General features: G+C 32.6%; 58 protein-coding genes and 1 riboswitch (2 of these 59 running past the window's edge). Of the genes, 14 read left to right on the forward strand and 44 right to left on the reverse strand.

Going from position 1 to position 57,671, the window contains the following annotated elements; all coding sequences use genetic code 11:
* Window positions 1-248, reverse strand: the 5' end (the start) of a protein-coding gene (locus RAH41_RS06505) for an AAA family ATPase (RefSeq protein WP_331221371.1). 313 nt of this gene lie to the left of the window's left edge; the window shows 248 of its 561 coding nt (coding positions 1-248); it begins with the start codon at window positions 246-248; its stop codon lies beyond the left edge, outside the window.
* A gap of 343 nt (window positions 249-591) precedes the next feature.
* On the opposite strand from RAH41_RS06505, the gene RAH41_RS06510 reads away from it, so the two are divergent.
* Window positions 592-1,944, forward strand: a complete 1,353-nt coding sequence (locus RAH41_RS06510; RefSeq protein WP_331221372.1) for an Nramp family divalent metal transporter — start codon at window positions 592-594, stop codon at window positions 1,942-1,944.
* 341 nt (window positions 1,945-2,285) lie between these two features.
* Here the strand turns inward: RAH41_RS06510 and RAH41_RS06515 are convergent, their stop codons facing one another.
* From RAH41_RS06515 to RAH41_RS06630, 24 genes are all read right to left on the reverse strand, one after another.
* Window positions 2,286-2,408, reverse strand: a complete 123-nt coding sequence (locus RAH41_RS06515; RefSeq protein WP_331221374.1) for a hypothetical protein — start codon at window positions 2,406-2,408, stop codon at window positions 2,286-2,288.
* 2 nt (window positions 2,409-2,410) lie between these two features.
* On the reverse strand, window positions 2,411-2,854 hold the full coding sequence (locus RAH41_RS06520) for a DUF4179 domain-containing protein (RefSeq protein WP_331221375.1): 444 nt from the start codon (window positions 2,852-2,854) through the stop codon (window positions 2,411-2,413).
* A 234-nt stretch (window positions 2,855-3,088) separates the two neighbouring features.
* A complete protein-coding gene (locus RAH41_RS06525) occupies window positions 3,089-3,880 on the reverse strand; it encodes a PhzF family phenazine biosynthesis protein (protein ID WP_331221377.1) in 792 nt (263 codons plus the stop codon).
* A gap of 142 nt (window positions 3,881-4,022) precedes the next feature.
* Window positions 4,023-4,205, reverse strand: a complete 183-nt coding sequence (locus tag RAH41_RS06530; protein ID WP_331221379.1) for a hypothetical protein — start codon at window positions 4,203-4,205, stop codon at window positions 4,023-4,025.
* Between the two features lie 397 nt (window positions 4,206-4,602).
* Window positions 4,603-5,154, reverse strand: a complete 552-nt coding sequence (locus RAH41_RS06535; RefSeq protein ID WP_331221380.1) for a hypothetical protein — start codon at window positions 5,152-5,154, stop codon at window positions 4,603-4,605.
* Window positions 5,155-5,346: 192 nt separating this feature from the next.
* A complete protein-coding gene (locus tag RAH41_RS06540; RefSeq protein ID WP_331221381.1) occupies window positions 5,347-5,811 on the reverse strand; it encodes a hypothetical protein in 465 nt (154 codons plus the stop codon).
* 280 nt (window positions 5,812-6,091) lie between these two features.
* A complete protein-coding gene (locus RAH41_RS06545; RefSeq protein WP_331221382.1) occupies window positions 6,092-6,445 on the reverse strand; it encodes a transposase in 354 nt (117 codons plus the stop codon).
* Between the two features lie 838 nt (window positions 6,446-7,283).
* Entirely contained in the window at window positions 7,284-8,159 is an 876-nt protein-coding gene (locus RAH41_RS06550; RefSeq protein ID WP_331221384.1) for an alpha/beta hydrolase, read from the reverse strand.
* An 81-nt stretch (window positions 8,160-8,240) separates the two neighbouring features.
* The gene (locus RAH41_RS06555; protein WP_331221385.1) at window positions 8,241-8,630 is read right to left on the reverse strand and encodes a YidH family protein; all 390 of its coding nucleotides are present in this window, start codon (window positions 8,628-8,630) and stop codon (window positions 8,241-8,243) included.
* Window positions 8,631-8,917: 287 nt separating this feature from the next.
* Window positions 8,918-10,108, reverse strand: a complete 1,191-nt coding sequence (locus RAH41_RS06560) for a M20 family metallopeptidase (RefSeq protein ID WP_331221386.1) — start codon at window positions 10,106-10,108, stop codon at window positions 8,918-8,920.
* 46 nt (window positions 10,109-10,154) lie between these two features.
* A complete protein-coding gene (locus tag RAH41_RS06565; RefSeq protein WP_331221388.1) occupies window positions 10,155-11,003 on the reverse strand; it encodes a MetQ/NlpA family ABC transporter substrate-binding protein in 849 nt (282 codons plus the stop codon).
* Entirely contained in the window at window positions 11,000-11,668 is a 669-nt protein-coding gene (locus RAH41_RS06570) for a methionine ABC transporter permease (protein ID WP_331221389.1), read from the reverse strand. Before RAH41_RS06570 ends, RAH41_RS06565 begins: the two co-directional genes overlap by 4 nt.
* On the reverse strand, window positions 11,658-12,674 hold the full coding sequence (locus RAH41_RS06575; RefSeq protein WP_331221390.1) for a methionine ABC transporter ATP-binding protein: 1,017 nt from the start codon (window positions 12,672-12,674) through the stop codon (window positions 11,658-11,660). Before RAH41_RS06575 ends, RAH41_RS06570 begins: the two co-directional genes overlap by 11 nt.
* Window positions 12,675-12,848: 174 nt before the next feature.
* Window positions 12,849-12,965: riboswitch (SAM riboswitch) on the reverse strand.
* A gap of 304 nt (window positions 12,966-13,269) precedes the next feature.
* Window positions 13,270-13,704, reverse strand: coding sequence for a hypothetical protein (locus RAH41_RS06580; protein WP_331221391.1), 435 nt, complete (start codon window positions 13,702-13,704; stop codon window positions 13,270-13,272).
* A 5-nt stretch (window positions 13,705-13,709) separates the two neighbouring features.
* Window positions 13,710-14,060 carry an ASCH domain-containing protein gene (locus tag RAH41_RS06585; RefSeq protein WP_331221392.1) on the reverse strand — a complete coding sequence of 117 codons (351 nt, stop codon included), beginning with the start codon at window positions 14,058-14,060 and terminating at the stop codon, window positions 13,710-13,712.
* Between the two features lie 218 nt (window positions 14,061-14,278).
* Entirely contained in the window at window positions 14,279-15,070 is a 792-nt protein-coding gene (locus RAH41_RS06590) for a sulfite exporter TauE/SafE family protein (RefSeq protein WP_331221394.1), read from the reverse strand.
* Between the two features lie 68 nt (window positions 15,071-15,138).
* Complete coding sequence (locus RAH41_RS06595) at window positions 15,139-15,366, reverse strand: sulfurtransferase TusA family protein (protein ID WP_331221396.1); 228 nt, start codon at window positions 15,364-15,366, stop codon at window positions 15,139-15,141.
* 21 nt (window positions 15,367-15,387) lie between these two features.
* Window positions 15,388-16,515, reverse strand: coding sequence for an MBL fold metallo-hydrolase (locus RAH41_RS06600; protein ID WP_331221398.1), 1,128 nt, complete (start codon window positions 16,513-16,515; stop codon window positions 15,388-15,390).
* A 42-nt stretch (window positions 16,516-16,557) separates the two neighbouring features.
* Window positions 16,558-17,130, reverse strand: a complete 573-nt coding sequence (locus tag RAH41_RS06605; RefSeq protein WP_331221399.1) for a sulfurtransferase TusA family protein — start codon at window positions 17,128-17,130, stop codon at window positions 16,558-16,560.
* A gap of 56 nt (window positions 17,131-17,186) precedes the next feature.
* Entirely contained in the window at window positions 17,187-17,483 is a 297-nt protein-coding gene (locus RAH41_RS06610; RefSeq protein ID WP_331221400.1) for a rhodanese-like domain-containing protein, read from the reverse strand.
* A gap of 19 nt (window positions 17,484-17,502) precedes the next feature.
* Entirely contained in the window at window positions 17,503-17,979 is a 477-nt protein-coding gene (locus tag RAH41_RS06615; protein ID WP_331221401.1) for a DsrE/DsrF/DrsH-like family protein, read from the reverse strand.
* A gap of 136 nt (window positions 17,980-18,115) precedes the next feature.
* Window positions 18,116-18,376, reverse strand: coding sequence for a metal-sensitive transcriptional regulator (locus RAH41_RS06620; RefSeq protein WP_331221402.1), 261 nt, complete (start codon window positions 18,374-18,376; stop codon window positions 18,116-18,118).
* A 360-nt stretch (window positions 18,377-18,736) separates the two neighbouring features.
* Complete coding sequence (locus RAH41_RS06625) at window positions 18,737-20,212, reverse strand: aminotransferase class V-fold PLP-dependent enzyme (RefSeq protein WP_331221403.1); 1,476 nt, start codon at window positions 20,210-20,212, stop codon at window positions 18,737-18,739.
* 314 nt (window positions 20,213-20,526) lie between these two features.
* Window positions 20,527-21,864, reverse strand: a complete 1,338-nt coding sequence (locus RAH41_RS06630; RefSeq protein WP_331221405.1) for a D-serine ammonia-lyase — start codon at window positions 21,862-21,864, stop codon at window positions 20,527-20,529.
* Window positions 21,865-22,027: 163 nt separating this feature from the next.
* Here RAH41_RS06630 and RAH41_RS06635 point away from each other — a divergent pair, with 163 nt between their 5' ends.
* Window positions 22,028-23,224 carry a chromate transporter gene (locus tag RAH41_RS06635; RefSeq protein WP_331221406.1) on the forward strand — a complete coding sequence of 399 codons (1,197 nt, stop codon included), beginning with the start codon at window positions 22,028-22,030 and terminating at the stop codon, window positions 23,222-23,224.
* 154 nt (window positions 23,225-23,378) lie between these two features.
* Here the strand turns inward: RAH41_RS06635 and RAH41_RS06640 are convergent, their stop codons facing one another.
* From RAH41_RS06640 to RAH41_RS06660, 5 genes are all read right to left on the reverse strand, one after another.
* The gene (locus RAH41_RS06640; RefSeq protein WP_331221407.1) at window positions 23,379-24,926 is read right to left on the reverse strand and encodes an alpha/beta hydrolase; all 1,548 of its coding nucleotides are present in this window, start codon (window positions 24,924-24,926) and stop codon (window positions 23,379-23,381) included.
* 303 nt (window positions 24,927-25,229) lie between these two features.
* Window positions 25,230-26,351 (reverse strand): glycerate kinase, encoded by a 1,122-nt coding sequence (locus RAH41_RS06645; RefSeq protein WP_331221408.1) that lies wholly within the window; start codon window positions 26,349-26,351, stop codon window positions 25,230-25,232.
* A gap of 70 nt (window positions 26,352-26,421) precedes the next feature.
* Window positions 26,422-27,417 (reverse strand): biotin synthase BioB, encoded by a 996-nt coding sequence (gene bioB, locus RAH41_RS06650; protein ID WP_331221409.1) that lies wholly within the window; start codon window positions 27,415-27,417, stop codon window positions 26,422-26,424.
* A 16-nt stretch (window positions 27,418-27,433) separates the two neighbouring features.
* Window positions 27,434-28,120 carry a dethiobiotin synthase gene (gene bioD, locus RAH41_RS06655; protein WP_331221410.1) on the reverse strand — a complete coding sequence of 229 codons (687 nt, stop codon included), beginning with the start codon at window positions 28,118-28,120 and terminating at the stop codon, window positions 27,434-27,436.
* A 1-nt stretch (window position 28,121) separates the two neighbouring features.
* Window positions 28,122-28,694, reverse strand: coding sequence for a biotin transporter BioY (locus RAH41_RS06660; RefSeq protein ID WP_331221411.1), 573 nt, complete (start codon window positions 28,692-28,694; stop codon window positions 28,122-28,124).
* A gap of 140 nt (window positions 28,695-28,834) precedes the next feature.
* On the opposite strand from RAH41_RS06660, the gene bioA reads away from it, so the two are divergent.
* A complete protein-coding gene (bioA, locus tag RAH41_RS06665) occupies window positions 28,835-30,193 on the forward strand; it encodes an adenosylmethionine--8-amino-7-oxononanoate transaminase (RefSeq protein WP_331221412.1) in 1,359 nt (452 codons plus the stop codon).
* 168 nt (window positions 30,194-30,361) lie between these two features.
* Here bioA and RAH41_RS06670 read toward each other — a convergent pair whose 3' ends face one another.
* From RAH41_RS06670 to RAH41_RS06685, 4 genes are read right to left on the reverse strand one after another with little or no spacing between them, the layout of a single operon-like run.
* The gene (locus tag RAH41_RS06670) at window positions 30,362-31,528 is read right to left on the reverse strand and encodes an MFS transporter (protein ID WP_331221413.1); all 1,167 of its coding nucleotides are present in this window, start codon (window positions 31,526-31,528) and stop codon (window positions 30,362-30,364) included.
* A gap of 41 nt (window positions 31,529-31,569) precedes the next feature.
* Window positions 31,570-32,883 (reverse strand): VTT domain-containing protein, encoded by a 1,314-nt coding sequence (locus tag RAH41_RS06675; protein WP_331221415.1) that lies wholly within the window; start codon window positions 32,881-32,883, stop codon window positions 31,570-31,572.
* A gap of 33 nt (window positions 32,884-32,916) precedes the next feature.
* The gene (locus RAH41_RS06680) at window positions 32,917-34,287 is read right to left on the reverse strand and encodes a sensor histidine kinase (protein WP_331221417.1); all 1,371 of its coding nucleotides are present in this window, start codon (window positions 34,285-34,287) and stop codon (window positions 32,917-32,919) included.
* Window position 34,288: 1 nt separating this feature from the next.
* Window positions 34,289-34,987, reverse strand: coding sequence for a response regulator transcription factor (locus tag RAH41_RS06685; protein ID WP_331221419.1), 699 nt, complete (start codon window positions 34,985-34,987; stop codon window positions 34,289-34,291).
* 239 nt (window positions 34,988-35,226) lie between these two features.
* Here RAH41_RS06685 and RAH41_RS06690 point away from each other — a divergent pair, with 239 nt between their 5' ends.
* A complete protein-coding gene (locus RAH41_RS06690; protein ID WP_331221421.1) occupies window positions 35,227-38,343 on the forward strand; it encodes an efflux RND transporter permease subunit in 3,117 nt (1,038 codons plus the stop codon).
* Window positions 38,344-38,596: 253 nt separating this feature from the next.
* Here RAH41_RS06690 and RAH41_RS06695 read toward each other — a convergent pair whose 3' ends face one another.
* Entirely contained in the window at window positions 38,597-38,926 is a 330-nt protein-coding gene (locus RAH41_RS06695; protein ID WP_331221423.1) for a hypothetical protein, read from the reverse strand.
* A gap of 247 nt (window positions 38,927-39,173) precedes the next feature.
* Between RAH41_RS06695 and RAH41_RS06700 the strand changes: the two genes are divergently transcribed.
* Window positions 39,174-39,941 carry a TSUP family transporter gene (locus RAH41_RS06700; protein ID WP_331221424.1) on the forward strand — a complete coding sequence of 256 codons (768 nt, stop codon included), beginning with the start codon at window positions 39,174-39,176 and terminating at the stop codon, window positions 39,939-39,941.
* A gap of 245 nt (window positions 39,942-40,186) precedes the next feature.
* Window positions 40,187-41,227 carry a YeiH family protein gene (locus tag RAH41_RS06705; RefSeq protein ID WP_419471567.1) on the forward strand — a complete coding sequence of 347 codons (1,041 nt, stop codon included), beginning with the start codon at window positions 40,187-40,189 and terminating at the stop codon, window positions 41,225-41,227.
* Between the two features lie 82 nt (window positions 41,228-41,309).
* Here the strand turns inward: RAH41_RS06705 and RAH41_RS06710 are convergent, their stop codons facing one another.
* Both RAH41_RS06710 and RAH41_RS06715 read right to left on the reverse strand, forming a co-directional pair.
* Window positions 41,310-41,849, reverse strand: coding sequence for a DUF2179 domain-containing protein (locus RAH41_RS06710; protein WP_331221425.1), 540 nt, complete (start codon window positions 41,847-41,849; stop codon window positions 41,310-41,312).
* 364 nt (window positions 41,850-42,213) lie between these two features.
* Window positions 42,214-42,837: a TetR/AcrR family transcriptional regulator gene (locus tag RAH41_RS06715; RefSeq protein ID WP_331221426.1), complete on the reverse strand. Its 624-nt coding sequence runs from the start codon at window positions 42,835-42,837 to the stop codon at window positions 42,214-42,216.
* Window positions 42,838-42,955: 118 nt separating this feature from the next.
* Between RAH41_RS06715 and RAH41_RS06720 the strand changes: the two genes are divergently transcribed.
* Entirely contained in the window at window positions 42,956-45,196 is a 2,241-nt protein-coding gene (locus RAH41_RS06720; protein ID WP_331221428.1) for an MMPL family transporter, read from the forward strand.
* Between the two features lie 554 nt (window positions 45,197-45,750).
* Here the strand turns inward: RAH41_RS06720 and RAH41_RS06725 are convergent.
* On the reverse strand, window positions 45,751-46,275 hold the full coding sequence (locus RAH41_RS06725) for a GNAT family N-acetyltransferase (RefSeq protein WP_331221430.1): 525 nt from the start codon (window positions 46,273-46,275) through the stop codon (window positions 45,751-45,753).
* A 27-nt stretch (window positions 46,276-46,302) separates the two neighbouring features.
* The gene (locus tag RAH41_RS06730; RefSeq protein ID WP_331221431.1) at window positions 46,303-46,755 is read right to left on the reverse strand and encodes a MarR family winged helix-turn-helix transcriptional regulator; all 453 of its coding nucleotides are present in this window, start codon (window positions 46,753-46,755) and stop codon (window positions 46,303-46,305) included.
* 125 nt (window positions 46,756-46,880) lie between these two features.
* Here RAH41_RS06730 and RAH41_RS06735 point away from each other — a divergent pair, with 125 nt between their 5' ends.
* The 3 genes from RAH41_RS06735 to RAH41_RS06745 all read left to right on the forward strand — a co-directional run bounded on the left by RAH41_RS06735 (window position 46,881) and on the right by RAH41_RS06745 (window position 48,183).
* Window positions 46,881-47,318 carry a GNAT family N-acetyltransferase gene (locus RAH41_RS06735; protein WP_331221479.1) on the forward strand — a complete coding sequence of 146 codons (438 nt, stop codon included), beginning with the start codon at window positions 46,881-46,883 and terminating at the stop codon, window positions 47,316-47,318.
* Window positions 47,319-47,335: 17 nt separating this feature from the next.
* Window positions 47,336-47,980 (forward strand): YitT family protein, encoded by a 645-nt coding sequence (locus RAH41_RS06740; RefSeq protein WP_331221481.1) that lies wholly within the window; start codon window positions 47,336-47,338, stop codon window positions 47,978-47,980.
* Window positions 47,981-48,048: 68 nt separating this feature from the next.
* Entirely contained in the window at window positions 48,049-48,183 is a 135-nt protein-coding gene (locus RAH41_RS06745; protein ID WP_098169858.1) for a small, acid-soluble spore protein L, read from the forward strand.
* A 55-nt stretch (window positions 48,184-48,238) separates the two neighbouring features.
* On the opposite strand, the gene RAH41_RS06750 is transcribed toward RAH41_RS06745, so the two are convergent.
* Complete coding sequence (locus RAH41_RS06750; protein ID WP_331221433.1) at window positions 48,239-49,054, reverse strand: putative protein N(5)-glutamine methyltransferase; 816 nt, start codon at window positions 49,052-49,054, stop codon at window positions 48,239-48,241.
* Window positions 49,055-49,344: 290 nt separating this feature from the next.
* On the opposite strand from RAH41_RS06750, the gene RAH41_RS06755 reads away from it, so the two are divergent.
* Complete coding sequence (locus tag RAH41_RS06755; protein WP_331221434.1) at window positions 49,345-50,058, forward strand: DUF421 domain-containing protein; 714 nt, start codon at window positions 49,345-49,347, stop codon at window positions 50,056-50,058.
* Between the two features lie 129 nt (window positions 50,059-50,187).
* On the opposite strand, the gene RAH41_RS06760 is transcribed toward RAH41_RS06755, so the two are convergent.
* The 4 genes from RAH41_RS06760 to RAH41_RS06775 form a co-directional block, all read right to left on the reverse strand.
* Window positions 50,188-51,435, reverse strand: coding sequence for a helix-turn-helix domain-containing protein (locus RAH41_RS06760; RefSeq protein WP_331221435.1), 1,248 nt, complete (start codon window positions 51,433-51,435; stop codon window positions 50,188-50,190).
* A 254-nt stretch (window positions 51,436-51,689) separates the two neighbouring features.
* Window positions 51,690-52,301, reverse strand: coding sequence for a TasA family protein (locus RAH41_RS06765; protein ID WP_331221436.1), 612 nt, complete (start codon window positions 52,299-52,301; stop codon window positions 51,690-51,692).
* A gap of 79 nt (window positions 52,302-52,380) precedes the next feature.
* Complete coding sequence (gene sipW, locus RAH41_RS06770) at window positions 52,381-52,923, reverse strand: signal peptidase I SipW (RefSeq protein ID WP_331221437.1); 543 nt, start codon at window positions 52,921-52,923, stop codon at window positions 52,381-52,383.
* A gap of 74 nt (window positions 52,924-52,997) precedes the next feature.
* Window positions 52,998-53,558: a hypothetical protein gene (locus RAH41_RS06775; RefSeq protein WP_331221438.1), complete on the reverse strand. Its 561-nt coding sequence runs from the start codon at window positions 53,556-53,558 to the stop codon at window positions 52,998-53,000.
* A 246-nt stretch (window positions 53,559-53,804) separates the two neighbouring features.
* On the opposite strand from RAH41_RS06775, the gene RAH41_RS06780 reads away from it, so the two are divergent.
* The 3 genes from RAH41_RS06780 to RAH41_RS06790 form a co-directional block, all read left to right on the forward strand.
* Window positions 53,805-55,505: a M4 family metallopeptidase gene (locus RAH41_RS06780; protein WP_331221439.1), complete on the forward strand. Its 1,701-nt coding sequence runs from the start codon at window positions 53,805-53,807 to the stop codon at window positions 55,503-55,505.
* A 314-nt stretch (window positions 55,506-55,819) separates the two neighbouring features.
* Window positions 55,820-57,280, forward strand: coding sequence for a spore germination protein (locus tag RAH41_RS06785; protein WP_331221440.1), 1,461 nt, complete (start codon window positions 55,820-55,822; stop codon window positions 57,278-57,280).
* A protein-coding gene (locus RAH41_RS06790) for an endospore germination permease (protein ID WP_331221441.1) crosses the window boundary here: on the forward strand, window positions 57,277-57,671 show its 5' portion. 712 nt of this gene lie beyond the right edge of the window; only the first 395 of its 1,107 coding nucleotides appear in the window; the start codon lies at window positions 57,277-57,279; the stop codon falls past the right edge of the window. Before RAH41_RS06785 ends, RAH41_RS06790 begins: the two co-directional genes overlap by 4 nt.

Below are 57,671 nucleotides of genomic sequence, written 5' to 3' on the forward strand. Positions count from 1 at the left end.
TGATCCAGAGCCCACACATATGTAAAAATAATTCCATATAAGTTACTTTTTGACACCTCTTCAAATATTTCATTTCGAAATAAATTAACTAATCTACTCCCTTCCTTTGTTCCATAATCAAAAAACTTACTAACCAAATCGATTGTCATGTGATTATGAAACAATTTTAAATCGGTTATTTTTTCTAGTTCATGTCCTACAGTCATTTTCCCCACAGCTTGAGGTCCAAATAATAATACAAACTTCATAGATTTCTCTCCCAAATAGTTTAATTTTTTTAGGCGCCCACACGTATAACTGAATTTTCCGATAAGTATATCACACTTGAAAATATTTAACTCAATCATAAACCCCAACATTCTAAAAAAAACAGAACTATCTGAATGAATTGCATAAGAAATATTAAAAAAGCAGAAACAAAGAAAAGGTAAATATTCTACGTATATTATCTGTTTACTAAAAATTTACGAAGTTATTAAAAAATTTTTTATTACATTTGGGAACTATTGTGTTAAAATCAGCATATAATTTAAAAAACTTTCCCTAGGGAAAAACTATTTGATGTGTACAATAAAACAGGTGGTGGGAAACATGTCACAAGAATCACAAGAAAAAGTCATATATAAAGAAGCTGGATGGAGACAGGAACATACACAACCTAGTTTGCAAGAGGTTCATCGTTCATTATCTGTTCCAAAGAAAGCCAGTAATTTCCGTAAATTTCTTGCATTTGCTGGCCCAGGTTATTTAGTTGCAGTTGGATATATGGACCCTGGAAATTGGGCAACTTCAATAGCAGGTGGATCTGCTTTTAATTACACTTTATTATCAGTTATTTTAATTTCTAATCTTATGGCCATCATTTTACAATCATTAGCAGCTAAATTAGGTATCGTTACAGGTAGAGATTTAGCACAGGCATGTCGAGACCACTTTAGTAAACCTGTATCATTTATACTTTGGGTGCTTTGTGAAGCCGCAATTGCCGCATGTGACTTAGCAGAATTAATAGGGTCAGCCATCGCTTTAAATCTATTATTTGGGATTCCGTTGTTTTATGGCATTTGTTTAACAACTTTAGATATATTACTTGTTTTACTTTTACAAAATAAAGGCTTTAGGTATATCGAGGCCTTTGTCATTTCATTGATTATATTGATAACAGGTAGTTTTGTTTTTGAGTTGATTATATCTCAACCTGATGTAAAAGCTGTATTTGGTGGATTTATTCCAAGTTCTCAAGTTATTACAGATCCAAAAATGCTTTATATTTCTTTAGGAATTTTAGGGGCAACTGTTATGCCTCATAACTTATATCTTCACTCTTCAATCGTTCAAACTAGAAAATTTGAAGTATCTGATGCTGGTAAAAAAGAAGCAATTAAGTTTGCAACAATTGACTCAACAGTCGCATTAATGATTGCATTGTTTGTAAACGCAGCGATCTTAATATTAGCTGCTTCAACTTTCTACAAATCGGGACATACAAGTGTTGCATCAATTGAGGATGCATTCCAGCTTCTTACTCCATTACTCGGAACGACTTTAGCAAGTACATTTTTCGGATTGGCATTATTGGCTTCAGGTCAGAATTCAACTCTAACAGGTACTCTAGCTGGGCAAATTGTAATGGAAGGCTTTTTAAATATTAAGCTAAAACCTTGGATAAGAAGAATGATTACTCGTTTAATTGCCGTTACACCAGCTCTGATCGTCACTTATTTTTATGGAGCAAAAGGAACTGCAGATTTATTAATACTAAGTCAGGTAATCTTATCTTTACAGTTATCTTTCGCGGTTATACCACTAGTTATGTTCACTAGTGATGCAAAGAAAATGGGTAAATTTGTTAATAAAACTTGGCTCAAGTCAGTAGCTTGGACGATTGCTTCAGTTATTGCAGTATTAAATGTATATTTACTTTGGGCAACATTCTTTAAATAATGGCTCTGTTAAAGTAAATTGTTGATTTTCCAACAAAAATTAAGACCACAAAAAAAATTGTGGTCTTTGCTTTTTTTTATACAACTAAAGCATGCATTAGTTGAATATCATTTCAATAATTCATTGTATATTCCCCATCAGATCTTATAGCTTTTAAAGGGGTAGCCTCAGGAAAATGCTGCTTTACACCGTTAAGAAAATTTAATGTGAAAAAGCCAGATTCCATAGCCATTGGAATCCGGTTTTCATGACGATTTTTAATAAAACTCGTTATTCAACTATCGCGTGTTCGTTAGCTTAAAGTACTTCCGCGATTTGAGTAAACGAAACAAACGAAGTCATTATTTACTTTTATTTAAAGGAACGACCAATTCTAATTCCTTTATTTCTTCACTAAATCCTTCACTATTTGTATGACTTGGCTTGAGTGTAAATGATTTTGGTATCGTATCCGTTGGCGGCAAAGTCAGTACCCTATATGGCCATAGTTCCCCACCATGCCTGCTTGTAGTTTCAGTTGATAATATACATGACCATTATCATCGACTACCACCTTTAACTTGCCCTTATAGCCAAATAAATCTTCTCCATGGACAGCAATCTCAATTTTATCGCCATATTCATTATAATTAGAGAAGGTATATTGATGATGTTCAATTATTGTTTTCGAGTTTAAGTCATCTTGTCCTGTTGAACCCATCGCTGGTTTAACTGGTTGTCCATTAATTGTGATATAATTAAAGCCGACAATTTCTTCTTTCATCGAAAGTTCTTTTTCTCCTGTGTAAACTACTGTTACGATTAACCGGCTGCCATCATAAGCTGCTTCTTTTACAGTCATTGTTAAGCCGTTTTTACTATCTTGTTTATCAATTACTGTCGTAATCGGTTGCAAAATAATTAAATGCATTAAAATTGTTATACATTATCTTTTTCCATTTCCTTTAGCCTACGATAAAATACCGCCTGACTGATTCCTGTAATTCATTTCTTCATATTAATTTTTATTGATTGATCCTTCCAGTTGTACAATAAAAAAACTGCCGTAGCAGCCTTTCTTGTTATGCAACTAAAGCGCTCGTTAGTTCATTAAGAAAAGGGATTCTTATTCTTATTAAAAAACGACTTCCATACGGAAGATAAACTAATTATGTAGCTCTCCTTTCAGTAGAGTTACACAGTCCCCAATTAACTCGACTTTTTCTCCTTTTATCTTTAGTTTCATTTCACCCCCGCGCTCTGAATCTTGATATGCTATAAATTCTTTTTTATTTAAGATATCACTCCAATATGATGCTAATGCGCAGTGTGCTGAACCAGTTACGTAGTCTTCATTAATTCCTATCTTAGGTGCAAAATACCTTGATACAAAGTCGTACTTATCTGTTCCACGACTAGTAATAATTATTCCCGGACCCTCTAGTTCTCTTATTGCTGCCAAATTAGGCGTTACGTTATGAACGATATCCTGATTATCCAATTCTAAAATGTATCGATCTTCTGCCCAAGCAGCAGCTTTAATAGGAAAGTCAATTGCACTTATTAACTTCTCAGTCACTTCAATCTGAGTTGTTTCTTTTAGATTAAATCTTATAATTATTTGCTTATCTAACAACTCAGTTCGAAGGAGTCCTGATTGAGTATAAAAATTAATTGTCGACTCTGATGAAATAAAACCCTCACTCCACAGAATATGAGCAGCTCCTAATGTACCATGACCGCATAAATCAATCTCTTCAGTGGGTGTAAACCATCTAAGTTGATAGCTATTTGCATCTTTTATTGTAATAAAAGTTGTAATAGGTTGATTGAATTCTTTTGCTAAACCTTTCATCCACTCTTCTGTTCTTTTCTCTCTCAATAAAACTATTACTGCAGGATTTCCCTTGAATTCTTCTTTAGAAAAAGCATTAATAAAATAAAATTCGCTATTCATATATGCACCCACCCCTAAATCCTAATTTTCTTTACTTTCTATTACAGTTTTTATGCAACTATCCTGCCATTTACTTTAATAAAAAAAATTGCAATTAAGCAGTTTTTGATCTTCACCTAATCCAGTCGTTAGTTGCATTAAATTAATTCATAAACCGTTCTTGAAGAGATTGGACTGTCTTAGAATCAAGTTTGTATACTTTTCCACCTAAAGCAGTTACTAAATTTTGATTGTAGTTCACACTGTATTCCACTTTTTTACCCGCATCATTGATAAACCAAAGAGTTAAATCAGTCGTTGGGCTTTCATTTTGTCCAGAGTACACCTTTTTGGGTCAAATCCTTTTTCAATTTCTTTTACTTGTTCACTGTTTTCTTTTGAGGTATAAACAATTGTGTTAACGGATGTAACGGCAACAATAGCAACAGTTTGACTAGCTTTACTTTCTGTTTTCAAGTTCATTGAACAACCGAATAAAAGAAGTGTACAAGTACATATCATTAAAATTTTCTTTATATAAATCTACTTTTTTAATTATTTCTTAATTTATATTTTTCAGAGATAATACAGCAAACTTTTATTAACCTAAAAATGAACCATTTAAAAGATATTTCTCAATTGAATGAAGAAAATGAACTACTATTTCGTTTGAATAAAAAAAATCGACTAATCAGCCGATCTTGTTGTTCAACTACAGCACCGCGGTGGTTGATTAGATTGTTTTAAAAAATTATTTGACTATTTTGCTTAATAAATTGAGAAATCTTATGATATTCATTTAATACTCTTTTTCTTCCACCATCTGTTAAGTACCAAGTCTCTTTATTTATACTACGATTGTCTTCCAATGGTAGTACGTCTAATATCATGTCTTCTTTTGCAAATGCTGAAGCGATTAATAAGAAACGATACATGAAGAACGTTTTCCCTATCAACAATATGTTTTTTTCATTTGTTAATTGAAGCATTGCATTTTTTATGACATCATTAGCAGATTCAGCTTCACCTCTTATTGGGTAAATAATATTTTCAGGAATCCCTAAATCAACTAATATGTCATTATGGAATATATATTCATCCTCTTTTAGAAAATCGTTAAAAACACTTGGTATCATGATCTTTTTAAAAGACTCTTCTTTATATAAATTTATAATATGTTCATTTAACTCTGGAAAATGCCCTGGATGATATAAAACAACATCTGCATTTTTAAATAAATTCTTTCTTTCAATAAATGTATACTCACCTAATAAGTTCGCAAATTGAATGTTCAAAATAGTACCTCTTTATATGTCAAATAATAGTAATTTACAATCATTTGTTATTATTCGACACGAAGGATTTAATACCTTTTTATGTAACTATACTGCCATTTAGTGACATAAAAAAATCGACTAATCAGCCGACTTTGTTGTTCAACTATTGCACTGCGTTAGTTTAACAAGGATAGAGTTATATATGGAAGTTTAAATCCCTATATGATAAATTTTATGACTATGTTTGTCTACTTCACAAATGAGTGTAATTAATGAATCCAATTGATTAAGAACGTCATCTTGATTAAAAGTATTTTTCTCATACTCTCCATCTTCTTCATCAGCTTCAACGAACATACCTGTTAACGTTATTAATTTTGGAGCACATGCAAATATCCTTCTCCATCCAAGAAGAACTTTTTTTAAAACTGTTATAGAGTTATCATCTAAAATGGTAATACCATAATAATCTAGACCCATTTCATTAAAACGTCTTGTAAAAGGTGTGCTTTTAGTTGGTACCCAATTTATTGTATCAGCCATATACAGAATAAGATCATCGTTTATTTTAACATGAGCTACTGCGAACTCTTTAATAGAATCCATGTAACCCATTAAATCATTTTTTAAGGTTACATCTTTTGGTACTAAATAAAAATCATGAATTAATGCCATTAAATTTAAAACTCCTTATTTCTTATTCCAATAAAATGTTATTACATAATAAAAAGGCTGTTTACCTATTCTAAGGAAGATAGAAAAAATGAAGAAAAACTAAGCAGCGTTCTTTTTTCGTATATTGTAAAATTTATTCCCATTTGGATATTACGAATAATGTTTTTTTTATTGGTACTATGTTAATTATTTTTGCAATTATAGGAAGGATGTAGGCAATTTTATTATGCAACAAACTGTTGCATTAGTTGAAGATCCTTAAGGCTGATTTTTAGTTGAATTACAACTCGTTTTCTTCAACCAACTCAAGAAAAGAATCTTGTAAATCTCCATTTAATAATTCTTCTTCTCCATTAATCTTCATTTCAATTTCAAAATCGTCATCGGATATAGAAACTACACCATCTAATATTCCAAAAACGGTAGATACAGTATCTACTTGAATTTGTTCAATAATCTTAAAGAGCATCTTTTTATTATCTTCTGTAAGTTCTTCAAAGAATTTTAGTGCATCCTTCCAATAATTATCTGTAACATCTTTAGTTTCAGTATTAACAAATAAATCCTCGTATTCTGAAAGACCATCCTTAACTACTGATTGATAAATGTTTTTAACGAACTCTTCATTGTTCATATTCTTGCTCCTTTATTAAACCTTGTCTTCTAAATTTTATAACATTTTACCTTTTTTAACTAAAGAAATTAGACAAATCTTATACAACTACCCTGCCATTTAGCCACCCATGCAGCGCAAGCGTTGCACCACAGCGAATGAAAATTAATTGGATTTGTCAATACTGATACTGACTTTATCCAGTCAACTGTAATCACTAGACTTTTTAGTTAAGCTCTCCTCTTTTTTTAACGATTGAGCAGGGTTTTCTTAAGTATTGTCATTTTGTTAAATCAGAACTAACTAATTTTCATGGTAGTTGAATAAGAAAATCAACAATCTTTTATAACAGAGCCTAAATAATAAAAAAGATTGAACAAATGTTTACATTACATTGGTTCAATCTTTTTTTTTACCCACAGTTACGTTACTTTCCATACATAACCATTTATTTGCTGACTCATAATTAATATAGTGAAGTTGATGCACTTTGATAGAAAAGGAAACACTCCCTTTTATTCAGGACTTAAAAGCCAAGACTTTGCAAATAAGCAGTGGACCTCAATTAAAATCTGAAAATAGCAATTAAAATTAACAAAATAAAATTAGAGAATCGCAATTAAAATTTGTAAAAATGCAATTAAATCCGAGAGAATCGCAAATAAGAATAAATATCACCCATACCAGTAAAAGTTATATGACCTTAGAATTGTAAGATAGTTAATACTTTCGATTGGAAAACCCTTTAACATGAAATACGTATATAAGATTCCTCCCACTACTTCTACCAAAAGAACGAAACGTAAGTACATTATAATTAATGGGTTCTTCCATTTTCAGACTAAATATCGTATATTGCTTAAACTTCTTTTAAGAATTTTTCAATGATTGAAATTTGCTTATTCGTGTTTAATGCAGGTGCATGACCAACTTTAGGTATTGTTTCCATTTCAAACTTCTGCGTTTCCTTCATTTTTAATGCTACATCAAGTGGCAAGACGTCCGAAACTTCTCCTCGAATGAGTAAAATCTTGGACTGAATAGCCTCCCAGTAATACCACAAAGTTAAATCGTCAGTATGCTGAAATTGTAATGCAATTTTAGGATCATAATCAGGACCGATTCCACCCTCATCTCTCCTACGGCAAGAGTTTTGCGTAAAATCATTCCATTCTTCTTCACTCGAAACACCAAATGAATGATAAATTAACTTATAGTAATTCTTCAGTTCAGTAAATGTTTTAAATTGAGGTGGTGTACCAACATAGCTAATAATTCTCTTAATTCCTTCTATATCTTGTGGTTGGTTTTCTGAAGCTCCTGCCCCGATATCATTTAAGACTAAATGAGAAATACGGTTTAGATGTTTCTGCGTACCTGCAAGTCGCATTCCAATTGCTCCACCCATCGAAGTCCCTACCCAACGAACTTGTTCAATTTCTAAACGGTCTAATAAACCAATTGCTATATTTACATAGTTTTCAAAACAGTAATCTTGCTCAGGAGAGGTACTCCACTGACTTAATCCTCGTCCAATCGTATCAGGACAAATTACATGGTAATCTTTAGCTAAATGACGAGCTAAAATATCAAAATCCCTACCATTCCTAGTTAAACCGTGCCAACAAACAACTGTTGGATTTTTTCTTTCTCCCCATTCTGTAAAATGAAGTTCCATTCCATTAATCGATTCAAACCGAGATTCAGGAAAAAAAATAGTAATCACTCCATTCATTTTAGTGTCCACTTAATGTAATATTCGATTTTAGGAAGAAATATCCCTATAAAAATGCCACAAAAACTACAACTATTCAGGTTATTTAAATAATAATAAAGACAAGTACAACACAATCATGAATATTAAAAAAGAAAATAGGATTGATACAAGAATAATTGAATTATGTGCAGGTATAAACTTTCCATTTTGAATTTCTTTCCTCTTTTTACTGTACTGAATAGTAGCTAATACTCCTGAGATTAAACCAACAACACATGCATATATGCCAAGAAAAATTGCTAATGTATTAATAAACTGGTTATCACTAATTTTAATTGTAAAATGTAGTGAAGTTGTTAAAAATCCTACACCAGTAATTGAGATTGCGGTTCGCAACCATGCTAAATATGTCCTTTCGTTTGCTAGATGCTGTTGTGCATATTTAACACTTTCATCTGATAAATCTTTTACTTTGCTTAAAGAAACCATATTAAATTACCCCAATCAAAAATTTATAGAGTGATAAACTGATAGAGAACATTTCTAAGTTTTAGTTTAATCTTTAAAATTTAAGATTTAGTAAAACTGATATTACGTTTTGATAAAATTAAAATGGGGAAATGTAGAATATCACTTTTACTAGGTAATTAACGAAAAGGAGAAGTTAACAGAAGACTCCTATATAAATAGAACAAATCATTATTAAACTGATCTTTCAAAAATAAAACGGTCAAAAAGATGGTAATTCTGTCCATCATTTTGACCGTTCATATTAACTATTTTTCTGTTTGTTGAAATTCACTTTGAACTTTTTCCAATAGGTTTTTATCGGTAATTAAACGATAGCCTGTCAGAGCCAATGCTTTTGCTCCTGTTACTAGAGCATGATCACCAAGTGGCGACCTTGCAGCTTCACGAAATTCATTCGTATGAGCAATTAAATCATCAGGTCCAATTTTAATATATGCATGAGATGTTGGAACAACATGGCTTACGTTTCCGGCATCAGTAGATCCAAGCCCACCGCTTTTACTATTCACTACTTCACCCAATTGGCTAAGTTCTTCACCTATAATCTCATCAAGAGTTCGATTGATAATAAAATCATGGACTTCATTTTGGAATCTTTCAATTTTCACAGTACTACCAGTCGCAAGTGCTGCTCCTTCGGCGATATTACGAATCTTAGAAGATACTTCCTCTGTACGTTTCCAAGTACTAGCACGAATGAAAAATCTCGCTGAAGCATACTCTGGAATAATATTTGGTGCATCCCCTCCATGAGTGATAATTCCGTGTATGCGAACATCACTAGTCAGTTGCTGACGAAGGGCATTAACTCCGTTGAATAATTGGATTACGGCATCTAAGGCATTAATTCCATGCTCTGGTGACCCAGCAGCATGCGCCGCTCTTCCATAAAAATGGAAGTCTAATGGATCTACTGCCAAAGATGGACTCGACAAACCTGTTTTACCACTTGGGTGGAGCATAAGAGCTGCATCCACACCTTCTAGTAATCCGTGTTTTACAAAACTCCCCTTTGCGCTTCCATTTGGTCCCCCCTCTTCTGCAGGTGTTCCAAATATTACAACCTCTCCTCCGGTTTCAGAAATAACTTCAGCAAGAGCGATTCCTGCTGCCACACTCGTTGTTCCAATAATATTATGTCCGCATGCATGACCAAGACCAGGTAGTGCATCGTATTCTGCTAAAAAAGCGATGGTTGGGCCCTGCTTAAATGACTTTTTCCTTGCTACAAAGCCTGTTTCATGTCCCGCAATATTACGTGTTACATCGAAACCAGCTTCTACAAGAATTTTAGTATGTGTATCTGATGCAAAAAATTCTTGATTGCCAATTTCAGGTTTCTCGTGAATTTTGTGGCTAATTTCAAGATAAACTTCCTTCGATTCCTCAATACTTTTTACAATTTGTTCTCTTTGTGTTTCAATTTGGACTGTCATTTAAATTTATCTCCCTTCCATTCTGTTTAGCAAACATGAACTAGCTTTATAGATTTTTAATTTTATCAATGGAAATGACTACTGGAACCGTAGCACCTTTGTCACGTTTAATAATGTAATCATGAACTTCTTTTGATTGATAAGCCTTTACAATCTTTGCAAAGTCCTTGTCATTTTTATTCTTCGTACGAGATGCAATAACATTGATATACGGCATAGCTGCATTATCATTTGGATCTTCTTTATAAAGTGGATCCTTAGCAGGGTCTAGTCCCGCTTGAACTGCGAATCCATTATTTATGATAGCTGCTGCCACATCATCCAATGATCTAGCTGTTTGCCCTGCAGCAATCGGTTTGATTTTTAGATGCTTAGGATTTTCTTTAATTTGTTCAATACTTCCTTTAGGGTCAAAATTATCTACTAAACTAATTAACTTTGAAGATTGTAATAGTTTAAGTGCACGGCCTGCGTTTGTTACATCATTTGGTATCGTAATTGTTGCTCCATCTGGAATATCACTTAACTTTTTAAACTTATGTGAGTAAATTCCCATTGGCGCAATCACCGTCGAGCCAATTGCAGAAATATCTAAATGATGATCACCTTTAAATTGGTTCATGTAGGTAATCGTTTGAAAAGCATTTAAATCAAGACTACCGTCATTAAGTGCTGTGTTAGGCTGAACATAATCTGAAAATGAAATAATTTTTAATTTAATTCCTTCATTTTTTACTTGTTTTTGTACAATATTCCAAAGTTCATAGTCATCACCATTAATACCAATCTTAACTGTTCTCTCCTTACCATTACCTGATGTTGCATTAGAACCACATGCTGATAATACCGAAACCGTTAATAATAATGCTGCAAAAATAGTAAAAAACTTTTTCATCCTCTTTTCCTCCTTACGTATCTTGACCACGTATTTCCTAAGCTTTGTATGATTTGAACAATCAATACTAGTAATACAACTGTAATGACAATAACCAATGTTTCAAAGCGCTGATAACCATATGTAATAGCTAAGTCACCTAATCCACCAGCACCAACAGCACCAGCTGCCGCAGTCGACCCAATTAATCCAATCGTTGCGGTTGTAAATGAAAGAATTAACGATGGAATTGCTTCTGGCAAAATAAACTTCACGATGATCTGAAACTTTGTAGCTCCCATTGAATAGGCTGTTTCCAGCACTCCCTTATCTACTTCTAGCATTGAGTTCTCAATCAATCTTGCCAAATAAGGTCCTACAAAAATCGAGAGCGGAACAATTGCTGCTACTACGCCAATCGACGTTCCCGTCAATAACCTTGTAAATGGTATAATGGCAACTAGCAAAATAATAAATGGTACGGATCGAACAATATTAATAATGGTATTTAACAATGTAAATAAAGGTTTGTTTTCCATTATATGACCTGGCCTTGTAACTACTAGGATAATACCTAAAGGTAATCCTATGATTGTGCCAAAAATAAATGACCCTAGCACAGTTAGAAAAGTATCTTGAGTTGCCTGCAAAAACTGCGGCCAAAAGAATTCCCAATTAAGCTCCATTTAACTCAACCTCCCTTACATCTATCCCCTTTTCCGAAATAAATTTAATAGCTTTCGCGCTTTCCTCTTTTGTTCCTTCGAGTGCCACAAGCAAATTCCCATAAGGTCTTTCTTGTAGCTCTGTAATCGATCCATAAAGAATGTTTAAATGAATATCGAATTGTTTAAGAACCTCTGATAATAATGGATTGCCCGCCTTGTCACCAAGGAAAACTAATTGATAATATTTTCCCTTTGATAATGATTTGGATAACCTAGATGGCACCTCATTTTGTAATACGGTGTTAACAAAATTCTTTGTAATACTTTTTTGTGGATTCGTAAAAACGTCATAAACATTACCTTCTTCAACAATTTCACCATTATCAATGACGGCTACTTTATCACATAAATCACGAATTACACTCATTTCATGGGTAATAAGAAAAATTGTAAGATTATAGGATTTATTTACTTTCCTTAAAAGCTCTAATACATTCTTTGTTGTTTCAGGGTCTAATGCAGATGTAGCTTCATCACATAGCAAAAGATCTGGGTCTGTTACGAGTGCCCTTGCTATTCCCACTCTTTGCTTTTGTCCCCCCGATAAGTGCCCTGGAAATACATCTTGCTTCCCTGTAAGTCCAACAAATTCAATTAATTCCATTACTTTTTCCTGAACATCCCGTTTCTTTTTTCCTTCAAGGTATAGGGGCATTGCTATATTATCGAATACCGTTTTTGCAGAAAGTAGATTAAAGTGTTGGAATATAACTCCAATTTTTCTACGTGTCTTACGTAATTCTTCATCTTTTAATGTCATTAGGTCCAATCCATCAATGAGAACTGATCCTTCTGTTGGCTCTTCAAGTCTATTTAAACAACGAATCAATGTACTTTTTCCTGCTCCGGAAAAACCAATGATCCCAAAGATCTCCCCTTTCTCAATTTTCATATTAATATTATTTAAAGCTTTAATTGGTGGCCTTCCAGGATAAACCTTGGAGACATTTTTAATCTCAATCAAATTACTTCCCCCAATATAAATTTTTTCAATTATTATAACTAAGTAAACTGATTTGAAAACTTGGATTTATAACTATATTTCCCCATTTTTCTCTAATGCACCACATCAAAAAACCCCCCTTCTTATCCATTAAGACAGATAAGAAGAGAGGTTATAATATATAAGCCACTTTACTTCTTATCTTTCAAATCGATTGAACGATTTGCAGGAATTAGCACGGTATTTGTTACGAACAACAAACCCGTTGCCGAGGTATCGCAGGGCCAGTCCCTCCACCTCTCTGGATAAGTAATAGAATTTATTAAGTTTTTAAAATATTGAGTTCATGTTATCTCTCTTTTTAATATACGTCAAGAATTTTTTTAAAATTTTTAGTAAAAATTAGATTTGAAAATAGCATTTTTTAAACGAGTACTGTACTATACAGGTCTTAAGCCCTTCATATTCAACTCAGAAAAAACAATTTCATATCCCATTCGAAATAGGTCGATATACTTATTTTTTGAGTTTTTATTCGTATTCCCTTCAAAAGAAGGACAAAAAAGCAGACAAGGCTTCCGATAAAAGAGACCTTGTCTGCTTAATTGAATTATGCCTACCATAATGTAGGCTTTACTACCATGAACCATAGCATTATCATCAAAAGAACGATGTAAATCCAGATAGATCTTCGAAGCTTCTGAATCAACATTCTTCGGTCATGAGTTGGTTCACTGAATTTCCGAATGGTTGGAGAAAAAGCTCTAGCTAGGAAAAATAATGAACTCACCAAAAGTAGAATCGTCATCACAATCCAAGATGTCTTCCACGACCAATGGCCAGCTAGTACCAACAAGACCCCTGATCCAACCAGTACATGTCCTGCATGCTTTGCCAACCTCACAGCAAAGCTGAATACATCCAAATAGCTCTGTTGTATTGCGGACTGTGTGGTATGCAGCTTTTTGAGTATCGGAATCAATACAAAAAAGGGACCAATCGATAAGATCACACTAGCAATATGTATGTAAAGAAGCAGTCTATACAGCATATAAATTAATCTTGGATGAGACGAAACTCATGAACCCATACCCTCATTTTTGGCAGCCAAGGCATTCCAGGATGGATTGACAAGATCGATTGCTTATACTCTTCTACAGTCGAATAGCCTTCCTGCTTAGCATCTTCATCTGTCAATTCACCAAGGGATTGAGAATAAACCTTTTCCACAACATACTGTTTATTTTGAAGGGTCATCACTTCCCCAACATCTGCATATCTTCCATTGCGGCGAGTAGCAGTTTTTTGTCCTGCTAATACTTTTTCGACATCCTCTTGAATCGTCACAAGGCGTTCAATTGTACATGTTTTTGGCGGTAAAGCGTTCGTTTCATTTTGATTTGACATTTAATCCATTCTCCATTTCAATTTAAATTTATAGTTAAGGCTATTAAAAAAACGACTAGTTCCATTTTAATTAAATAAGTATAACATTAGCAAATTTTTTTAAAAATATTGTAATAAGAAGCAACAAAAAGGAGCTTACATCTTTGCCATATTAAAAATCAATAAAAAACAGAAAAACTCCCAAAATAGTTTTTCTGTTTTTTACAATTAATCCCCATTCAGCTAATCCATGATTTAATAATCGTAATCCAAATCTTCAAAGCAGTAAAACCAATTAATACTGCCAGAATTCCTCGTAAAACCTGCGTTTTTGTTTTTTTGCCTATTTTTGCACCTAATGGTGAGGCGATTAAGCTTGCAATTACAACAATAATTGTAGGCAAAACTTCAACTTGACCAGTAGAGATTTTCCCAATCGTTACACCGATTGAAGAGATCAATGTAATGGCTAATGACGAAGCAATTGTCACACGAGTTGGTATTTTTAAGATTGTTAACATGATTGGTACTAACAGAAATGCTCCTCCTGCACCAACAATACCTGCACTAGTTCCAACGATAAATGCCAAACCTGAAGCAAGCCATACATTAATTAAAATTTGACCATCTGCTGACATCTCGACGTTTTTTCTAGGAATAAACATTAAAACGACTGCAATCATTGCTAATATTCCGTAAACAAGATTAATTCCATGTTCTGAAAGTAGATTTGAACCGAATCCACCAAGAAAACTGCCTATTAATACACTTATTCCCATACTTAATATTACTTTTTTGTTTAAATAACCGCTTTTGCGATAGCTTAATACTCCGCCTAAAGTTGCAAATACTACTTGCACGGCACTTATCCCCGAAACCTGATGTGGTGTGAAAGCAGCAAATCCTACTAATGGAGGAATAAATAGGAGCATTGGATAATTTATGATCGCTCCACCAATTCCTACCATCCCTGAAATAAAGGACCCAAAAAAACCAACTAAAAAAAGTACTAAGATTAAGGTCCAATCCATTTTAAGTCCTCCTATAAATAGAAAAGGAGATGTAACTATTACCCTCCTTTTCCTATTAATCTATTAACTTATCCCTTTTTAATCCAAAATTTTAAAACATTGTCTTCTTCTGTATAATTTAATAATTCGTGTCCTCCTGATTTAGCCCAAGCTGCAAGGTCGTTTTTAGCACCTTTATCAGTGACATGAATTTCTAATACTTCTCCTGCTTCAATCTCCGCAATTGCTTTTCTTGTTTTTACAATTGGCATTGGACATGCTAAGCCTTTTGCATCTAATAATTTTGTAGCTTCCATTCTATTTTCCTCCAAGTCTTATTATCGTACTGCACAGCGATTTGGACCAATTTCCATTTCTCTTAGTTTTTCCTCATTTAAATTCTTTTTTCCCATATTAACTTCACGTATTTCTTGATATGAGTTTGGTTGTGGTGGTAAGTTCTCAGTTACTAACTTTCTAAACTCACTTTCACTCTCAATGTTCAATCCATGATTCTGTTCAAATAAATATCCTAGCTTTTTATACACGCTACCATCTTCGTTCAATTCACTAATCACCATAAAATGTGATGGAAGCACGATTAATTCAAGCGATAAATTTCGATATTTTTTATAAAGGGTTTCGCGTAAGTCCCCTACCCAATCCTCTGCCATACCAGCAAGATCAGGCCTTCCAATTGAATCGATAAATAAAATATCACCGGAAAGTAAGAACTTTTCATCTATGACAAATGAAGTTGATCCGATTGTATGACCTGGTGAATAAATAGCCTCAATACTGATTGCTGTTTCACCAATCATTACCTTATTACCATCTTCTAATGGACTATATTCAAAAGTAACTTCTTTAGCATCCTTTGGCGGTAACCAATATGTTGCTCCCGTCATCTCAGCAATTTTTCTTCCACCAGAAATATGGTCTGCATGAAGGTGAGTATCAAATACATTTGTAATTTTTGCGCTCTTTGTGTTTGCAAAATCAAGATAGATATCCGTCATTCGAGTTGAATCAATAATAGCAGCCTCATTATTAGAGATGACCATGTAGGATAAACATCCCTTACCGATTCTGACAAATTGATACAACTCTCCACCATTTTTCAAATCTGCAATTTTTACTGGTTCTAGATGTTCACTCCACTCTTTCATTCCACCTTTAAGGTAAGCTACGTCTAGTCCCTCGTCTGAAAGCATCTCAGCAATCATGATGGAAGATCCTTCTTTAGCACATACAACTAAAACGTCAGTACTTGTAGGAATTTTATCTAAAACATCTTCAACACCATCAAGTAAATCGAAATAAGGTATATTTAAATGTTCAAAATTTGAACCTTCTATTTTCCAATCGTTATAATCATCAGTATTTCGTACATCTAAAATAAATAGTTCTTCTTTATCAACTATTTTTTTTGTAATCTCTTTTGCAGACATTGCTGTAACTGTCATCTTTTATACCCCCCATAGTATATTATTTTTCAAAAAAAATTATTAACGTTTTATGCTTGCTGTTTCAAAAGACCATTCAGTCATTCCAGGTACTACATTAAACACATTAGTAAAGCCTTTAGATGCTAGTAATTGCGCAGCAAGATCACTGCGATTTCCAGTTCTGCAAACGATATATATTTCATTATCTTTATTTAATTCTGTTATACGGTTTTCTAATTCACCTAAAGGGATTGATACCGCATTGGGTATATGATTAAATACAAATTCTGCTTCTTCTCTTACATCTAAAACGATCATATTTTCGTTTTGTAGCTTTTGTTTTAATTGATCGTTCGAAATGACATGTTCAAATCTTTTTTCAATTGTATTTTCATCTGAAGATTTCCTTAAATAATGAAGTAATACTTCTCCATTTTCGATTGTTCCTAAGTATTGATTTCCAGTGCTTTCCGCCCAAGCTTTAATGTCTGCTTTTGAACCTTTATCAGTCGCTTGAACCTCGATTACTTGGCCATTATCTAAATCCTTCATTGCTTTTCTAGTCTTTACAATCGGCATTGGACAAGCTAATCCTTTTGCATCTAATTTCATGTTTGTTTTAATAAACTCCATATTATGACCCTCCGCACTTAAAATACCACTTGGGGTATTTATTTAATTAAAAAAATTTATTCTACGTTCCCTTCCCAAGAAAGCATTCCGCCTACCATGTTTTTAACGTTAAACCCTTGAGATTGAAGGAATTCTGTTGCACGACCACTTCTAGCACCTGAACGACAAACCATAATATATTCTTTTGATTTATCTAATTCGTGTAATCGAAATTCGATCAATCCAAGAGGAATATGAATGGCTTCTCGAATTTTTCCAGCTGCAACTTCATCTACCTCTCGAACATCAATAATATTTACTTCTATTCCAGTTTTTAATTTATTTTCAAGCTCAATCGCAGTAATTTCTTCCATGATATTCAATCCTTTCTAATTAAATAAATAAGTTAACTTGACCTTCCTCTGCTTCACCAATGTAAGCTGCAACACCAGCATACTGAATATTCTCTAATAATTCTTCGGTTTTTAGTCCTAACAGATCCATTGTCATTGTACATGCTACTAAATTTATATCTTGTTCCTGGGCCATTTCAATTAATTGTGGTAAAGGCAAAGCATTATGCTTTTTAATAATATCCTTAATCATTTTTGGTCCAAAACCAGCAAAATTCATTTTAGAAAGTCCCATTTTATCAGCGCCTCTAGGCATCATCTTTCCAAACATCTTTTCAATAAAGCCTTTTTTTGTTGCTACATGTTCACCTTTTCGTAGAGCATTTAATCCCCAAAATGTATGAAAAATAGTTACTTCATGATCAAAAGCTGCTGCACCATTCGCAATAATGTAGGCGGCCATTGCTTTGTCATAATCACCACTAAATAAAATGATATTCGTTTTCTTAGTTGTCATATTTTTTCTCCTTACCGTTCTTTATACCCACTGGGGTATTTTACAAAACAAAAAAATATATCTTATAGATACTATTACCCCTATGGGTATATGATATTAAAAATAAAAAATGGTGTCAAACACTTCAAACCATTTCTTATCTACTTTTCACAAGTAAATTTACTGCTTCTTTCATTAATTCTTCGGCATCTTGCCCGTTTACATTTGCATTACGGACACAATCAACTAAATTTGAGCTTACTATTACGCCAATCGTACGATCTAAAGCTGATTTAACTGCTGATAACTGTGTAATGACATCTTTACAGTCTTTGTCTTCTTCTATCATTTTTAAAATTCCACGAATCTGTCCTTCAATTCGTTTTATTCTATTTTTTACTGGATCATCATATTTCATTAAATCACCCCTAACCTAATCAACTAAGCTTAGCCATTTATTAGAATATCTGTGCAATATTCTTACTTAGAATATATACCCCTATGGGTATATTGTCAATCATTTAATTTTAAATAAAATAAACCTTCATTTAGTAATTTAAAAGTAGATATGTAAAAAAAGATCACAATTATGTAATCTCTTTTTTCAAAGTGTTGTAATATAAAACGTTTTATAGGGAAAATCAATCTTGAGTGAGTGATTGATTGGACTAGAGGGATGCTCCACTCCTATGGGATATGCGGGAAGGCTAAAGATCCCGCAGGCTTGCCGAGGAGGCTAAAGAGACAAGATTGTTTTTCAAAGCGTTACCTTAAAATTTTAAGATTTTACAGCCATACTCATCTCAAAATAAGTACCTACTTCCATAACTGCTTCGTCTTTATGGATAAAGTCATTTTTCTCTTTAAGGTAAATATAGTCTTTAGACCATCCATCTATGTTTTGAAGAATATCTTTTAATGCATTCGTAAATAATAATACCTCTTCATTTGTAGTCGTTGGATGTACACTCATACGAATCCAGCCAGGCTTTACACTAATATTTCCATTATCTATTTCATCCGTAATTGATTTAGACATTTCTTTTGTAATATTCAAAAGCATATGTCCATAAGTACCTGCGCATGAACAGCCGCCTCGTACTTGAATTCCGAAACGATCATTTAATAATCTAACAACCAAATTATGGTGAATATCCTTTAAATAAAAAGAATAAAAACCTAGTCGTGGATTGCTTGAATTTTCAAGTAACACAACATTTTCAATCGATTTAAGTTCAGCTAACACGATGTGTTCTAATTCTTCTTCACGGTTTAAGATGTTCATTGTACCCATTGCATCTTTTACCTTAATTGCAAGTGCTGTTCTAATTGTTTGAAGAAATCCTGGAGTACCACCATCTTCTCTTTCGCGAATATTGTTAATATATTTTTTCTCACCCCATGGATTCGTCCACTCAACAGTTCCTCCACCTGGATGATCTGGAATTTTATTTTGATATAGAGAAGAGTCAAATATTAAAACTCCGCTACTACCAGGTCCTCCTAAAAACTTATGTGGAGAAAACAGAATCGCATCAAGTTTTTCCATTGGATCACTAGGATGCATATCAATATCAACATAAGGTGCAGAAGCTGAGAAATCCACAAAACAAACACCATTATATTCATGCATAAGTCTAGCAAGCTTATGATAAGGTGTAATTAATCCTGATACATTTGAGCAAGCACTGAATGATCCAATTACTTTACGTTTATTCTTATAAAATTCTAGGCGTTCTCTTAAAAATTCCAAATCAACAACATTGTTCGCACAATTCGGTACAACTTCTACATCACAAATCGTTTCTAACCACGAAGTATGATTGCTATGATGCTCCATACTAGTTATAAAAACAACAGGTCTTTCTTCCTCGGGTAAGCTTAAACGGAAATGGAAGTTTTCATGAAGTTTCAACCCTAAAATGCGTTGAAACTTATTCATAACGCCAGTCATTCCTGATCCATCAGTTATGATTGTGTCGGAAGCGCTTGCATTAACATGCTCTTTTATAATCTGTAATGCTTCATGATAACAATTCGTCATCGTGCTTCCAGTAATATTTGATTCCGTATGCGTATTTGCAACATACGGCCCAAAAGTTGAAAGTAATTTTTCTTCAACTGGTCCATATAACCTACCGCTCGCAGCCCAATCTAAATAAATAATTTTCTTTTCACCAAATGGCGATAGGAATGGCTTTTCATTTCCAATAATCTCTTTTCTAAATTGTGAAAAATACTTTTCTAAATTCAATTTTATCGCTCCTAATGAGAATATGTTTTGTGATTTTTAATCGGAAGTCTCTGTTTAATATAATTAAGATAAAACCGAGTATTCCAATACCCTATTGGGTATTATTTAATGTGCACTGAAGCCAGTCCACTAATGACGGAATGGCTTTTTTTAGTAATTTATTAATTTTTAAACAGAACCAATTAAAAAGAAAATATCTTGCGTCAAAATCTATATAGAAAACTTATTTACATATACAAATATATGTCAAATTATTCTGCATTAAAAGAATTTTTTCACTTTTAAAATATTAGTAAAATTTTACACTATCTATTTTATTTAAAAAGAGACCCTTTTTGATAGTACTCTTTCATCATTTTTTCCGGGACCATACTACCACCTGTAGCCCAAATGACATGGGTACTTTTTTCCATTTTTTGCATTAAATTATTTTTTACTAAATATTCTTTTCCTTCTTTAAATAATTTAATTGGACCAATCATACCAGCTAGTGCTGACGGTTCTAAATAAAGGTCCTCAGTATCAACTAACTCTTTTAACATGGAATATAGCTTTTCATCACTTATTGTATAGCTACCGCTTAAAAATGGCTCCATGATTTTCCCTACAAATCCAGATGGTCTTCCTACAGCTAGGCCATCTGCATCCGTTTTATTATCAATGCCAAAATCTTGTACAGAAACTTGATCGTGGAGTCCTGTCATTAATCCAATCAACATACAAGGAGAATGAGTTGGTTCGGCAAAAAAGAAATGAACATTATCTTTGAATAATAGTTTCAGACCAAATGCGACACCACCAGGTCCTCCTCCAACTCCGCAAGGTAAATAAACAAATAATGGATGATTTTCATCAATTGTAATGTCTAATTCTGCAAATTGCTTTTTTAAACGTGAAGCAGCTACTGCATATCCTAAAAATAAATCATTTGAATTTTCATCGTCTACAAAATAACAATTAGGATCTGCTTCTGCTTGAATTCTACCTTCTTCTACTGCCTTACTATAATCCGCCTCGTACTCAATAACATTTACATTTTTACTTCTAAGTAAATCTTTTTTCCATTGCTTTGCATCCGCTGACATATGTACGGTTACTTTAAAACCTAACTTTGCACTAATAATACCAATGCTCATACCTAAATTTCCAGTGGACCCTACAGCAATTGAGTAGTTGGAGAAAAAATCTCTAAATATATCACTATCTATTTTTGAGTAATCATCTTCAATCGTTAATAGCTGATACTTTATAGCTAGGCTTTCGGCATGTTTTAATATTTCATAAATGCCACCTCTTGCTTTAATTGATCCTGATATTGGTAAATGACTATCGCATTTTAAAAATAATTCTCCTAAAATAGTCTGTTGGAAATTTTTCTCTAAAGATTGTTTCATAGAAGGAATTTGTACTAAAGGAGACTCTATAATGCCATTTGTATCTTTTGTTTCTGGAAAAACCTTTGATATATAGGGTGCAAACCTTTTTAATCGTTCATCTGCGTCGTTTACATCATCTTGAGTAAGTGGTGACATTTTCATTGCTTTTTGAAACGTCTCAACATTCGGGTTCAACCAAAGGTATTCCTCAAAGTTCATTAGTTTTTTTAGGATTGGATATTTTTCTATATTTGCCTGTATGTCAATTCTTTCCATCTATATTCCTCCTAGACTTAAACAGTTTATATCTAGTTTATCAGATATTATCACTAGAATAGCTAGCTTAGTTTGTTAATCTTTTGTAAATTCCCATCAAAAGAGATTGGTTTAAATTTTGATTCAAACTATACTATTTCTATGTCAGTTGTTGGAGGGAAATATGAATCCTAATCAAAAAAATAATAAGTTATCACTTTTGATAGAAATACTGATTGTTTCTACTAAACTGGGCTTAACTTCTTTTGGTGGACCAATTGCTCATTTAGGTTATTTTCGTGAAGAATATGTAAGAAGGAAAAAGTGGATTGACGATCAAAACTATGCTGATTTAGTAGCTTTGTCACAATTCTTACCTGGACCAGCAAGTAGCCAAGTTGGCATGGGAATTGGTGTAATCCGTGCAGGGGTCCTAGGTGGTATTGTTTCATTTATTGGATTTACATTACCTTCAGTCATCTCACTTATATTATTTGCGTTATTATTACAGGACATGAATATTAAAAATTCAGGGTGGATCCATGGTTTAAAACTGGTTGCGGTACCGATTGTAGCTCAAGCTATTTTAGGTATGGTAAAGAACTTAACTCCTGATATAAAAAGGAAAGCTCTAGCATTATTTGCAATGATAGCCACATTAATATGGCAAACTACATTTACTCAAATAGCCGTCATTTTGATTTCTTCAATTGCAGGTTATTTACTATACCAAGATAATGAAAACAGTGATGAAACTACACTCACTACGAATATTTCAAAAAAGTTTTCCGTAATTTGTTTAGCTATATTTTTTATTTTATTAGCTTTATTACCTTTAATTAATTCTTTTACATCATCTAAATGGATCTCCATATTTGATAGTTTCTATAGGGCAGGTTCAATGGTATTTGGTGGAGGCCATGTAGTTCTTCCTTTACTAGAACGGGAGTTTGTTCCTACTGGGTGGATAAACAAAGAAACCTTTTTGGCGGGGTATGGCCTCGCGCAAGCTGTACCCGGGCCATTATTTACATTTGCAGCTTATTTAGGAACTGTTATGTTCGGATGGCAAGGTGGGTTGATTGCAACGATAGCCATTTTCTTACCTGCATTCCTACTTATTTTAGGTACTCTCCCATTTTGGTCAAGTATGCGTCGTAATTCGAAATTAAGAAGAGCTTTATTAGGCGTAAATACTGCAGTAGTTGGGATTTTAATTTCAGCCTTTTGTAATCCAATATGGATTAGTTCTGTATTTTCGATTTTTGACTTTCTAATCGTAGTGATCTTATTTAGTATGTTAGTGTTTATAAAATTGCCACCTTGGAGCATAGTACTTGCAGGAGCTATTGGAGGTGAAATTTTATCTATTCTAAGTTAACTAAAATAAGTTGATTTACAGCAAAATTGTTACTTTTACACTAAACTTTTCATTTAAGGACATTAATTAACATAGACTGGCCTATCCGTATATTGGATTGGCCAGCCTGTTTCTCTACTTTAAAGGGATACTATCAATGATAGTATTATAGATCTTACTTTTTCTCTGTAGTTAAAGGTTCTACTTCTTCTCCCGTTTTCAAATCAATAACTTTTGTTGGATGTTTTGGTACTGGAATCGTTTTGTTTTTAGGTGGTTGTTCTTTCTTTTCTACCCATTTTTCTAGTAATTCAAATGATTGAAAAACATATGGGAGAAGTGGTTGTAATTCTTTCTTTTGATCAGTTGCTGTATTCCAAACTAGACTGTCTACATGATTGGCTTTTTCTATTGTATAAAGACGATGATATTTCCCTTTCCCTGCTTCCTTAACTAATTGATCATATGGTTGGGCATGAACAGTAGGGAAAATAAGTGAATCTAGTGAACCTGTTAAACTAATTAATGGTACATCGATATCTCCAGTGTTTTGAATTTTCTTTATGTTGTTCTTAACCGATGACGGACGTTTGTTATAATCGTACTCTTTAAAAATCGAGTCATATTGGCGATCCCTAACGCCATTAATAAAATTCAAGTAGTTTTGCCACGGGATATGATTCGGTGCATTTGGATCAAACTCATCGCGATAAATGTTTAATGAAATAAACCAATAAACTTGGTCATGATAATTCCATAATTGTTCGGACCCTTTTGGTAAGCCAGCCTTATACATTTCTTGAATTGCTTTCTCTTTTTCGGTTCCTTCTCCATAAATTGCTTTTTCAGCATTATTTACAACTGGTGTAAGTGAGCTAATTAAATTCGGATAATTTGCTCTCCATAATACACCTTCCCAATCAATTCCTCCATCATATAAGGCCGGTTCTCCAGTTTTCATCTTGTCATCATTTTCAAGTGCGTAACGGACAACATATCCTCCATTTGATATTCCCATTGCATACGTTGGAATTTTATGATCTTTTTTGACTAATTTACTTGCTGGATTACCTTTATCATTTTTATGAATTAGTTGAGCTGCATGATTTTCGATTAAATAACTTTGAGCTGCCTTCGTCAATTCTCGAAAACGTTTATTCCATTCTGCAACACTATCTTCTTCATCCGCTAATGCATTTTTAGATTTTGCAAACGGATCTGATGGATCTACTTCTCCTTGAGTTCCTTTGTCTGAAGCTGCGAATGCATATCCTTTTGCGAGAACATAATCACTAAATAATAAGTCAGTCGCTGTTTCACTTCTTGTCGCTGGGATGCCTGCTACTACTAATTTCCCATTCCAATTTTCGGGAACACGGATGACAAACTTTGAATCTTCGAACATTCCATTAATTTGAGTACCCTTAATTTCAGCTGGTTTATACATCTTATACCAGCCAGTCCCAGAATCCTTATTTCCCCAGTTATATGGAGCTAGACCAAGATTTCCAAACTCAGTAGCAGCACTGTATTGGATCGGATTTTTGGTAGTAAGCCAGTTTCCATTTACACCATCAAATACAGTAACTTTTACATCATGTGCACCTGGAATAATTGAAGCTGCAATTGCTTCTGAATGCATACTCTCTTTCAAAAAACTTACAGAAGGACTAGTAAATGTTAGTACGGAAATAGCCCCTAATGCCATTAGTTTCTTTTTCACTCAATCAACCTCCTTAAAAAACTTTTCCTACTTTTTTTACTTTTCTATTTCAACTTTAAATTACCTTCATCATAAAGATTATGTTCAATAATTTGAGCCAATCTGACCGTATAAAATGAAATAAGTAAAATACAATATGACTAGAAACAATCATTAATGAAATGTAAAGGGGACAAAAGTCTACAAAATGTTAACTTCACTAAATTTAAATTTATATTTTAAAAATAAATTCTATAAACAAAAAAGGAGCCGAATGAAACGGCTCCCTACTTACGTTTTATATCATTTAGTTATCTGACTCTATTATTTTAAAAGTACAGCAATATTTCGTGCAGTTCTTTCAATATTTTCAAATGCGTTTTTCATAACATCTTCAATTGGTAAGATTGCAGGAATCGTAGGGAAAATAGCATCAATTCCGTGGTTATACAATTCCTCTATCCCATCACCCATACTACCACAAATTGCAATTACTTTCGCATTAGATGGGGCACACGCAGCCGCTCCAACAGGGGCTTTACCATAAATTGTTTGTCCATCCATTCTTCCTTCTCCTACAATTACAATGTCAGCATCCTTACATACGTCTTTAACATTTAATTGTTCAAGAACCAGTTCAATCCCTTTTTTAATTGAAGCATTTGCGAATAGCATTAAGCCTGCACCCATGCCCCCACCCGCTCCACTTCCGGGGATCTCTGAGACGGATTTATTTAGATAATGCTCAGTAATCTGATAGAAACTTCTCATAGCTTCATCCATTGTAGCTAATTGATCCACAGAAAGTCCTTTCTGTGGTCCAAATATATATGTTGCTCCATTTCTACCAATTAATGGATTCACAACATCTGCTGCAATAGTGATTTTCACTTTATCTAATAGTGGTGACTTGTTTTCATCACACATAGTAGCTACTTTTAGCAATGCCTTACCATTGCATTCAATTTCCCTACCATTTTGATCGAAGAATTGGTAACCTAGCGCTTGAGCCATCCCAATCCCACCATCATTTGTTGAGCTACCTCCAACACCAACAATAAGCTCAGAAGCTCCACGCTCAATAGCATAAAGAATTAATTCCCCAACACCAAAGGAAGTAGTTTGCAGGGGATCACGTTTTTCAAGCGGTACAAGATGCAAACCACAGGCTTCAGCCATTTCTATAAAAGCCGTTTTATGATCCTTTGAAAATGCAATTTTAGCCTGAACAGTTTCACTAAGCGGGCCTGTTACATTAATGGTTTCAACTTCTCCACCATTTGATGCGATTAAAGCTTGAACAGTCCCCTCCCCTCCGTCGGCCAATGGGAATAAATGATAATCTGCATCAGGAAATACGGAATGGAAGCCTTTATGAATGGCATTAGCTACATTCATTGCATCTAAGCTTTCTTTAAAGGAATCAGGTAAGATTACTACTTTCATTTTCTTCCTCCTTAAAGTGATGCAATAATTTGATTAGTTATTGAAATTCTAATCTTGATTTTTAATTTATTCAAGAAAATATCTCTTCTTGTTTTCCAACCAACTCAATCTCAAACCCTAAATCTTCTAGCATTGCATGGTCACTATTTGTCTCCTGACCTTCCGTAGTCAAATAATCACCTATAAAAATGCTATTTGCAGCATAAAGTCCAAGTGGTTGTAAACTACGCAGATTTACTTCTCGTCCTCCAGAAATTCGAATTTCTTTCGAAGGATTAATAAAGCGGAATAATGCTAATACTTTTAAACAATAACGTGGATTTAATTCGTTTACTCCTTCTAGTTTTGTTCCATTAATTGCATGTAAAAAGTTTATCGGAATGGAATCTGCATCCAATTTATGTAATGACCTAGCGATCGAAATAACATCATATTTTGTTTCCTTCATCCCAATAATGGCTCCCGAACACGGAGATATACCTGATTGTTTAACTTTCTCAACCGTATCGATTCGATCCTGATATGTATGAGTTGTCGTAATATAATTATGGTGCTCAGCTGATGTATTTAAATTGTGATTATATCGATCAACACCTGCTTTTTTAAGCTCATTTGCTTGGTTATCTTTAATAAGCCCCAAGCAAGCACATACTTTTAAACCATATAATTCTTTAATTTCCTTAACCGCATCAGTTACTACATTTACATCTCGATTCGTTGGTCCGCGCCCACTTGCAACAATGCAATATGTGCCTGCTTTTAATTCAAAGGCACGCTTTGCTCCATCAAGAATTTCTTCTTTAGATAGAAAAGGATATTTCTCAATCGGTGCACTAGAAATTGAAGACTGTGAACAATAACCGCAATCCTCAGGACAATAACCACTTTTAGCGTTAATAATCATATTCAGTTTAACTTTTTTTCCATAATAATGTTTCCTAATGATAAATGCACCTTGTAAAAGTGAAAGTAATTCATCATCTTCACATGACAAAATGCTTAAAGCTTCCTCATCTGAAATTACTTTACCTAAAATAACCTCTTGCGCTAATTTAGTCCAATTCATATGATCACTCACCATTTCATTGATTTTTTGTTAATAATTCCTGGAATTCTAAAATAGATGTTTCTGTAAACGAATCCATCTGCTCTGGTATAATGCCAAGAATGTTATGACCTGTTAATTTTTCTAGCATAACTAAATTATCTTTTTCCATTTCACCCATAACGGATGGTACTTTATTAATTAATAATCCCATTAGCTTAATTTGGTGTGATTTTAAATATTCAGTTGTTAATACTGTATGATTAATTGTTCCTAGCTTTAAGGATGTAACAAGGATAACTGGTATGTTTAATCGTTTTATTAAATCAATCGTTCCAAAATTTTCTTTTAGTGGAACCGCAACACCACCTGCTCCTTCAACAAAAACAACATCATGCTTATTTTCTAATTGCTTATATTTTTCTAAAATAACTTGTTCATCGATATAAATATCTTCTAGTTTACTAGCCAAATGTGGTGAGACCGGTGTTTTCATTGTATATGTACCGTAGTAATCATGCTCTTCTGTTAGTTCTAATTTCTCTTTATAAAAGGCTGTATCTTCCCCTATAAGTCTATTGTTAATATTAACAACTCCACTTTGTATTGGTTTATAAGGAATTGCATCAATTCCTTTTTTCTGCAAGCAATCCACCATTTGGGCAGTAACATAGGTTTTTCCAATATTTGTATCGATACCAGTTACAAAATATCCTTTTCCCATCTTAAGCAGCCACCTTTTTTTCATTTTCTCTAGCTCTTGCAAAATGAGAATGTAGGCGTACCGCCAATACTCCTCCAAAAACAGCTAGTAACAAATCTTGTCCAATACTATATACGAGTCCCATCATTAGCACCTTTTCTAATGATACGGGACTATCTAACCAAGTATTTAAAGAAATATATACATATGTAATGCCTAAGATATAAACAATCATTAATCCTATTACATTAGCAAAAATAAAATTCTTAAGTTTTGGTTCCCTCGTTTTTTCAACGATCAAGCCAATTACAAACGCGGCAATGATGAAACCGATTAAATAGCCAAATGTTGGTTTTAAAATATATTCAGGTCCGCCACCAGAAGCAAATACTGGTATTCCGATTAATCCAATCCCAACATACAGTAGCTGACTCATCATCCCTTTTTTACTTCCTAATAGATTGCCGGCTAAAAATACAAAAAGTATTTGAAGGGTAAAAGGAATCACTGGTAAAGGAATCTTTATAAAGGCTCCAATCGATGTTAGTGAGGCAAATAACGATATTACTGTTAATGATAATGTTCTATTTTGCATTGTATCCCCCCTATTAGTTTATGAGTCTGCCAAATTAACAAAATTTGACAAACTCACAAAATTAAATTAACATGCAATTGAAATATATGTCAACCGAATTTAAGTATTAGGTTAACATATGAAACAGGGGGGGAACATATATGAATCATGAACTCTATCAAGATTTATCTAAAAAAAATAAACAATATCTTTGGCACCCTTTTACTCAAATGAAGGATTATCTAAACGAAGATCCGCTAATTATTTCACATGGTAAAGATCGAAAACTATATGATGTATTAGGCAATGAATATTACGATGGTGTATCCTCTATTTGGTTAAATGTCCACGGCCATAATATTCAAGAATTAAATGAAGCGGTTAATGAGCAATTAGAGAAAGTTGCCCATTCAACACTTTTAGGCATGGCGAATATACCTGCAATTCTTTTAGCAGAGAAGCTAGTTGAAATCTCTCCTAACGGCTTAGAAAAAGTCTTTTATTCAGACTCAGGTGCTACTTCTGTAGAAATCGCGATTAAAATGGCCTATCAATATTGGAGAAACATAGGTAAATCTGATAAGAATACTTTTGTTACGATGAAGGAAGCTTATCATGGAGATACAATTGGGGCAGTGTCAGTAGGTGCAATTGATTTATACCATCAAGCATATAATGAGTTACTATTTCCAAGTATAAAGGTCTCCTACCCACATCTTTATCGTTCAAAGTATGTGGGTAATGAGGAAGAAATTAAAAATGCCTATTTAAGAGAAGTTGAAAATTTATTTATCGAAAAAAGTAATTCCATTGCGGCATTAATTATTGAACCAATTGTTCAAGGAGCTAGTGGTATTATTGTCATGCCAAAAGGGTATTTAAAAGCAATACAGGAATTATGTATAAAGTATGATGTATTGTTAATTGCTGATGAAGTTGCAACAGGATTTGGGCGAACTGGTAAAATGTTTGCGTGTGAACTAGAAGGGGTTACACCAGATATTTTAACCTGTGGAAAAGGGTTAACCGGTGGCTATTTACCGGTTGCAGCAACATTAACAACGAACAGAATTTACGAAGCATTTTTAGGATCATACGAAGAACAAAAAACTTTCTTTCATGGTCATAGCTATACTGGTAATCCCCTTGGATGCGCTGTTGCAATAGCGAATCTAGATTTATTTAATAAAACGAAATTACTACAACATGTCGAAACAACTTCATCATATGTCCAAGAGAAACTGAAGCAATTTAATGAACTAAAACATGTTGGAGATATACGTCAAAGTGGCTTAATGGTTGGAATTGAACTAGTAAAATCAAAGGAAACTAAAGAAGCTTTCCATTGGAATGAACGAATCGGAGTGCAAGTAACGAAAAGGGCAAAAGAGCTTGGACTACTCACACGTCCTCTTGGGAATGTTATTGTATTTATGCCACCATTAGCATCAAAGGAATCGGAGCTTGATGAAATGTTAGATATTCTTTATCGTGCTATTTCTGATATTACAGAAATGTAGACTAGTCACTTGAGTTAATAAAACCAACGTATTTAACTCGTTGTTAAATTTATAAATCCTTTAAAGGTTGAGTTAGAATGGCTTAATCATCATTAATCTTCCATAAAAAACAGAAAAACTTTTCATGTTAGTTTTTCTGTTTTTTATACTAATAGTCTATTTAGTTTTTTAAGTAACTTCTTTAATTCTCTTCAACACTCTCATTAACAATAAAGCAGTAATTAATGCGATCACCCCATTAATATAAAATGAAGTAGTAGCTCCAAATTGTTGCCATAACCATCCTGTTAGCAACGAAGCTGGAAAAAACCCAATTCCGGAAACCATCGCATAAAAACCGAGTGCCGTTCCCTTACGATCAGGGTTCACTAGTTCTACGACTAGTGCTTTTTCAACTCCTTTTGTTAATGCTGAATAAAGTCCGTATAAAATAAATAGAATGACTAAACCAGTGGCTGAGTGAACATCTGCAAAACCGATATAAACGATTCCATATAAAGCATATCCAGCCGTCAGTATTCCTCTGCGTCCATATTTATCGGAAAATGCACCTGAAATATAAGAAAAAGAAGAAGCTGTTAAGTGAAATAATAAGTACATCATTAATACACTTTGATTCGAGAATCCAAGATTTGCTACTCTTAATAACAAAAAAGAATTGGATGAATTTACAATTGTAAACAATAGTACAATTAATAACAGTTTCTTTATATTGGAATCTAAAAGCTCCCATTTAAAATCTAACTTTCTTGATGACTTATTTAATTGGCCAATTGGTTTTTTTATCGTTTCCTTTAGGCTAAATAATATAATCCAACCAATTGTGATTGGAACCAATGAATATAAAAACACCTCATTAATGTTTTTATTTCCTACCAAATACAAAATAACAATGGCTGTTCCTATTCCTAAAGCAGCTCCTAACATATCCATCATCTGATGAATACCGAAAACTCTACCTTGCTTATTTTTCCCACCAGATTCTGATATCAAAGCATCTCTTGGAGCTGTTCGTATTCCTTTTCCCGTTCGATCAACTAGCTTCCAAATGAAAACTCCTATCCATGAACTTGAAAAAATCAATACAAGCCTTCCTAACCCTGATAATCCATATCCGAAAATCGCCAACTTTTTTCTGTTCTTCAGTCGATCTGAACGCTTACCAGAATATAACTTTAATACACTAGCTAGACTTTCGGATAAGCCGTCAATGAGACCGATTATGAAAGGACCTGAGGCTGAAAGAATAATAGGGATTAACGGCGTTACCATGTAAGTACCCATGTCTGTAAAAAAGCTGACCAGACTTAATATCCATATGTTCTTACCTCTCATAATCCATTACCTCCTTAAATCGTAATAAAAGAAGATTACAGTCATTCGACTTGCTTTTTTAACAATTTTTCCTCACGTATATTCTCTTTCAACAGCGAGACAAATCGAAACAACTCCAGTGAGAATATGATTCCACTTAACCAAACTGAGCTGAATACAAACCCAGCAGCAATGTCACTAGGCAATAAGTGGTGCAAATAGACGCTGCTTATAGAAAATAATAAAACAACAAAAATAAAGCAGATGAACATTACGATATTAAGTAAATAAGCTTTGTTATGTCGAATTAACATAATAATGAAGTAACCTAATACTGTCAAAATCAACATAGATTTTTCATTTGGAAAGTTATTACTTACATTACTACCTAACATAAAGTTGAAGATCCAAGGAATCCCAACGGAAAGTATAACAATTCCAGCTAAACTAGCGATAAAAAAGAGCAATTCTAGCCATTTATTTTTGTTGTTTATTAATATGACAAGTATGGTAGCAAGCGAGACTGCCACCAAAACCTTCCATGTCGATAAGGAATAAATAAAGTTCATACTCCCATGCCAATTTTGATTAAATAAATTAAAAACAATGGTCTTGAATACAGAATTGAATTTATTAAATTCATTACTAATTTTGTCCTGGATTAATCCGATCATTAAGATAAAGAACGAAACGAAAAAAATTAAACATGTTAGGATAATCAACTTTAATTTCATGAAACTTTTAAATCTCTTGAAACTTGATTCAAAAATTAATAATAATGACTCTTTAATTATTTCTTTATTTGCTTTAACAACAAAGAAAGTGAGTACTATAAAACCTAATAATATACTACCTAATACTAACCACTTTTTAATTTCTACTTGATAGATATCCCATTTTGGTCCCATGATCTGACCTAACCATATAAAGGTTCCAATCCAAAGAAATACACCAATATAGGAAAAGATAGCAAAGGATCGATAGGGTAATTTAATGATTCCAGATATGATGCTTGCGAAATGTCTAATTCCAGGAATAAAGAACGATACTAATAATAATACCTTCCCATATTTTTCATACCATTTTGACATCTTCTCGATCTTTTCAGGACCCATATGGATATAGTGTCCAAATTTGCGAAAAAACGGCGTACCAAGTTTATATCCTAGCCAATAGGAGATGGTTATCCCAACAATTCCTCCAAGCCAGGCAGACATAATGGATAATACAATATTCATTTTTCCATGAAAACATAAAACACCTACATAACTCATCAATGCTTCATTCGGTATAGGAACTATAATCAATTCCAACATTAATGATAAAAATAGGATAATATAGCCATATTCATTTAATAAATGGATGATTTCGTTCATATTAAAACCTCAATTTTCAATACTCTGTACTGATTATTTTCTATTTCTCTTAATCTCATCTAGCGGAAATACTACCTCTACTTCTGTTCCTACATTTTCAACACTTTTTAGATTAATCTTCCCATTATGCAAGCTAATTATATTTTTAGCTATTGAAAGTCCAAGTCCAGTGCCACCACTAGTTTCACGGCTACGCGCTTTATCAACTCGATAAAAACGTTCGAATATATTTTCTAATTCTTCCTCTCGAATCCCAATCCCATAATCTTTTATTGAAAGAATAGCTACTTCACTACTACAACTAATGTTTATCTCAATTTTATCTGAACTGTACTTTATTGCATTATCTAAGAAGATAATAATAACTTGTTTAATTTTAAGTTCATTTCCTTTAATAAATATTTTCTGTTTTTGAGCGTGTAACGTAATTTCTCGTTTATACACATTTTGGAGCTGTACTAAAGTCGAATGACACAAAGCAACTAGTTCGACTGAATTCATTTCAATACTCTTTAAATTCTCGGATTCGGCTAAAGCTAATAAAGTTTTTGTTAAATCTTGCATACGGTTCGCTTCGGAATAAATCGTCTCAATTGCTTCCGCCGCCATTTCCTCATTTTTAAAACCACGTCTTCTTAATAAGTTAGCAAAGCTACTTATAACCGTAATAGGAGTCTTCAACTCGTGAGATGCATCTGATACAAACTGCTTCTGTTTTTCGATGCTGTCTTGTAGCCTGTTAATCATCCGATTAAATGTGCTTGCCATTTTGTGTAATTCATCTTTCGTTTCATTTTTTATTAAAATCCTTTTTGGAACTCCACTTTTCTCAATATCTTCCATCGTAGTAATCATGGATGTAATTGGATTCATTATGATACGGGTTAGCCATCTACCAGCCATCATTGATAAAATAGCAGAAATAGCAGTAACGATTGCCATTATTGTTAATAGCATATCCTTTCGCCCTTCAAGTCCAACTAGCAACTCTCCAATTTCTAAGGTTCCAATTACTTTTTGGTTCTGTAAAATTGGTACTCGTACGACTATATTTTGATGCTCACTAAATGGAATTAGTCTCGTTTCTTCTTTTCTTGTGAACTTAGGCTTAATGCGATTCAATAGTTTATCATTACTAATTTCTGTCACAATTTTTGAGTTTGGATTAATGATTCGAATATAAGAATGATTAGACATAAATGGATATAATGCCTCTTCATTCATCTGCAATGTTATCGGAATATCCTGTTTTTTTAAGATTTCATGAGCCTTTTGACTCACAACATGTTCTTCCATATTTACAGTCGTTTTCATAAACAAATAAAAAACTAACCCGTTAATTAAAACTAGAATGATTAAGATCCATGAAGTAATTAGCAAATTGATTTTAGTCGTTATTTTCATCTTAACCCTTCCTCATTGTGTACCCCACACCTCGTATAGTTCGAATTAAAGGGACGTCAAAGTCCTCTTCAATTTTCTTTCTTAAATGTCTAATGTACACATCAACAACATTTGTTTCCCCTTCATACTCATAACCCCAAACGGTTGTTATGATGCCTTCTCTTGTCACAATTTTATTTTGATTTGTTAATAAGTAAACTAATAAATCATACTCTTTTGGTGTTAATGAAATGACTTTATCATTCCTCTTTACTTCCCTAGCTTCTAAATTCACAACTAAATCCTCAATTGCTAAAGTGGGATTTTCGTCTTCGCTTTTTTTAAATTCCTGAACTAGATTACTTGATCGTAGACACGAACGTATTCTTGCTAAAACTTCTTCAATTTCAAATGGTTTCGTAATATAATCATTTGCACCATAATCAAGTCCGATAATTTTATCATGTGTAGCATCTCGAGCTGTTAATAAAATTACGGGCACAAATTGATTTGTTTTTCTTATTCTTCTTAAAACTTCTATTCCACTCAATTCAGGTAACATAACATCTAATAAAATTAGATCGACATTATTGCTTAAAGCCGACTCTAAACCAGCTTTTCCATTATGTTCGACTAATACATCATAACCCTCAAATTCTATTTCTAATTTTAAAACTCGAGCAATATTCACTTCATCCTCGATAATTAAAATTTTCTTCATTTAACTCACCTATTCCTATTAATAGTTTTAGTGTGTGGACTCTATCTATTTTGATTTATTTGCAATCTGAGAAGTAGCTTGTATACATGCCATTATAGAACTTTTGATTCGTATTTTTTTCATTTTAATCTAATTTTAATTGATTATTCATTAAAGTTTCAGTTAGGAATTTTACAATGACATGGAGTTGATTTATAAAATAATTTTCAATTTAAAATAAAAATCTTAGGAGGTACAAGATGAAAAAATTTATAGAAGGGACCATGCAAAGAGCAATTTTAATGATTGTTTGTGTCGTTATGATTGTATCTTGGGGTGCTATTTCAGCTTACCAAATGCAACGCGATTATTTACCTGGTATAAACAATTCAACTCTTACTGTAAGCATGCGTCTACCTATGTACCAGGCCGATCAAGTAAAACAAAATATTACGAATAGTCTTGAAAGTGCCTTAAGAACAACAGAAGGTTTACAAGATATTGAAACTAGCTCCTATGATGGTGGAGTTTTTATGAGTCTGTATTTTCCAATGAATACAGATATGAAGCAAGCCGAAATTGATGTAAATAAAGCTTTAGAAAATGCGGACATTCCCCCGACAATTACATCTAAACCTTTAGTTACAAGACTTACAACTAGTTCATTCCCAATCCTAACTTACAGTTTGACTAGTGATAAATTAGATGATAATACTTTAAAATCAGTAACTCAAATGGATATTGTGCAACACCTTAAAACAGTACCAGGCGTATCCGATGTTTCAGTGTTCGGTGGTGCAAAAGACGGATACGTACTAACTGTTAGAACGAAAGACCTAGCAAAAAATAAACTTACTTTAGATGACTTAAATAAAGCCTTAGCAGTGTCAATGCCAGCTTTCCCTGAAGGTTCTATCTTACAAAATCAATTGTCTATTCCAGTTAAATTTGATGGATGGAATTTAAGTGAGAAACAATTAAATGATGTAAAAATCAAAAATTCAGATGGTGATCAAATTCCACTTTCAGCATTTGCAACTGTTACTCACGCCCTAAATGATGTAAAAACGATTGCAAGAACAGATGGTAAAACAAGTGTTCAATTAAATGTTATTAAAACTCAAAGTGCAAACATTACCGACGTAGCAAAAAATGTGAAGGAAAGAATTCAAAGCTTACAACAAGTAAAAGACGGTTCTGTTAAATTAACACCTCAATTAGATCGTGAAAAAGAATTAAATGATTCATTAAACGGTTTAATTCGTGAAGGTTTACTTGGATGTCTTTTCTCGATGATTTGCGTATTTTTCTTCTTCCGCAATGTCAAATCAACATTAGTCATTGCAATTTCATTACCAATTTCTTTATTAGCAACAACAGCAATCCTAAAATCAATGGGGATTACACTTAATATTTTAACCGTTTCAGGTTTAATTGTTGCAATGGGTCGTATTGTTGATGATTCAATCGTTATCCTTGATAATATGTACCGTAAAAGAGAACAAAATCCTGATAAATCATTGCTATATTCATTAAGTTCAGCAGTTTATGAAATGACACCTGCGATTTTAGCATCAACACTTACAACAATTGCTGTTTATATTCCAATTGCCTTTGTAGGTGGAGCTATTAGTGCTTCATATAGCGGATTTGCATGGTCTGTTGTTATCTCTTTAATTATATCGTTCTTTGTAGCAATTCTTGTTATTCCAGCACTAGCTTTAATGGGTTGGAAAAATAATACAAAGAAAACAAAAGCTGTTTCTTTAGAACCAATGATGAAACCGATCTTAGTATCATCATTAAAAAAGAAAAAACTTACAATTTTCATTTCAGCTTTATTATTTATTTTCGCAGTAGCATTTGGTTCGTTTTTACCAGTCTCATTCTTACCAAGTGCTAAAACAGGTCAAGTGGCAATTAAACTTGAATTACCTCAAGGAAGTACATTAATGCAGGTAGATTCTGAGGTTCAAAAGGTAGAAAATAAATTAAAAGAAAATCCAAAAGTAAAATCTTATCTATCTAATTTCGGATCAACTAATACGCCACAAAGTGATGATGTATTTGACCAAGGCGGTGGTTTCCTACAAAAACCTAACGTAGCTAACATTTCTGTTGCTTTAAAGAACGAAAAAGACTCAGACCAAGTCATTAAAGAGCTTGGAAAACAACTGCCACAATTATCTAAAAATGTTGCTTATACTGTTTCAAGTCAAAGTATTGCTGGTGATGACTCTTTATTAAAGGTCATATTTACTGGCTCTGATCAAACTACTCTAGACAAGATTGCAGATCAAATGAGATCAAAACTTGTTAAAATTGATGGATTAAGCGTTGATGGAAAAGTAGATTTAACATCTGGTCTTCCAAAATATAAAATTACATTTAACCAACAAGCAATTGAACAAAATGGAATTCAATTAGCAGATGTAATGAAAGTAATTAACCGTTATATGTCACAAGGTAAAGATGCTACATTTGTAGTTGACCATATAAGTCTGCCAGTTGATATGTATCTTGATCAAATTAGTAGTGGAAATACTCAAGTTCAATTAAATGCATCGCCAGAAGATGTAATCAATTCGCTTAAAAATGAAACTTTCCAAACAAACAGTAATAAAACCGTCAAACTAGAACAAATTGCATCTATTACGAAAGATAATACTCCTTCAACGATTAATGAACGCAATGGAGAACCTTACTCAATCGTTACAGGTCAAATCACTTCAAATGACATTAGTAAAGTTTCAAAACAAGTTGATGACGTAATTAGTAAACAAGCTCTTCCTAAAGGAGTAAGTTACTCAATGGGAGGTATTACTCAACAAGTTAAAGAAATGATTTTTGATATGTCAATTGCCGTAGCCTTCTCTATACTTTTAGTTATGGTCATTACTTCATCATTATTTAAAGGATGGAGAGCTCCAGTTTCGGTATTATTAAGTATCCCACTAGCATTAAGTGGTGTTGTGATTTCTTTAGTAATAGTAGGTGGAGAGTGGAACTTAGCAGCACTAATTGGTGTCTTAATGTTAACTGGAATTGTAGTAACAAATGGTATCGTACTAGTTGATAAGATTGAGCGTAATCGTAAAAACGGTATGAATACTGAAGAAGCCGTTATTTCTGGTAGTCTTTCAAGGATTAGACCAATCTTAATTACAGCAGCAACAACGATTTTAACACTATTACCACTAGCATTTTCACACCAAGCTGATACAGTTATTTCACAGACATTAGGAATTGTTGTAATCGGTGGGATGATCACATCTACTTTAAATAGCTTTTTAGTAATACCAATTATTTATCAATGGTTGCATAAAAAACAATCAAATAAGAAAGTAATTTCAACTGAGGAAGTTAATTCACTATAATTTTTTAAAGGTAACTCTTTGTATTTGAGAGTTACCTTTTCTATTTTAGAAAACATATTTCTTAGACTAAAATCTTTTACAAGTTTTCATCTAAATAAATAAAAAAGTATAGTCAAAAACACTGACAAGCTATCCACATTGAACATATTGATAATAGGTAGAAGCCAATAAATAAGCAATTTCTCGAGATGAATCTAACTCAAACAAAGGCAAAAAAATAGAGTGAAGAAACCTAGTGTTTCTCACTCAATTTTTATTTATTAAAATCGCTTTCCTTTATTATGGAATTACCTTTTATTTCTTCTAATGAATTAAGATAAATCTCAATTTCACTCATTTTTAGTTGTATTTCTTTAATTGAATCCTCTAATATTTTCGTTAAATCATTTTGTACTTGATTAATAACTTCATCATTATATAGACCATCAAATCGGATAATACGTTTAACTTTTAGTTCTTCAAGTGCCATCTTCATTTCGATTTTAGTAACAATCTCTTTCATTAAACGATTGACGTTTTTTTCAAAGTATTTTTCTTTAGCCTGTCCTATTTCTGTAGTTGTAATTTTTTTTTCGAAATTCAATCCATACACACCCTATCATTAAATTATCACATATCAATATATGCGAAATTTTAGAAAGTGGTACAAGTTAAAATTAAAATCTAACCTTTTTATTTCAGTAATTACTCTAGTTACCTTATATGGAAAAAATGTTTCTATAATTTATTTTGTAATATTAAAAATAATTATAATATTACTAAATAATTGATTTACTTTGTTTCCTATTTTAACTACTATCAAATTAGTAAATAAAAGAAAGGTAGATTTGATGATATTCCATATTGATCCGTCGTTATTATTAACTTTAATTATATTTGGATTTTTAGCTGCATTTATTGATTCTGTAGTTGGAGGCGGTGGGCTAATTACTTTACCAGTATTATTATTTACTGGTCTATCTCCAGCTGCAGCCGTTGCAACGAACAAATTAGCTGGGTCAATTGGCTCTTTAACGAGCACAATCATGTTCTATCGTTCTGGAAAGCTTGATTTAAAATCTGTCTATAAGTTATTTTCTCTCACATTTATTGGTTCCATTTTGGGAGCTTGGACAGTTCATTTAATTGACCCTACTGTTCTTAAGCCTCTTATGCTCGTTATGCTTGCGGCAGTTGCTATATATACTATTTTTAAAAAAGATTGGGGAGATAAGACTACCAATAAAAAACTGTCAGTAACTCGTATTATTCTGTTTATGCTTTTAATTTTTGGTATTGGATTCTATGATGGATTCATCGGCCCTGGAACTGGATCATTCCTAATATTTGCTTTTTTAATGATAGGATTTGATTTCTTAAAAGCTGCAGGCAACGCAAAGTTTTTAAATTTTGGTAGTAATATAGCTGCATTATTAATGTTTATGTACTTGGGACAAATTCATTATGTATATGGTTTAGTTATGGGGCTTGCACAAATAGCTGGTGCCATTTGTGGATCAAAATTTGCGATTAAGAAAGGCAGTGGCTATGTACGCATCCTTTTTATTACTGTAACCTTTCTATTGTTAGCAAAAAATACATTTGATTATTTTCATTAAGATAATTAAAAAACGTATCTAGATTATAAAATAAAAATGTAAGCAATTCTTCGTTGAATATGCTTACCTTTTTTATTTCAAACTAAATTTAACAGCTTCTACGAATTGAAAATCTCTGTTCAAATTATATCCTTCTCTTCTAAATATCGGATTTACTTATCATAACTATAATAATAATTTATTTTCCTTATAATAAATGATTCGATACGATAAATAATATAGAACGCCCCAAGGAGATGAACACAATGGAACAAAAGGCAATAATGAATACAAAACCAGAGCAACAAAAAAAGCCTACTAAACAGTTAAATGTAGCAATGATCTATGGAGTGGCTTTTACATTCATCATAGCTGTTTTAGGTTTTCTATTGGCAAAGTTACCAGGGTTCAATCATGTTGGACCACTTGCATGTGCCATTTTACTTGCTTTAGTATATAGACAATTTTTTGGTTATCCTGAAAAATTGCGAGTAGGAATTCAATTTTCTTCAAAAGGACTTTTAAGATTTGCCATCATACTGTACGGATTAAAACTAAACATGGTTGTCATTTTTAGTGATGGTTTACCTTTATTACTAAGAGGGGCTGGAACAATTATATTTTCGATTGTTATTCTTATGGCTATTGCAAAATGGCTTAAAGCAGATCTTAATCTGTCTCTATTATTAAGTATCGGGACTGGTATTTGTGGAGCTGCTGCAATTGCTGCCATATCACCTATTATTAAAGCAAAAGATGATGACACAGCTATGGCCGTTGGGATCATCGCACTAGTCGGCACATTATTTTCCATCATTTATACTTTAATCTATCCTTTATTACCAATTAGCCCAGCTGAATATGGAGCATGGGTCGGAATAAGTCTTCATGAGATTGCTCATGTAGCTTTAGCAGCTGCACCTGCGGGTCAAGATGCGCTTGCTCACGCATTATTAGCCAAACTTGCCCGTGTATTTTTATTGATTCCGGTTTGTTTTATCCTTTTATTCTGGATGAAACGTAAAGGAAAATTAAACGGAGAAGCGAAACTGGAGTTCCCATGGTTCTTAATCGGTTTTGTTATAATGAGTTTTGTTGGAAGCTACATCCTTGGTGAAAAAATTCCGGTATCAAATAAAACGATGTCAGACGTTGCTGTTTTTACATCATTTATTTTAACAATGTCTATGACTGGTTTAGGATTGAATATTAACTTAAAAGAATTACGTACTAAATCAATTCGTCCGCTTATTGCAATCGTCATTACATCGATACTATTATCTTTCGTAACATTTTTTAGTCTATAAATGCCAAGGAAGATAAAGTTAAATAAAAAAATCAGAGAAACTTTACCCCAGTTTCTCTGATTTTTTATTTACCATATAAAGGCTATAAAATATTCGATTTCCTATGTTTTGCTTTCTTCATTGAATTTAATAAAAATCCACCCTTAAACCGTCTAGCTTCATATGAAATAATAAAGGCGCTTGGTTCATACTGTTCGATAAGATTCATCAGTTCAGGTTCTCTATTACGTTTTGTCAGTATATCCAAATGATAACGCTCGCTGTCTCTTCCTTCCCCTTGGAATACTGTCACTCCGAATCCTTCCTCACGAAGTCGGTTAATTAGCAATTTATTTTTGTTCGTTAAATTAACGACTAAACTCGTATATCCGATCGCTAAGCGATTTTCTACGTAACTTCCAATTAGAATGCCAATTCCAAATCCGACTGCATAAACAATCATTGATAATGTATTTTGTTCTCCAGAAAAAACAAGCGACAATCCAAATACATAAATAATTGCTTCTAAAAAACCAAAAAGCGCAGCAGATACACTCAACCCTTTAACTAGGAAAATTGTTCTCAATGTTAAGACAGGTACATAAATCAATTGTAATAATAAAATTAGTAAAATATCTTTCAATCTAGACACCTCAAAGTTTAAATTTTTTGGAAGCAGATTTAGGTATTTAATTTGTTTCATTCTAAGCCTTGCTTTTAAACTTTTTTTATAGATTCAAAGTGAAAGCCTAGTAGAAAATTATTTTTATTAATAAGGTCGAGCTGTGAGTGCATAAACAATGTAATATTTTTGTATTATTAAGCAGTTGTAGTACTTAATTCAACTTGTACTGTTAAATTCCTGCTGATCTCCCTTCTAGGACATTAAAAGATTACTGTCAAAATAAACCGAACTAATTATAAATAAACTATTTTCATCATTTGAATTTTAAATATACTTATTACACAAAAAAAAAAGACGATCTACTAGAAAAGTAAATCTTCTTTTATTTATTACCCATTATTCCATTCCAAAAGAAGTCTATGATCTGTTCAGACATTTCATCTATTGTAGAGAAAATTGTATTTTGTTCTGTATCCTTATAGTTTCCAACCGATAAAATTGCTAAAAACAATTGGGTATAGAATTTTGGATTCCCTTTAGGTATTTCTCCATTCTCTATTGCCGTTGTCATTGCTTTTTCGATCACATTATACATCATTTCTTCCGCTTTATTCATCTGTTGTAATTGCTCATCTGATAAAGAGACTTTCGCTTCTTTCGTAAAAGCTTTTAAATCAATTTCAAAAGTTGCTCTTAAATGGACTTTAACCATTTTGTTGAGATTTTCTTTTAACGATTTATCCGAAGTTAAAATCTCAGCAATTCGATCACTTATTCGAAGCATCATTTGAACCATTGCATCCGTAAAGAGATCTGCTTTTGTTGGATAATAATAATAAACCGTTGCTTTGGTTACTCCACACTTCTTAGCCACATCATCCATTGAAACTAATTGATATCCGTTTTGAAGAAACAATTGAATTGCATTATCAACGATTGTTGTTTTTGTAGGCTTTTTTTTTGAATCCTGCGGTGGTCTTCCAAGAGGCCGTTTAATTTGTTCCAATTTGCTTCTCTCCTAATCTTTTAATTCCCCTTCATTATATCATAAAAAAAGTTCTTGAATAATTAACTTACCAGTATATATAATTAAGTTAATAAATTTTACGTGAGGTGAATTCCATATGAAACAGCACCCCTTTCATTCTTGGGGCAAATTTGTAAGTAATAAACGGACAAAATGGATAACATTGTTGGTGTGGGTTTTATTAACGGTTGTATTATCATTCACTTTTCCATCTGTAAACGAAGTAGAAAACAATACTGCAGATAACTTACCTAAGCAATCCATGTCCCAAAAAGCGGATCAGCTAATAAAAAAAGAATTTCCCACTGATTCTGGAAATCCTTTATTAATTGTTTGGAATCGTAAAGACGGACTAAACGCGGACGATTACAAAGTCATTCAAACTGTTTATAAAGAACTTCGAAATAATCCATTAAAAAATCAATTAACAGCACCGTCGTATGATTTAATGCCTATCCAGGCAATTAAACGAAGTTCTTCAGAGGATGGTTCAACAATCATTACTCCTGTTCTTTTTGACAAAAAGGCAGATGATAAAGTACTACAAAATAATATCAACTTATTAGAAAAACAAATTAAAAAGAATACTGGTGATAACCCAGTAAAACGAAAATTAACAGAATCTGGGCTAAAAGTCCGTTTTTCGGGCCCAGTTGGTATTCAAACAGACGCTGTAAGTTTATTTTCTCAAGCTGACGTTAAACTTTTATTATCAACTGTATCTCTTGTATTAGTTTTCTTAATCCTTTTGTATCGTTCGCCAATTATGGCTATTGTCCCGTTAATAGTCGTTGGTTTCGCATATGGAATCGTAAATCCATTATTAGGTTTTTTAGGTGATAAAGGTATTATAACGGTGGATTCTCAAGCCGTTTCGATTATGACAGTTTTATTATTTGGTGCAGGTACTGATTATTGTTTATTTTTAATATCTAGGTATCGTGAATATTTACTTTTGGAAGAAAACAAATATAAAGCACTTCAGCTCGCGATCAGAGAATCTAGTGGAGCCATCTCAATGAGTGCTTTAACGGTCGTTATAGGATTAGGTACACTATTATTAGCTCAATATGGTGCTTTCCATCGTTTCGCAGTACCATTTAGTTTGGCAGTCCTTATTATGGGTATTGCTGCAATCACAATCCTACCTGCCCTACTTTCTATTTTTGGTAGAGTTTCATTTTTTCCTTTCATCCCAAGAACAGAGGAAATGGAAGCATTAAGAGCTGAGAAAAAAGGAAAACCAATTAAGAAATTAAAAAATAAAGTAACATTTAATCAAAAAATAGGAAAACTAGTTACTCATAAACCTTGGACAATTATTCTAGTCTCTATCATTCTTTTAGGAGGGCTAGCACTATTTGTACCTCGAGTACAATACACATATGATTTACTTCAATCGTTTCCGAAAGATATGCCTTCAAGAGAAGGTTTTGATTTAATATCTGACCATTATTCATCAGGTTCACTAGCACCTGTTAAAGTGATCATCGATACAGAAAATAAAAATATCCCTGTAAAAAAAGAATTAGAATCACTTTCATTTGTAAAAGATGTGTCTGATCCTATTACAGGTAAAAATAATAAAAAATTAAAATTATATGAAATTTCTTTAGTCGATAATCCATATTCTATTAAAGGATTAGATCGAATACCTCAACTAGAAAAGAAAATTAAGAAACTATTAAACGAATATGATATTCAAAAAGTGAATCAGCATTACTGGATTGGAGGAGAAACAGTAACGAATTTAGATACAAAAAATATAACTGAGCGTGATGAATCCGTGATTATTCCAGTAATGATTGGATTAATTGCATTATTACTATTAACTTATTTACGTTCCTTTACAGCGATGATTTACTTAATTCTAACTGTCATATTATCTTATCTCTCAGCATTAGGTGCTGGCTGGCTAATTCTTCACTACGGATTTGGAGCTAGCGCGATACAAGGTTCGATTCCACTATATTCCTTTGTATTTTTAGTAGCATTAGGTGAAGATTACAATATATTCATGGTTTCCGAAATATGGAAAAATAAAAAGAATCAAAATCATCGCGAAGCAGTTTCAAATGGAGTCGCAAAAACCGGGGCTGTTATTTCATCTGCTGGATTAATCTTGGCCGGTACATTTTTAGTGTTAGCAACACTACCTATTCAAGTATTAGTTCAATTTGGTATTGTTACTTGTATTGGAGTATTAATTGATACATTCATCGTTCGTCCACTTTTAGTTCCAGCAATTACTACAGTATTAGGTAGATTTGCATATTGGCCAGGTCAACTTTCGAAAAAAGAGTATGCATCAAAACAAGAAATGCAATTAGAAAAATAAACAGAATAAAAACACCACAATGCATGATAGATGTAAATGATGCGTTGTGGTGTTTTTCATTTGAACAATCTTTGTCATTACTTATTAGTTTGATTAAGTTGTTTCATCATGAGATTAATCAATTGATAGAGGCCGTATATCCCTAAGTAAGCCCCGGAAATTAAAAAATATATATTAAGAAATACAGCATGAATATTGGTCATAAAAACAACATCATGTTTTATAATCTCATAAATTGCTATTGATGAAATTCCTCCAAAGACTACATAAGAAATAATTGCGATCAAATTAAAGATTGTGTTAAATATCCGATTAAATCTAGCTAATCCAAACATCATAATAGGGAAAAAAATAATTGAACAAAATATTATCGTTTTCAAGTAGTTTATTACTCCGTTTTATTTTTAAGTTATGTTAATTTTATTCTTTACAAATTTAGATTAACTATCCAAATTTGACCGCTCTTTTCATCTAAAAAATCACCAAAAAAGCATGGTGATTAGAGTATTAAATCAATACTGTCGTTATTTATATGATTAGTATCTAATATAAAACTAGTCTTCCCCAAGTGTTTTTGTCATGATCAAGTCTATTTGTTCTTCATCACCCATATAAAATGAGTGTGACCCATTGTGAACAAATCCCATTTTTTTATAAAATGCGATTGCATTTTCGTTTTTTTCCCAAACGCCTAGCCATATTTTCTGTTTATTAAGTTCCTCCGCAATTTCTAATGCTTTATAAAACAGAATTTTACCAAGTCCGTGTTTTTGAAATTCCTTCTTTATATATATTCTTTCGATTTCAAGTGATTCATCACCCATTTCTTCAGATTGGGCATCATCTATATTGACCTTTAAATAGCCAGCGACGGTTTGATTAAAATGAATAAAAAAGAAGTGCGAAGACTGATTTAACAATTCTTCTTCTATCTGATTTAAATTAAACGCTTTTTCCAGATAAGCATTCATATTTTCTAGCGTATTTTGATGCTTAAATGTCTCATTAAACGTTTCATAACCGATTTGTTGAAGTTTGTGCGAATCCTCAGGACTACACTTTGTTATATTGATTGTCATATTAATTTCGTCTCTCCTCTTATCTAATCAATAATTTCTCTTGTTTCCTTTTTTTACAAATTCCCAGTCTTTTTCTACATTTTTTCTTACCTTTTGAAGAAGATTAAAAATGGTTTCAACTTCTATTTCAGACAATCCCTCTAGTGCAACGATATTAGAATAATCGTTTTCCCTTTTTATAAATGGATAAACATTTTCCCCTTTTTCTGTTGCATAAAGTTTTTTTATTTTTTTGTTGTCTTTATCCTCTTTCTTTTCAATAAATCCATTCATTTCAAGTTTTTTTATAGCACGCGCTGCTGTAGTTCGATCTACTTTTATCATCTCAGCCACTTTTTCTTGAATGATCCCTGGATTCTCAGCTATTCGCACTAGATATAAATACTGCCCTTTTGTAAGGTCATGCTCTTTAAATTCAATATTACTGATCGAATCTAGAGCCCTTGCGATCATTCCAATTTCACGAAGAATTTCCTTCATAATTAACTCCTTATTATTAATTTTGTTGTAAATGCAATAAAAATAATATATATTGAATTTAACCTATTTTTGTTGTATTTGCAATAAAACATAAAAAAACTTATTTAAAAGGACTGATAAAAATGATGAATACAAAAAAAATAATGAATGAAGAAGAGCTAAAAATAGCATTTGAAATAAGGAAAGATATATTTGTGAAAGAACAAGGTGTATCTCTAGAAGATGAATTTGATCAATATGACAAATTAAATGGAGATTGCGAACACATATTAGTTCATTACAATGAACAACCAGTCGGAACAGGAAGAATTAGGTTTGTTGATGGAGTAGGTAAATTGGAAAGAATCTGTATCCTGGAGTCTTTCCGAAAATTTGGTCTTGGCAAAAATATTATTAAAGCATTAGAAGAAATTGCGGAAGAACAAGGAGCTTCGCAAGTAAAATTGCATGGCCAAACACATGCAGAAGGTTTCTACAAAAAACTTGGTTATCGAGCTTCCTCTCCTGTCTTTATAGAAGATGGTATCCCTCATATTTTAATGCAAAAAGAATTAACTAAATGATAAAGCGATTAATTAAAGTGAAATATGTTTTTTACGTATTAGGGATTTTAATATTAACATTAGGTATTTCAATTAATATACAATCTAACCTTGGAACTTCACCTTTTGATGCCCTTTTAGTAGGGTTATCCAAAAATGTGGGGTTGACTGTCGGAAGTTGGGAAATCATTATAGCTTTATTACTAATCTGTATAAATTCTTTTTTAAAAAGACAAAGACCAGAATTTTTAGGATTAGTAACTGCGTTTATTACGGGTATCGGTATTGATATGTGGCTTTATTTATTACACAATTTAGTAACACCTGAAATTTGGTATAGCAAAACAGCTTGTTATAGTTTCGGATTAGTTATTTCAGGACTCGGAACAGCAACCTATTTACACACAAACTTTGCACCAATTCCAGTAGACCGATTAACATTAATCCTACAGGAAATAACTAAAACAAATATCTTTTTTTCAAAAACAGTCATTTATCTCATTTTCTTACTAGCAGCATTCATGTCAAATGGACCAATCGGCATTGGGACGATCCTAACCGTTTGTTTTGGGGGGTTCATCCTTAATTACTTTATGCCACTTACAAAAATGTTTTTAGACCGCATATTATCTCAAAATAGTACATCTTCTAACATTGAAAAAGAGAAAAATCTTTCTATATAGAATGTGCTAGATTACTTTTACTCATAAATCCACTATCTTCGGAAACACTATCCTTGGAGGTGAAGCACATGAGTAAAAAATCAACTGGAAGAGGACAAAAAGCTCCAAGTGTTAATCCACAAGGATACGGAAAAGACGTTGAATTTTCAACTGAGCCGCAAAGTGAACTACAAAATTTAGCAAAAAAGTCTAACAAAAAATAAACTTTACTACTAAAAACAACCAGGGTAACCCATAACGGGGCTACACTGGTTGTTTTTATAATCGAGGTTTTGTACCAATTACGACTGTGGCGTCCATTTCATTATTGTGTATTAACTTGGCTATTAATCCATATTGATTAAAAATCTTAACTGTTTGAGGAGCCTGTACTTTACTCGTCTCTATTAATAAATGCCCACCTGAAGTTAACCAGAGAGAGGCATTTTCTGCTACTTTTCGATGGATATCATTTCCATCCTTCCCCCCATCAAGTGCAACTTTTGGCTCATACAGCCGTGCCTCCTGAGGGAGTGATTTTATTGCCTCAGTTGGAACATATGGTGCGTTCGCCACTATAATATCAACATTCCCAAGTAATTGAGGTGGCAGTGGATGATAAAGATCACCTTCATATACAAGACCACCTAGTTTAGCAACATTACACTTGGCACACTGGACTGCAGTATGATCAATATCGACCGCATACAACGAAACCAGCCCTACTGCCTTGGAAATCGCTACACCTACTGCACCAGAACCACAACAAAGATCAACAACTTTGACACCAGGTACAGATAAGTCAATCGCTTTTTGGGCAAGAAACTCTGTCCGACGGCGAGGAACGAAGACACCTGGGACTACTGCAATCCTATTGCCATAAAACTCCCCCCAACCTAGAATATATTCTAACGGTGAACCAGTTACTCGAAGATTGACCATTGTTAAAAGTTCTTCCAAAGTATCAGCTCCAGAAATGAGAAGCAGAGCTTCTTCTTCTGCAAAAACGCAACCAGCTTTCCGTAGTTGCTTGATTATTAAATTTTTAATTTGGTCACTACAATAAGTTCCATTTTGCTTTAATATATATACCACCCAATCTTTATACTGTTTATAATTGGGAGTTCGTTAAAAGTAAAAAAATACCTTCTTTAATTTAAATGTTTTAAAAATAACTAAACAAAAATCAGACTAACTAGACTGCACCTCTTAAAGTAGATGTAAAAAAAATAAACTATCTACTTAAATAAAAAGCCTCAGAATCACACGAATTCAGCATCTTCATAATCTTTCATAAAACTTGTCTAATATAGTTTTGAAAAATCTTTTACGTATTATCTATAGCTTTTATGTAAAATATAGTTAAAAACTTAAAGGTGAACGTAATGATTGGAACGGTTGAAGTCATAATTCGAACTCTTTTTGCATTTGTTTTACTTATTTGTATTACCCATTTACTTGGAAAACAGACTATATCAAAAATGACTTATCATGATTATATTACTTCAATTACATTAGGATCTATTGCAGGCAATTTGACGTTTAATACTTCTATACATTTTGGAAACTATCTTACTGCCCTAACAATCTTCAGTATGTTTTTATTTCTTGCTACTTTAGTTTCATTAAAAAACAAAAAAGCAAGAGCGATATTCAATGGAGAACCTACTGTTGTGATACAAGATGGAAAAATACTTGAAAAAAACATTGAGAATTTAAAAGTTACAATGGACTCTTTAAATCAAGCACTAAGAAGGAGAGATATATTTGACATAGATGAAGTGGAATTCGCAATTTTTGAACCTGACGGACATTTATCTGTATTAAAGAAACCTTTATATCGATTTGTCACTCGAAAAGATTTAAGCATTTCTAGTCCCTCCCACTCAGATTTCCCTATTGAAATCATTATGGATGGTCAATTGATTTATAAAAACATCACTCAAAATCACCTAACAAAAGAATGGATTATTACTGAAATTGAACAACGAGGTTTGAATTTATCTGATGTTTCATATTGTGTTCGTGGAACAAATGGTCAATTGTATTTTGATTTGTACAAAGATCAGATTAAATCGCCTATTGATATTGAGTCATAAAATCATTTTATTAATCAATTATGATAAACAAAAAGCATAAACTCGTAGTTTTACGAAATTTATGCTCTTCCTTATTTAAGAATAATTAATTAATAGTACTCAGTATTTAAATAAACTACAACGATCTAGCTAATTAACTTCTACTAAAATATTTGACATTTTAGCCACTTTTTCATATTGTTCTGTATCTATGTAATGACTATATAATTCTTTAGCATACTTGTTAATCCACATTGAATACTGCATCGACTGAAAGTATGGTAGAGCATCCAGTTCTATGTATTTGTAGTATTGTTCAATATTTTCTTCAATTCGATAGATAAGCATTTTAAATGCTTTTTGGAGTAGAAGATTGTCCAACTTTTTTGCTGTTAATAACCCATGTTGGGCTATTTTTAACATTTCTGTTTTCTTCATTAGTTTACCTTCCAAACAGATTACTAAATAATTACGAAGTTGCCTAACGTATCGTATAGATTTCTTATCAACGATTTCCAATGCATCTTGCACTATTTCCTTTGCGCGAACATAATCTTTTCTACAATAGAATAAATTTGATAAGTTGCCTAGAAGACTAACCTTTTTATCAGGTTCATGCAGTAAATCGCATAAGTGAATCAGACTTTTATAAGATTCTACAATTTTTTCAAAATCGGCATGTTGATCATTCTGAATTTGTGCAAGCATTAGAGCCTCTGCTTCAAGCATCATGACAAGATTATTCATTTCTTTGAAATGCACTAAAGCTTTTTCAGCATATACATATGCCATCATTTTATTTTGAACTAAATGATATGCTTCAGCCAAATTATAATAATATTCTGGAGTTTTATACTCATCCATATTAATTTTCTTCAAAATGTTTAAAGCTAAATTTTTATTATTTGAATTTGACGTGTCATAGATTGAGGTATAGTATATCCCCCATACGTGCAATTGCAAATTCTTTTCATATTGCGGAAGAACTGGATATTCTTTTTCAACACTTCTCAAAATTGTGTAAGACTTTTCATATTCTTTCTTTAAAATGTAATACTTTGCCCTTAATAACTGATAAAATGGTGCAAACTCGGTGGAGTGTAAATAAGGATTTTTTTCCAATTCCTCTTTTAACTCTTCAACCTCTTTCATATTTTGCATAAAAATGGCTTTTTGCCATCGATTCAGTGAATCTTTTGTATTCTTAAAGAGATTCACTTCATTATTAATATCAATATTTAAACGATTTGACAGTAATTCAACGATTTCCGAGGAATAGATTGTTTGACCGAGTTCAATTTTACTGAGATATGCGAGAGTACAAATTCCCTTGCCTAGTTGTTCAAGTGTTAACCCAAGTTTTTGTCGATAATATCTTATGATTTGACCCTCTATCATTTTATTACTCCCTTTAATTTTCCTATTCATTTTTTAATTTAATTGAATTTTCAATAATTAATAACAATTATTTTAAATTAACTTTTTTAATTTGCAAATAGAAAAATTGGATATCAATAGAAAATATTAAACTAATCTATTAGACTTTTTCAGATAAAATAAAAAAACACATCTAATAATTCACTACACTTTTTCAGCAATTATTTAGAGGTGTTTTAATATCTATTTAATTGTCACTCATAATCAGATATAGATTAATTATTAGTTTCATCTGTATCATCATAATATGTTGAATTACCTTGTTGTGCATTAAATGTCCAATTTACTTTTAGGCTATCCCCTTGAAAATGATTTTGATCTTGTCCATTATCTACAAATTCAAACAATACAAAGATTTTTTCTTTATCCCCTGCAATAATACCATCTGGTTTAGGACCTGATAGTGTATCAATTTGAGTAACATCAGGTTGTTGAGTTTGTAAATCATATAAGGTTGTTTCAACAATTGGATTAGTTGCACTACTTGTATTGTACATTATTGTGACTTTAATGTGTTTTGCTAGATCATCACCTTGATTATTTGAATTAACATCTTCCACTGTATATTTTGTTTCTAGTAGTACCTTACTAATGTCTAATGTACCATTGTTCTCGAGTGTAAATTCGCGATAAACCTCATCACCCGGTTTAATGTTACTAATATTAACAACCGTACTAGGATTCATCCCTAAATCTAATGTACCTGCAGCAAATGTATTCTGTGTTTCTACTGAATCACTAAAATAAGCAAATGTTCCTCCTCCAACTAATGATAAACCTAACGCAGCACTCATTACTCCTTGACTTATCTTCTTCGTAAAACTCATTCTTAATTCCCCCTTGGATAAAATATATTAAACTCCTATGTATGCCCTATTTAATACATAGGAGATCTAACCAATACGATTAACCTTGTACAATTTCTAACTCTTTTTTTGCACCAATAATGGAGTATAAAGCCGAAATAATAAGTAATATACCTGGAATTATTAATAACAACGCTGATCCGATTTTTGAATTGGCATAGTTCATAACATAGCCTAAGTATGGAATCGTAATACCAGTGTATTTTCCAATGATATCTCGTTGTGAAATTATCCATAAATCCGGGCCGTTATTATTATCACCCTTTGTTTTATATGTAATTTCCCCATTCTTGTTTTTAACTTCAAGAATTCTATGGGTTACTAATCTATCTTTTGTATGAAACGTAATAATATCACCCTTTTGATAGGCATAATTGTTAGGCTCTAGTTTTATTTGTATGATTGAACCTGTTTGAAAAATAGGTTCCATTGAACCCGATAATACTGTTTTTAATTGATATCCCCTAATTGTAGGCTCTTGTCCAGTTATTTTAGAAGAAAGAACGGTAAACGCCATAATACATAAAATAACTAAACCAATTAGTTTAATTAAATTAATCGAAATACTTACTAATTTTTTCATGTTTTTTTCCCCTTCACTAAAATTTCATTATTCATAGATGCTAAATATCTAGTCATTGTTATCATCAGAGTTTTCTAAGAATGATTTTCTACATAATTTAGCTTAGCTTTTTCTTCAATGTTGTTTATCTGATTAGAAATTGAAGAACGAACAGCTTCGATTTGTTGAAAATCAATCATAGAATGCACTTCTTCCAAAATACTAGATACCATTTGATCCCCTTCACCTACAAAAGCATAAGTCTGTTTGTCTACCCCCTTTTGACTTTTTATTTTTAATTTAGTAGTAGATAGTTCCTTTTTTATACTTTCTAAATCACCTAATTGAACACTTATCTGCCGTTCAATTTCATTAATTTTGCCAAGTCTTTCACGTAACTCCAGTAATGTAACATTTGAAGGCAAAAGAAAAATGGTTTTATATTCTTTATTTATCGTATCTGCAATATTCTTTGCATCATCTTCTAATTTCTTTACGTTTGAGGGGAAAACAATTGCTGTTGATAGATTGACTGGAGCTGATGAAGCTTGGCTAGAAAATGAAGCATCAGTTTCACCTACAAATTGAATTCCCGTATAAAAAGAAATACAAATTAGACTCGAAAATAAAATGCTTTTTTGACTTGTACTCCTCATACACTTTCCCCTTTGTGAATTTCCGTAATTGATTTCCATTATACATAATTATCAGAAAATTAAAATTAGGATAATTTCGACGAAAAACCACCAAGAATTTTGTTAGAATTTGTCGATTCTAGAAGAAACATTAATAAACCACATAAAAATTATCCAGAAATGAAATTGTGAAAAATGCATTGATTTCGCCTCGTTTTTTCACAATAATTGTAATTGTTACAAAATTCTAGCAAAGAGGTGGGTTAATTGAAAAAGAAAGATTTGAAGTTTAGGAATAAAAAGATTGCTATTCCTGCAGTGTTATCATTGTCAGTTGTGTTAGGAGGAGTATTACCAACTGTAACAACATTTGGGGGTAGCGCCGCTAGCGCAGCAACTGTTTCTGAAGTAGTGAGTAAGGATGAAATTGTAAAAAACTACCTTAATTCAAAAGTAGAAAATCCGCTCACAAAGTTAGCTAATATTGGAGAGCAATTTAAAATTATAAGTGAACAAACTGATCCTTCAACTGGCACTTATCATGTACGTACGGTCGAGCAATACAACGGAATTCCAATTTATGGTTCTGGGCAAACAGTTGCTTTAGATGCAAATAATAATGTGTACGCCTCGATTGGTAAAGTAACTCAGAATCTATCTCGAACTCTTATTCCTACTGAGGCATCTATTTCTGAAGAGGATGCAATTTCAACTGCTAAAGAAGACATTCAATCACAAATTGGTGAAGTTAAAAATTATGATGGAATTGACTCTCAATTAATGATTTACCCTTATAAAGGGAAATATTATTTAACTTATTTAGTAAAAGCATCTACTTCAGTACCAGCACCAGGTTACTTCCATTACTTTATAGATGCAATTAGTGGAGAAGTAATTGATCAATACGATGCACTAGATGAAATTGATGCAACAACTCTTACTCCAGTAACTGGTAGAGGGTTAGACCTACATGGTAACATGCAATCTTTTACTGCCGTTAAAGATCCTTCAACCGGAACAAGCTATTTATATGGTGCTTCAGTTTACAATTCAAAAATTGTACCAATTACTACTTTCGATGCTCGTCGTATGGAAGAATTCGCTTTCCAACTTGGTGGCATTTTTGGATTTACAGGTTATGAAATATCGACGAATAGTTCAACTAATACATTCACTAATCCTGCTGCAGTATCTGCTGTATACAATTCAGATAAAGTGAACAAATACTATCAATATATTCATAAACGTAATAGTTTAGATAATAACGGAATGACATTAATTAACACAGTCCATGTTGGAGTAAAATGGAATAACGCTGCATGGAATGGAAGACAAATGGTATATGGTGATGGAGATGGTATAAAATTTAGTTCACTGGCTGGTGGTTTAGATGTAGCTGGCCATGAAATGACTCACGGCGTAATTGAACACTCAGCCGACTTAATTTATAAGAACGAATCTGGAGCTATTAATGAATCCCTAGCAGATGTCATGGGTAATTTTGCTCAAATGTATACTACAGGAGTTACTGAATGGGAACTTGGAGAAGATATCACAACACCAAACATTCCTGGTGACGGTGGGCTTCGTTCAATGAGCGATCCAGCTTCAAAAGCTACAAGATATATGGCTTCAGGTCACTATCCTGATACATACCAGGATCGCTATTTAGGTACTGAGGATAATGGAGGAGTACACATAAACAGTGGTATCAATAATAAAGCAGCTTACTTATTAACTCAAGGTGGCACAAATAATGGTATTACAATTAAAGGAATGGGTAGAACGAAAGCAGAAAAAATTTACTACCGAGCAATAACTCTTTACCTAACTCCTTCTTCTGGATTTAAAGAAATGAGAGAAGCTGCAATTCAGTCTGCTCGAGACTTATATCCAGATAAAAATGGCTTGCCTTCAGCAGAAACCCAAGCGGTTATGGATGCATATACTTCTGTAGGTGTAAACTAATAGTCGAAAAACCATTTCAGACTGCCCGCCAAACGCTCGCTTTCTTCGTTACTTCGCCTGCCTGCGCGGTGCTCATTACCGTCTAGGGTAACTCCGCTCCTCACCAGACTTCGTGCCTCGAAGGACAAGCGCTTGCAATCAGTCTGAAAATCAAGTTTTTTTTACTTTGTCTACACACTGAAACCATGAACTATTGTTCATGGTTTTCTTTTTGTTCTTACCGTTCATTTATTAATTGTTCATAGATACATAAATCGATCAATGAATAGGTTTATCAATTATACAAATAATAACCAACAGGAGGTGGAATATTATTGAAAAATCAGCCAACAATTTCAATATCTAAGGACATTACTAGTAATTTAGAAAAACTAAAAGATGTGTTTTCTAATGTTTTTGATTTTAAAACTAGAAAGATTACTTTCAATAATAGACCACTGTGTATTGTTTTTATTGATACAATCTCGAATAAAGATATTATTAATGAAAAAATCATTAAAGTACTTTTACATATTAAACAAGGTAATATCATGACAGATCTACCTGTTTCAACTATTTCGGCAACTAATTGTTTAAACGAAATACAAGAGGCTCTTACAAATGGAAATACGGTATTGTTAGTTGATGGTTCAAATGAAGCCTTTATCATAGAGACTGTTTTATTCGAAGTAAGATCGACAAGTGAGCCGACAAATGAAAAAGTTGTTTCAGGTTCTCATGATGGTTTTGTTGAGAGTCTTAATAAAAATATTAATTTTCTAAGAAGTAGAATTAGAAGCACAGATTTTAAAATAGAAGTATTACCAATTGGAGATCCTGGTACTAATGTTGGAATTTTATATTTAGATAATATCGTAAATAAAGATATTCTAGAAATTGTTAAATTCCGTATTAACTCGATTCAACTTGAAAATAACTTAACAACTGGTAAGTTAGAAGAATTTATTGAGGATAGCTCACTTTCACCATTTCCACAAATTCTAGAAACGGAGCGTCCTGACCGAGTTATTTCTAATTTATTTGACGGGAAAATTTGCGTAATCGTTGAAGGAAGTCCAACGGTTTCAATTATGCCAGCTTCTTTTTTTACGTTTTTCCAAACTCCTGATGACTATAATGGAAGAGTTTTAATAGGGACTTTTTTAAGGATTATTAGGCTATTTAGTTTTTTTCTATGTATAACTTTACCTGCAGTATACATATCTATTGTTTCATTTAGCTATGAAATTCTCCCATATGAATTAGTTACTACTATTCAAAACAGTATTGAATTTGTACCATTTTCTCCGTTTGTCGAAGCCATCATTATGCAATTAATATTGGAATTATTAAGAGAAGCATCTATTCGACTTCCAAGTCCGATTGCTCAAACAATCGGAATTGTCGGAGGACTTGTGATTGGAACAGCTATCGTAGAGGCAAATTTAGTATCGAATACAATGATAGTCGTCCTTGCCATTACAGCAGTTGGGTCATTTATTGTTCCTGTTCATGAAATGAGTTTTTCACTTCGGTTATTAAGTTTTCCAATGATTATTTTGGCATCAATTTATGGATTTGTAGGTATTATATTCGGTTTAACTCTTATTTTTATACATATGGTTAAACTCGAGTCCTTTGGCACTCCCTATTTTTCACCTCTTGCACCGATTCGATTAAAAGATTTAAAGGATGCTTTAATAAGGGTACCTAATTGGAAAATGAAGACTCGACCGACAAACGCACAGCCTATTGATACTATTCAATCAAAAGGTACGAAAGGGTGGAAAAAATGATAATTAAGCAAAATGAGACTATTTCATCCTTTCAATTATTTTTTTATTTGGTAATCTCCCAATTAAACGTTGCAATTCTAACGTTACCAATGCATTTATATCGAGAAAGTGCTTATGATGGATGGATTTCCTTATTGCTTTCTTGCCTATATTCGATTTGTACTGTATGTCTATATTCATTTTTACTTAAGCGGTTTCCGAATTTAACAATTTTTGAAATTTGTTCGTATTTTTTTGGAAGATGGCTTGGTGGAATATTGAAAATTAGTTATATTTTATATTTTATTTTTATAGCTTATTTAATTAACCAATTTTATCTATTTATATTTAGTAAATGGGTTTTTCCAAACTCACCATCTTGGAGTATTTTACTTCTTTTATTTATAATTGG

It is taken from the genome of Gottfriedia acidiceleris, assembly GCF_036421055.1.
Taxonomy (GTDB): Bacteria; Bacillota; Bacilli; order Bacillales; family Bacillaceae_G; genus Gottfriedia; species Gottfriedia acidiceleris_C.

Bases quoted from the DNA above. Each gene is read 5' to 3' on its own strand.
- RAH41_RS06510 (WP_331221372.1), top strand. From the start codon at position 592: ATGTCACAAGAATCACAAGAAAAAGTCATATATAAAGAAGCTGGATGG.
- RAH41_RS06520 (WP_331221375.1), bottom strand. From the start codon at position 2,854: ATGCATTTAATTATTTTGCAACCGATTACGACAGTAATTGATAAACAA.
- RAH41_RS06525 (WP_331221377.1), bottom strand. From the start codon at position 3,880: ATGAATAGCGAATTTTATTTTATTAATGCTTTTTCTAAAGAAGAATTC.
- RAH41_RS06540 (WP_331221381.1), bottom strand. From the start codon at position 5,811: ATGGCATTAATTCATGATTTTTATTTAGTACCAAAAGATGTAACCTTA.
- RAH41_RS06545 (WP_331221382.1), bottom strand. From the start codon at position 6,445: ATGAACAATGAAGAGTTCGTTAAAAACATTTATCAATCAGTAGTTAAG.
- RAH41_RS06550 (WP_331221384.1), bottom strand. From the start codon at position 8,159: ATGAATGGAGTGATTACTATTTTTTTTCCTGAATCTCGGTTTGAATCG.
- RAH41_RS06555 (WP_331221385.1), bottom strand. From the start codon at position 8,630: ATGGTTTCTTTAAGCAAAGTAAAAGATTTATCAGATGAAAGTGTTAAA.
- RAH41_RS06560 (WP_331221386.1), bottom strand. From the start codon at position 10,108: ATGACAGTCCAAATTGAAACACAAAGAGAACAAATTGTAAAAAGTATT.
- RAH41_RS06565 (WP_331221388.1), bottom strand. From the start codon at position 11,003: ATGAAAAAGTTTTTTACTATTTTTGCAGCATTATTATTAACGGTTTCG.
- RAH41_RS06570 (WP_331221389.1), bottom strand. From the start codon at position 11,668: ATGGAGCTTAATTGGGAATTCTTTTGGCCGCAGTTTTTGCAGGCAACT.
- RAH41_RS06580 (WP_331221391.1), bottom strand. From the start codon at position 13,704: ATGCTGTATAGACTGCTTCTTTACATACATATTGCTAGTGTGATCTTA.
- RAH41_RS06585 (WP_331221392.1), bottom strand. From the start codon at position 14,060: ATGTCAAATCAAAATGAAACGAACGCTTTACCGCCAAAAACATGTACA.
- RAH41_RS06590 (WP_331221394.1), bottom strand. From the start codon at position 15,070: ATGGATTGGACCTTAATCTTAGTACTTTTTTTAGTTGGTTTTTTTGGG.
- RAH41_RS06595 (WP_331221396.1), bottom strand. From the start codon at position 15,366: ATGGAAGCTACAAAATTATTAGATGCAAAAGGCTTAGCATGTCCAATG.
- RAH41_RS06600 (WP_331221398.1), bottom strand. From the start codon at position 16,515: ATGACAGTTACAGCAATGTCTGCAAAAGAGATTACAAAAAAAATAGTT.
- RAH41_RS06605 (WP_331221399.1), bottom strand. From the start codon at position 17,130: ATGGAGTTTATTAAAACAAACATGAAATTAGATGCAAAAGGATTAGCT.
- RAH41_RS06610 (WP_331221400.1), bottom strand. From the start codon at position 17,483: ATGGAAGAAATTACTGCGATTGAGCTTGAAAATAAATTAAAAACTGGA.
- RAH41_RS06615 (WP_331221401.1), bottom strand. From the start codon at position 17,979: ATGACAACTAAGAAAACGAATATCATTTTATTTAGTGGTGATTATGAC.
- RAH41_RS06620 (WP_331221402.1), bottom strand. From the start codon at position 18,376: ATGAAATATGATGATCCAGTAAAAAATAGAATAAAACGAATTGAAGGA.
- RAH41_RS06630 (WP_331221405.1), bottom strand. From the start codon at position 21,864: ATGGAAAGAATTGACATACAGGCAAATATAGAAAAATATCCAATCCTA.
- RAH41_RS06635 (WP_331221406.1), top strand. From the start codon at position 22,028: ATGAATCCTAATCAAAAAAATAATAAGTTATCACTTTTGATAGAAATA.
- RAH41_RS06645 (WP_331221408.1), bottom strand. From the start codon at position 26,351: ATGAAAGTAGTAATCTTACCTGATTCCTTTAAAGAAAGCTTAGATGCA.
- bioB (WP_331221409.1), bottom strand. From the start codon at position 27,417: ATGAATTGGACTAAATTAGCGCAAGAGGTTATTTTAGGTAAAGTAATT.
- bioD (WP_331221410.1), bottom strand. From the start codon at position 28,120: ATGGGAAAAGGATATTTTGTAACTGGTATCGATACAAATATTGGAAAA.
- RAH41_RS06660 (WP_331221411.1), bottom strand. From the start codon at position 28,694: ATGCAAAATAGAACATTATCATTAACAGTAATATCGTTATTTGCCTCA.
- bioA (WP_331221412.1), top strand. From the start codon at position 28,835: ATGAATCATGAACTCTATCAAGATTTATCTAAAAAAAATAAACAATAT.
- RAH41_RS06670 (WP_331221413.1), bottom strand. From the start codon at position 31,528: ATGAGAGGTAAGAACATATGGATATTAAGTCTGGTCAGCTTTTTTACA.
- RAH41_RS06675 (WP_331221415.1), bottom strand. From the start codon at position 32,883: ATGAACGAAATCATCCATTTATTAAATGAATATGGCTATATTATCCTA.
- RAH41_RS06680 (WP_331221417.1), bottom strand. From the start codon at position 34,287: ATGAAAATAACGACTAAAATCAATTTGCTAATTACTTCATGGATCTTA.
- RAH41_RS06685 (WP_331221419.1), bottom strand. From the start codon at position 34,987: ATGAAGAAAATTTTAATTATCGAGGATGAAGTGAATATTGCTCGAGTT.
- RAH41_RS06690 (WP_331221421.1), top strand. From the start codon at position 35,227: ATGAAAAAATTTATAGAAGGGACCATGCAAAGAGCAATTTTAATGATT.
- RAH41_RS06700 (WP_331221424.1), top strand. From the start codon at position 39,174: ATGATATTCCATATTGATCCGTCGTTATTATTAACTTTAATTATATTT.
- RAH41_RS06705 (WP_419471567.1), top strand. From the start codon at position 40,187: ATGGAACAAAAGGCAATAATGAATACAAAACCAGAGCAACAAAAAAAG.
- RAH41_RS06720 (WP_331221428.1), top strand. From the start codon at position 42,956: ATGAAACAGCACCCCTTTCATTCTTGGGGCAAATTTGTAAGTAATAAA.
- RAH41_RS06725 (WP_331221430.1), bottom strand. From the start codon at position 46,275: ATGACAATCAATATAACAAAGTGTAGTCCTGAGGATTCGCACAAACTT.
- RAH41_RS06730 (WP_331221431.1), bottom strand. From the start codon at position 46,755: ATGAAGGAAATTCTTCGTGAAATTGGAATGATCGCAAGGGCTCTAGAT.
- RAH41_RS06735 (WP_331221479.1), top strand. From the start codon at position 46,881: ATGAATACAAAAAAAATAATGAATGAAGAAGAGCTAAAAATAGCATTT.
- RAH41_RS06745 (WP_098169858.1), top strand. From the start codon at position 48,049: ATGAGTAAAAAATCAACTGGAAGAGGACAAAAAGCTCCAAGTGTTAAT.
- RAH41_RS06755 (WP_331221434.1), top strand. From the start codon at position 49,345: ATGATTGGAACGGTTGAAGTCATAATTCGAACTCTTTTTGCATTTGTT.
- RAH41_RS06760 (WP_331221435.1), bottom strand. From the start codon at position 51,435: ATGATAGAGGGTCAAATCATAAGATATTATCGACAAAAACTTGGGTTA.
- RAH41_RS06765 (WP_331221436.1), bottom strand. From the start codon at position 52,301: ATGAGTTTTACGAAGAAGATAAGTCAAGGAGTAATGAGTGCTGCGTTA.
- sipW (WP_331221437.1), bottom strand. From the start codon at position 52,923: ATGAAAAAATTAGTAAGTATTTCGATTAATTTAATTAAACTAATTGGT.
- RAH41_RS06775 (WP_331221438.1), bottom strand. From the start codon at position 53,558: ATGAGGAGTACAAGTCAAAAAAGCATTTTATTTTCGAGTCTAATTTGT.